33 protein-coding genes, 1 rRNA gene and 3 pseudogenes (1 of these 37 running past the window's edge) are annotated in these 41,059 nt (G+C 41.3%); 17 read left to right on the forward strand and 20 right to left on the reverse strand.

Annotated features, from left to right (window positions below; all coding sequences use genetic code 11):
- Positions 1-154, reverse strand: partial view of a threonine dehydratase gene (locus AC1F2U_RS22995; RefSeq protein ID WP_480263199.1) — the beginning only. It extends 158 nt beyond the left edge of the window; only the first 154 of its 312 coding nucleotides appear in the window; the start codon lies at positions 152-154; its stop codon lies beyond the left edge, outside the window.
- A gap of 106 nt (positions 155-260) precedes the next feature.
- Positions 261-1,139, reverse strand: coding sequence for a phosphodiester glycosidase family protein (locus AC1F2U_RS23000; protein WP_480263200.1), 879 nt, complete (start codon positions 1,137-1,139; stop codon positions 261-263).
- A 198-nt stretch (positions 1,140-1,337) separates the two neighbouring features.
- Here AC1F2U_RS23000 and AC1F2U_RS23005 point away from each other — a divergent pair, with 198 nt between their 5' ends.
- The 4 genes from AC1F2U_RS23005 (at position 1,338) to AC1F2U_RS23020 (ending at position 7,176) form a co-directional block, all read left to right on the forward strand.
- The gene (locus AC1F2U_RS23005; RefSeq protein ID WP_480263232.1) at positions 1,338-1,586 is read left to right on the forward strand and encodes a hypothetical protein; all 249 of its coding nucleotides are present in this window, start codon (positions 1,338-1,340) and stop codon (positions 1,584-1,586) included.
- Positions 1,587-1,757: 171 nt separating this feature from the next.
- On the forward strand, positions 1,758-2,948 hold the full coding sequence (locus AC1F2U_RS23010; RefSeq protein ID WP_480263201.1) for a sigma-70 family RNA polymerase sigma factor: 1,191 nt from the start codon (positions 1,758-1,760) through the stop codon (positions 2,946-2,948).
- 25 nt (positions 2,949-2,973) lie between these two features.
- Complete coding sequence (locus tag AC1F2U_RS23015; protein ID WP_480263202.1) at positions 2,974-4,179, forward strand: DUF1822 family protein; 1,206 nt, start codon at positions 2,974-2,976, stop codon at positions 4,177-4,179.
- A gap of 609 nt (positions 4,180-4,788) precedes the next feature.
- On the forward strand, positions 4,789-7,176 hold the full coding sequence (locus AC1F2U_RS23020; protein WP_480263203.1) for a CHASE2 domain-containing protein: 2,388 nt from the start codon (positions 4,789-4,791) through the stop codon (positions 7,174-7,176).
- Positions 7,177-7,225: 49 nt separating this feature from the next.
- Here AC1F2U_RS23020 and AC1F2U_RS23025 read toward each other — a convergent pair whose 3' ends face one another.
- The 5 genes from AC1F2U_RS23025 to AC1F2U_RS23045 form a co-directional block, all read right to left on the reverse strand.
- Positions 7,226-8,728 (reverse strand): beta-barrel domain-containing protein, encoded by a 1,503-nt coding sequence (locus AC1F2U_RS23025; RefSeq protein WP_480263204.1) that lies wholly within the window; start codon positions 8,726-8,728, stop codon positions 7,226-7,228.
- Between the two features lie 38 nt (positions 8,729-8,766).
- Complete coding sequence (locus tag AC1F2U_RS23030; RefSeq protein WP_480263205.1) at positions 8,767-10,965, reverse strand: peptidase domain-containing ABC transporter; 2,199 nt, start codon at positions 10,963-10,965, stop codon at positions 8,767-8,769.
- Positions 10,966-11,234: 269 nt separating this feature from the next.
- Entirely contained in the window at positions 11,235-11,600 is a 366-nt protein-coding gene (locus AC1F2U_RS23035) for a beta/gamma crystallin-related protein (RefSeq protein ID WP_480263206.1), read from the reverse strand.
- A gap of 227 nt (positions 11,601-11,827) precedes the next feature.
- Positions 11,828-12,184 (reverse strand): hypothetical protein, encoded by a 357-nt coding sequence (locus AC1F2U_RS23040; RefSeq protein ID WP_480263207.1) that lies wholly within the window; start codon positions 12,182-12,184, stop codon positions 11,828-11,830.
- A 149-nt stretch (positions 12,185-12,333) separates the two neighbouring features.
- Positions 12,334-12,690 carry a hypothetical protein gene (locus AC1F2U_RS23045; RefSeq protein ID WP_335123303.1) on the reverse strand — a complete coding sequence of 119 codons (357 nt, stop codon included), beginning with the start codon at positions 12,688-12,690 and terminating at the stop codon, positions 12,334-12,336.
- A gap of 648 nt (positions 12,691-13,338) precedes the next feature.
- On the opposite strand from AC1F2U_RS23045, the gene AC1F2U_RS23050 reads away from it, so the two are divergent.
- Positions 13,339-16,269 carry a two-partner secretion domain-containing protein gene (locus tag AC1F2U_RS23050; protein ID WP_480263208.1) on the forward strand — a complete coding sequence of 977 codons (2,931 nt, stop codon included), beginning with the start codon at positions 13,339-13,341 and terminating at the stop codon, positions 16,267-16,269.
- A complete protein-coding gene (locus AC1F2U_RS23055) occupies positions 16,235-18,859 on the forward strand; it encodes a CHAT domain-containing protein (protein WP_480263209.1) in 2,625 nt (874 codons plus the stop codon). Before AC1F2U_RS23050 ends, AC1F2U_RS23055 begins: the two co-directional genes overlap by 35 nt.
- Positions 18,860-18,897: 38 nt before the next feature.
- Here the strand turns inward: AC1F2U_RS23055 and AC1F2U_RS23060 are convergent, their stop codons facing one another.
- The 3 genes from AC1F2U_RS23060 to AC1F2U_RS23070 form a co-directional block, all read right to left on the reverse strand.
- Positions 18,898-19,737, reverse strand: a complete 840-nt coding sequence (locus tag AC1F2U_RS23060; RefSeq protein WP_480263210.1) for a DUF928 domain-containing protein — start codon at positions 19,735-19,737, stop codon at positions 18,898-18,900.
- A 106-nt stretch (positions 19,738-19,843) separates the two neighbouring features.
- Positions 19,844-22,042: a PAS domain S-box protein gene (locus tag AC1F2U_RS23065; RefSeq protein WP_480263211.1), complete on the reverse strand. Its 2,199-nt coding sequence runs from the start codon at positions 22,040-22,042 to the stop codon at positions 19,844-19,846.
- Between the two features lie 269 nt (positions 22,043-22,311).
- A complete protein-coding gene (locus AC1F2U_RS23070) occupies positions 22,312-22,890 on the reverse strand; it encodes a Uma2 family endonuclease (protein WP_480263212.1) in 579 nt (192 codons plus the stop codon).
- Positions 22,891-23,032: 142 nt separating this feature from the next.
- On the opposite strand from AC1F2U_RS23070, the gene AC1F2U_RS23075 reads away from it, so the two are divergent.
- From AC1F2U_RS23075 to AC1F2U_RS23090, 4 genes are all read left to right on the forward strand, one after another.
- Complete coding sequence (locus tag AC1F2U_RS23075) at positions 23,033-24,376, forward strand: adenylosuccinate synthase (RefSeq protein ID WP_480263213.1); 1,344 nt, start codon at positions 23,033-23,035, stop codon at positions 24,374-24,376.
- 91 nt (positions 24,377-24,467) lie between these two features.
- Positions 24,468-25,085 carry a 50S ribosomal protein L25/general stress protein Ctc gene (locus AC1F2U_RS23080; RefSeq protein ID WP_480263214.1) on the forward strand — a complete coding sequence of 206 codons (618 nt, stop codon included), beginning with the start codon at positions 24,468-24,470 and terminating at the stop codon, positions 25,083-25,085.
- Positions 25,086-25,175: 90 nt separating this feature from the next.
- Complete coding sequence (locus AC1F2U_RS23085; RefSeq protein WP_480263215.1) at positions 25,176-26,705, forward strand: bifunctional aminoglycoside phosphotransferase/ATP-binding protein; 1,530 nt, start codon at positions 25,176-25,178, stop codon at positions 26,703-26,705.
- A 144-nt stretch (positions 26,706-26,849) separates the two neighbouring features.
- Positions 26,850-27,356 carry a hypothetical protein gene (locus AC1F2U_RS23090; protein WP_480263216.1) on the forward strand — a complete coding sequence of 169 codons (507 nt, stop codon included), beginning with the start codon at positions 26,850-26,852 and terminating at the stop codon, positions 27,354-27,356.
- 273 nt (positions 27,357-27,629) lie between these two features.
- On the opposite strand, the gene AC1F2U_RS23095 is transcribed toward AC1F2U_RS23090, so the two are convergent.
- Positions 27,630-27,779 carry a hypothetical protein gene (locus tag AC1F2U_RS23095; RefSeq protein WP_480263233.1) on the reverse strand — a complete coding sequence of 50 codons (150 nt, stop codon included), beginning with the start codon at positions 27,777-27,779 and terminating at the stop codon, positions 27,630-27,632.
- Between AC1F2U_RS23095 and AC1F2U_RS23100 the strand changes: the two genes are divergently transcribed.
- Both AC1F2U_RS23100 and AC1F2U_RS23105 read left to right on the forward strand, forming a co-directional pair.
- Positions 27,760-28,551: a YdcF family protein gene (locus AC1F2U_RS23100; protein WP_480263217.1), complete on the forward strand. Its 792-nt coding sequence runs from the start codon at positions 27,760-27,762 to the stop codon at positions 28,549-28,551. The two genes, AC1F2U_RS23095 and AC1F2U_RS23100, sit on opposite strands and share 20 nt — an antisense overlap.
- 122 nt (positions 28,552-28,673) lie before the next feature.
- On the forward strand, positions 28,674-28,895 hold the full coding sequence (locus AC1F2U_RS23105; RefSeq protein ID WP_480263218.1) for a hypothetical protein: 222 nt from the start codon (positions 28,674-28,676) through the stop codon (positions 28,893-28,895).
- A gap of 5 nt (positions 28,896-28,900) precedes the next feature.
- Here the strand turns inward: AC1F2U_RS23105 and AC1F2U_RS23110 are convergent, their stop codons facing one another.
- The gene (locus AC1F2U_RS23110; protein ID WP_480263231.1) at positions 28,901-29,122 is read right to left on the reverse strand and encodes a ferredoxin-thioredoxin reductase variable chain; all 222 of its coding nucleotides are present in this window, start codon (positions 29,120-29,122) and stop codon (positions 28,901-28,903) included.
- Between the two features lie 576 nt (positions 29,123-29,698).
- Positions 29,699-29,812 (reverse strand): annotated as a pseudogene (locus AC1F2U_RS23115) (ISKra4 family transposase); the annotation flags it as partial.
- Positions 29,813-29,852: 40 nt separating this feature from the next.
- On the opposite strand from AC1F2U_RS23115, the gene AC1F2U_RS23120 reads away from it, so the two are divergent.
- Complete coding sequence (locus AC1F2U_RS23120; protein ID WP_480263219.1) at positions 29,853-29,987, forward strand: hypothetical protein; 135 nt, start codon at positions 29,853-29,855, stop codon at positions 29,985-29,987.
- Positions 29,988-30,022: 35 nt separating this feature from the next.
- Here AC1F2U_RS23120 and AC1F2U_RS23125 read toward each other — a convergent pair whose 3' ends face one another.
- From AC1F2U_RS23125 to AC1F2U_RS23135, 3 genes and pseudogenes are all read right to left on the reverse strand, one after another.
- Positions 30,023-30,319: a hypothetical protein gene (locus AC1F2U_RS23125; RefSeq protein WP_480263220.1), complete on the reverse strand. Its 297-nt coding sequence runs from the start codon at positions 30,317-30,319 to the stop codon at positions 30,023-30,025.
- 18 nt (positions 30,320-30,337) lie between these two features.
- Positions 30,338-31,087, reverse strand: a pseudogene (locus AC1F2U_RS23130) (Uma2 family endonuclease).
- Between the two features lie 63 nt (positions 31,088-31,150).
- Entirely contained in the window at positions 31,151-31,876 is a 726-nt protein-coding gene (locus AC1F2U_RS23135; protein WP_480263221.1) for a Uma2 family endonuclease, read from the reverse strand.
- A 182-nt stretch (positions 31,877-32,058) separates the two neighbouring features.
- On the opposite strand from AC1F2U_RS23135, the gene uvrA reads away from it, so the two are divergent.
- Positions 32,059-34,947 carry an excinuclease ABC subunit UvrA gene (uvrA, locus tag AC1F2U_RS23140; protein WP_480263222.1) on the forward strand — a complete coding sequence of 963 codons (2,889 nt, stop codon included), beginning with the start codon at positions 32,059-32,061 and terminating at the stop codon, positions 34,945-34,947.
- A 76-nt stretch (positions 34,948-35,023) separates the two neighbouring features.
- On the opposite strand, the gene AC1F2U_RS23145 is transcribed toward uvrA, so the two are convergent.
- From AC1F2U_RS23145 to AC1F2U_RS23155, 3 genes are all read right to left on the reverse strand, one after another.
- Positions 35,024-36,589, reverse strand: coding sequence for an HNH endonuclease family protein (locus tag AC1F2U_RS23145; RefSeq protein WP_480263223.1), 1,566 nt, complete (start codon positions 36,587-36,589; stop codon positions 35,024-35,026).
- A 332-nt stretch (positions 36,590-36,921) separates the two neighbouring features.
- Positions 36,922-37,404 carry a hypothetical protein gene (locus AC1F2U_RS23150; RefSeq protein WP_480263224.1) on the reverse strand — a complete coding sequence of 161 codons (483 nt, stop codon included), beginning with the start codon at positions 37,402-37,404 and terminating at the stop codon, positions 36,922-36,924.
- Positions 37,405-37,529: 125 nt separating this feature from the next.
- The gene (locus tag AC1F2U_RS23155) at positions 37,530-38,054 is read right to left on the reverse strand and encodes a hypothetical protein (protein ID WP_480263225.1); all 525 of its coding nucleotides are present in this window, start codon (positions 38,052-38,054) and stop codon (positions 37,530-37,532) included.
- Positions 38,055-38,309: 255 nt separating this feature from the next.
- On the opposite strand from AC1F2U_RS23155, the gene AC1F2U_RS23160 reads away from it, so the two are divergent.
- Together AC1F2U_RS23160 and AC1F2U_RS23165 are read left to right on the forward strand one after the other, a co-directional pair.
- Positions 38,310-39,869, forward strand: coding sequence for a hybrid sensor histidine kinase/response regulator (locus AC1F2U_RS23160; protein ID WP_480263226.1), 1,560 nt, complete (start codon positions 38,310-38,312; stop codon positions 39,867-39,869).
- A 106-nt stretch (positions 39,870-39,975) separates the two neighbouring features.
- On the forward strand, positions 39,976-40,350 hold the full coding sequence (locus tag AC1F2U_RS23165) for a response regulator (protein ID WP_480263227.1): 375 nt from the start codon (positions 39,976-39,978) through the stop codon (positions 40,348-40,350).
- Between the two features lie 183 nt (positions 40,351-40,533).
- Here AC1F2U_RS23165 and AC1F2U_RS23170 read toward each other — a convergent pair.
- Positions 40,534-40,623, reverse strand: a pseudogene (locus AC1F2U_RS23170) (carboxylating nicotinate-nucleotide diphosphorylase); the annotation flags it as partial.
- Positions 40,624-40,935: 312 nt separating this feature from the next.
- On the opposite strand from AC1F2U_RS23170, the gene AC1F2U_RS23175 reads away from it, so the two are divergent.
- A 16S ribosomal RNA gene (locus AC1F2U_RS23175) occupies positions 40,936-41,059 on the forward strand; the annotation flags it as partial.

The raw sequence follows: 41,059 nt of genomic DNA on the forward strand, positions 1-41,059 counted from the left end.
ATTCCAAGAAATAACCAGACTCACTGAATCCGAAAAGCTTACCAAAAAAACCAAATAAATTTCCGAAAAAATTAGAAATACTTTGGAATAAAACACCAAACAAGCCTTCAATACGAAGGAACAAGTTCCGAATAATTTGAGTTAGACGAAGCATAATAGCACCTTCAATGATTGCCTATTACCATTGTGACGCAATTCGGATTCGGGAATTGCTGATATGGCAAAAATCTACCAGTAGGTAGGTATAATTCCCACAACCCCTACTTTTCCTGAACCAGTAAAACCGACTTTACAGGACGCTTGATAGAATTTCCCTCCAAATCAACCTTTCCGTAAAAGGTTTTCCCATTGTAATAAAGCGAAGACGAACTTCCTCCATCCAGATTCATCGCTTGCTCGGCTTCAAGAGTTTTCATCAAATCAGCTAATGCTGGCAAAGATATTCCAGAGTTCGCCGGAGCTGAGGGTTTTTGAGCCACCATAACTAAAATAACGTTGCCATCACGGGTGATACCTACAGCAGTTCTGGCATTGGGTTGATTGCTGCCAAGCGCATCTCGTTTATTAGCATTGTCCACAAAGCCCTCTTTTTCTAAGGTGAGTTCTGGTAATAGGCGCGGGCCAGCACCTATAGCATCAACTAACCGACAACCTGCTGGTGGTGACTGACTGTGTAGGGCAATGGAATAGCGGCTAGTTTGCCCGCATAAGTAGCGACGGAATTCTGTGCGATTGAATATTTGACCCAAATAAGACTTTAAGTTGGGATTGTTCACCAGCCGCTCATTTTCCTTGGGATCGGCTATCAACTTTCCTTGTCGGACAACATAAGATGTCGTTTTTTGGTTGGCTGGGTCAAAAAAGCCTGCATTCAAAATAGCCACGGCTTGATGCTTTTGGGCAAATTCCTCTACAGTAGCTACCTTCTGTGATAGTGCAGGAGTCACCAAAAATTTGCTATTAGCTGGAATCAACACGATGTGAGCGATGCTTTGGGGCAAAGTGCGATCGAAGTAGCGGATAGTTTTTGCTGGTGAAGCCGCAATAGTGGGTATCGAAGGTGTTGAAAAACGCAAATTAAACCACAACACCATTGCCAAACTAATTAATATCAAAGCTAGTAGTTTGATTTTTCTCACTTTTAAACTCACTTGCAGTTAGCTCAAAAAAGTTGAATTTAGTTGATTTAATTAAAATACTTTAAGCTGAAAAATAAGCAATTAGTTTTAATTATTCCCAGTTCGCCCATTTTTTAGGGATTTAGGACAAATAGATAGTCACAAGTATACCGAAGGGCATATTTCCAAAAAGACTCAATTAGATATATGTTCGCAATTATGGCTAATAAACCCGTAATTACAAACGAAGAAGCCGATGATATACCTATACTTCTAACTCAAATAGAGCGTATGGGCATACAATCGCTAATCATCAACACTTTGCGACACGCAGAAATTGGCAAAAGAATTTTCAAAAAGTTAAGAGACAATATCTTGCTAGACCTTCTCAACCAGTGTTTACTCGAACTATGCCGCATTTATGCAACGCTTAAAATCGCTTTTTACGCCAATTTAACTTTAAAATAACTAAATTATCTGGATTCAACAGAATATGAATAGAGTTATCTTCAAAAAACATCAAAAAATAAAATATGTGTGCTATGGAATTGCACATTAGCAAACCAGTATCTTGCAATTGTCCACAGAGATATCTGCTTGATAGTTGCTTCTCGGATCAATTGAAATTGTTAACTGCTTATGCGTCCTCGTCAAAAAATTATCGAGATGTTCTCAACCTTCGTTGAGCTGGAAGGAGACAGATTCAGCAAATGGTTGATTGATATCAAACTACATCGAAATATTCAAAATTGCTTGGGGTCTTCACCATTTGTCCCTAACTCAGAAAATTTTTGGGCATTACATTGGCACAAGTGCTGGCGAGAGGAATCTAATAGCCTTGCTAGAATGCATTTATCTGCTTATTTACAGGAACCAAATTATTGGGCTGCTAAAAAAACAATTGCCAAATTTACAAATAGTCAACATAGCCTAGCAGATTATTTTCAAATGGCGAATGCTGAAATTGAAACAATTCTCAAAAACTTTAATCAAGAAAAATGCTCTAGCTTAAAAGCCTATGCTACTATGGCAGTTCCCAGTCGGCTAAAAGATATTTTACGCCAACGCAAAGAAGCTGATATTTGCACAAATTGGGCATTGTTACGCAAAGTAAGCAAAAAGCAGTTATTAGAAGCTCTTACTCAAGCTGGATTATCACCGATTCTAATTGCCCAATATCGACTCGCCTGGACTTGTTTCAAAGAACTGTATGTTCAAAACCAACCAGGTGGCACAAAGTCACTACCAGAACCAGAACCTCAACTTTGGGAAGCTATTGTCAACCTCTACAACCGCGAACGCCAAAATCAGTTAACTCAACCTACTCCACAATGCACGAGAGAGAAAATTGAACAGTGGCTAACCCAGACATCTGTGTACGTGCGTGGTTATCTGTATCCACCTGTTAGTTCTTTAAATTTAGCAATATCAGAAGATGACTCCACAGCAACTTTTGATTTGCCAGATCCATCCTCTGACTCATTAATTGCAGAGATGATAGCCCAAGAGGATACCCAAAACCAACAAAATCAACAATCTCAGATTGAAGGTGTTTTGTTAAAAGAATTACAAACTCTTGAGGTAAAAACTCAGGAAATACTTAAACTTTACTACCAACAGGGGTTAACTCAGCCACAGATTGTAAAACACCTACAAATTAGTCAGCCTACTGTTTCTCGCCGACTGCTCAAAGCCAGAGAATCAATGCTGAAAGCATTGATCCAATGGAGTCAAGACACGCTTAATATTTCTGTGACTTCCAACCTAGTTAATGATATGAGTAGTGCTTTGGAAGAATGGTTGAAAATTAAGTATGGGGAATCTCGCTGAAATTATGAAGGATGAGGTACTAAAAATGACTTCGGCTTTTACTGAACCGCAGGAACTATTGTTAGAAATATCACCATCATTACAGACAAGTTCTTGGCAAGAAAGCCAAATGTACGCCACACCTAGCAGTCGCTGGCGTGCTTACATAAATCAAATTTGCCTTCATGGATTTTTGAATTGGGTAAAAGCTGAATATGTTCCAGAAGCAAGTATCTGGCACAGTTCCCCTGGTATTCCTGCTTTTTGGGAATTTGTCAATGGCACAGCAATTTTGTTAAACCAAAAGCGAGTCGTTTTAATTCCTAGCGAGGCAATTGATGATAGCGAGTTAGAAGTTCCTCAAGAATGGGTAGACATTCCTAGTTGGGCAGCAGACTATTATTTAGCAGTGCAAGTTACAGCAGATGGGGAGTGGGTAAGAATTTGGAGCTACATAACCCATAGTGAACTTAAATCACTGGCAGACTATGACCAAGTAGATAGGACTTATTGTATAGATGCACGGCACTTAATTAAAGACCTTAATGTTTTTTGGATTACCTACCAATTTTGTGGAACAGAGGAGATGAAAGGTGCGATCGCTCCACTACCAGAATTATCGACTGTTCAAGCAGAAAATCTTGTGCAACGGTTAGGTAATCCCTCTGTAACATTTCCTAGACTTGCAGTGCCATTTACAACTTGGGGAGTGCTATTAGAGAATGAGCAGTGGCGACAGGGTTTGTACCAAGAAAGGTTGCGATATTTACGACAAGTCGCGCCTACGCAATTTTCACAAGTACAAGTGAATCTCAGTCGTTGGCTGGAGGAGATTTACGATGCTTCTTGGCAAGCTATAGAGACTTTTTTTGAGCCAAACTCTAGTAGCCTAGCTTATAATTTCCGCACTTCTTCTGGGTTAAATGCTGCCGCTATCAAACGCGCCAAGTTGATTGACTTGGGAATAGAAATAGAGGCTCAAAAAGTTATTTTATTAATTGCCTTAATACCAGAAGCTAACCAACAAGTTAGTATTCGCGTGCAGCTACATCCAGCTTGTAATCAACCTTACCTACCTGATAATATCAAGCTAGTTTTACTTTCAGATCGAGGGGAAATACTTCAACAAGTACAAGCAAGAGTTCAAGATATTTATGTGCAGTTGAAACTCTTTGATGGGGAAGTGGGAGAATGTTTCAGCATCCAGATCGATCTGAATAATTATCAAATAACAGAAAATTTCATAATTTAGTTATTAGAGGTTGTTTGAAAAGGGTCGTTTGAGATGATAATTAGTACATCTAGGCATCTGAATATAGGGCTAAAACCTTAATTTATCATTGCAGTTGAGGCCAATTATCAGGGCAAAATTGTACCTTACCAGACTTTTCAAACAACCTCTTAGGAACCAGCAGTGTCAAATTGGTGTTGATTGGGAGCATCCTACTTATAGAAAAATATCAAATAGCGATTTGACCATTGAGATAGGCACAACGTAATTTTAGTATGGCAGGAATATTGAATGGATTCTACTGCAAGGCGCATGCATCTTATCAATAAGAGCAACTCATTATCAATAAATTGCTAAATAATCGCATTAAGCGTAGCTTATTGACTGATCGCACTATTTTTTCGATCCCTGCAAAAGTTTTTAATGCCTCTGATGATGTATTTTTATACAAGATTGATGCGATCTCTTTGCGACGGCTTGTAAACGTTGTTTTTCCTCGAAGGTCTAGGTTTAGCCCAAATTTGTCTTATGTAGTTTTAATAGTACATTTTTTTGGTATTTTTGCATAAGTAGAATGCTCTTTGTTGATTAGTCATTAGTTAATCGCGAATGGCAAAGTCCATTTAACTTATGAGTAAGCTAGTTGTCTTCAGCTTCTTGGGAGGAGATTTAAATCAAGGATTTCCTGTTGTCACGGCTCAACTTTGGTGTCATGACGAATTTGTACCCGTGAAATTAACAGGGAGTCTACCGCCAGCACCAGAACTAAGCGAACTCTACCGCAGATGGCAGTTACTCTACGCAGCAATTCATCAACGCCTGGGTAGGAATCACCGGATAAAAGTACATTCGCAAGACATAACCAATATTTCTGTCAATGACTTCAATGAAGTATGTCAACAGCTACAAGCAAATATCAATGCTTGGTTAAAATTTGAATCATTTCAGAATATTGAACGGCAGTTGCGAACTCTACTTAGTCGCAATGATGAAATTAGAGTCATTATTGAAACAAATATAGCTCTACTGCATCGTCTGCCTTGGCATCTATGGCATTTTTTTGAAGATTACCCGAAAGCGGAATTAGCTTTAAGCAATCATGAGTATGAATCTCCTCAGCTATTACAAAAATCTCCTACAGGTAAAGTCAAAATTTTGGCAATTCTAGGCAATAGAGTTGGTATTGATATTGATAAAGATGCCTCTGCTTTACAAAGTTTAACAGATGGTAAAACCACTTTTCTTATAGAACCAACACGGCAAACACTTGACGAGCATCTATGGAATCATGATTGGGATATTCTATTTTTTGCCGGACATAGCACTAGTCTTACTGACGGAGAGATTGGGGAAATTTGCATCAATCAAACAGAAAGTTTAACAATTTCGCAGTTGAGAAATGGACTTAAGGCAGCAATTAGACGCGGTTTGAAACTGGCAATTTTTAATTCTTGTGACGGAATTGGTTTAGGACGAAATTTAGCGGATTTAAACATTCCCCAAATGATTGTAATGCGGGAAGGAGTTCCCGATTTAATAGCGCAGGAATTTTTAAACAACTTTCTTACCGCCTTTGCAGATAGCAAACCATTTTACTTGGCTGTGCGAGAAGCACGAGAAAGACTTCAAGGACTGGAAAATGAATTTCCTTGTGCCAGTTGGTTGCCAGTTATCTATCAAAATCCTACAACTGTTCCTACAACGTGGCAAGAACTGTGCGGTAATTTTGCTGATACTAAATTTGTAGGTGAAGTTTCGACAAAAGGTAAAATTGTAACACCAAAATTCAAACTTTGGACTGTACTACTTAGTACTTTGATTGTGGCTATTTCAACAGTAGGTTTGAGATACTTGGGAATCTTTGAGAAAATTGAACTGCAAAGTTTCGATCAAATGCTACGGTTGCGACCTCAAGAAGAGCCAGATCCAAGGTTAATAATTGTAGAAATTACTGAAAAAAATATTCAATCACGACAAGAGATGACCAAAGGACTGAAATCCATTTCGGATAGTACGTTAGCTAAATTGCTTAACAAAATACAAAAGTCTCAACCGCGAGTTATTGGACTGGATATTTATAGAGACTTGGCTGACCCCCCAAACAAATCAAATCCAATACAACTTCCGACTGAACTTCATAAAGATAATGTTGTTGTTGTCTGCAAAAGCCGCGATCGTAAATATGACCCACAAGGTGTTAAACCTCCGAAAGACGTACCTGTAGAACGTCAGGGTTTTACTGATGCAATTCAAGACCCAGATGGTATCGTCCGTCGCCAAATTTTGATGATGGCACAAGAGCCTTCTTCAACTTGTACAACGCCTTATTCGCTTTCGTTGCAATTAGTTACTCGTTACTTATCTTATGAAAATATTAAGCCTAAATTTAATGAAGATTATGTACAGTTTGGCTCTAAAGTATTTAAACGCTTAAAGTTTAGCCGCAGTGGTGCCTATCAACAAGGAGTTGATTTAGGCGGAAATCAAATACTTGTCAATTATCGTAATACAGATTATCAAAGAGTTTCTATTGATGAGGTATTGAGTGATAAATTCGATCGTAAATCAATGAAAGATAAAGTAGTGATCGTTGGAGTGACAGCTAATACAGTCAGCGATACTTGGTCAACTCTCTACAGTACTGCACAGCAAGATTACCAAGAAATACCAGGGATATTTATACAAGCACAAATGGTTAGCCAAGTTTTGAGTGCAGTTTTAGACCAACGTCCAATTCTTTGGGTTTCGCCTTACTGGGGCGATATTCTTTGGATATGTGGCTGGTCTGTAGTTGGGAGTCTGATTATTTGGCGGGTGCGATCGCTCTCACATAAGGGATGCACAATCCCTGCAATAGTTATCACTTTATATGGAGTTTGTGCGATCGCTCTTTTAAAACAAGGCTTATGGTTGCCATTTATTCCTTCTGCCTTTGCTGTGGTTGCAAGCGGTGTTGTTGTAGTGTTGATTCAACGCCGTCAGGAAGTTTTCCCGATTTCACAACCCTTAGTTGAATAAGATTTTCCTTTACAAGTAAAAAATAACGTCAATTTGGCGATTGACGATCTCAAAAATCCGTCATTAATTTTGCTTTGCGGAGTACAAATTGCAGTACAGTTTCTTGGCGGGTAATAATATCAACTCTGCCATCCATACCCAATTGAATTTGACATTTCTTTGTACTGCGACCTAAAGCAAGTTTCTCTGGTTCAATTGTGACTTCGTAAAAAGCACCTACAGCAGTTGCTTTTGGGGTAGAGTTCGTATCAGCATCAGCATCGTTTTTTTGCGACCTAACAGCATCCGGGGAAATCGCTTTGACAACGCCATTGAGTGTACCGTAATCAGGATAAGGACAAGCACTAACTCGCATTTGCACCTTTTGACCGACTTTTATCTTACCTTTTTCCTCAGAACCGACAGCTGCTTTGATAACTAAAGGTGCATGACTAGGAACGATTTGCACAACTTCCTCCCCAGCCCGGAGAGTTTGACCGGGGTTTCTCAAATTTAGCTTGGAAATAATCCCGTCTGCTGTAGCGGTAATAGTAGTTTGCTTTAGGTCAATTTCAGCTTGCTTGAATTCGCTAGTATCGCGCTCTAATTGTTTTTCCGTTTCAATTTTCTGTTTGAGAAGTACTTGAAGTTCTCTTTCTAAAGATGCTTTATTCACTTCTCCAGAGGCTTTTTCTTGAGCAATCCGTTCAGTCGCCATTGCTACCTCTGCATTGCTGGGATTGAGAGCTGCTTGAGCGCGATCGCGTTTAGCAATAGCCCCTAAAACAGCTTGTTTTAACCGCTCATTTGTTTTTTCTTGGGCTTTATAAGTTGCTTTTTGCGCCTGTACAGCTTGTTCCTGCTGTTTCACAGCCAACTGTACTTCTTCTAGTTGGTCGCGGGATAATGCCCCTTGTTTAGCGGCACTTTCATATCGGTTCTGCTTTGATGTCGCTGCTCCTAAAGCCGCCTCAGTCGCGTGGAGATTAGCTAGTGCTGATTGTAACTGTGCTTGCCCTGCATATAATTCTTCTTGGGCCATTTTGACATTGGCTGATGCTTCTTGAAGTTCAGTGATACTGGTAATTTTTTTGTCTTGATGATCGCGATCGCGTCCTTTCAATTCAGCTTTAGCAGAGGCGATAATCCGATTAGTGCGATCGCTTTCGGCTCGAATTTGACTATCTATTGCATTTATTTGGGGAACGGTTTGAATTAGTTGTAACCTAGCTTGTTGAATATTGGTTTGCAACTGGTTTTTTTTAGTTTGCAGTCGAGAATCATCAATAGTGGCAATTTTATCTCCTTTTTGCAGTGTTTGATTTTCTTTGACGTAAATCTGCATTACCTGTCCTTCTGTCGCCGCCTGTACAATTGGCAATTCACCCGCAGGACGCACAACCGCTTGTCCAATCACCGTAACTTTATATTTAACCACCGCAGCCACAGGAACAGCTAACGACAAGGCAAACACGATAAATAGTCCGCCAAATGTAGTCCAACGACTAATTGGTGGGAGAAACTCATTGTCTTGAACTAAGGGTAAAAAATTTGTTTGAGACTTACTAACCATAATTTATAAATATCTCTAAAATGTCTAATAAACATTAACTAATTCCGAAAAACTAAAGAAGATTTCAATCCATTACCATTATTAGAAGAATACATTTCATCAAGAAAGCTTAAATGCTCTCCAGGGATATGACGTAATTCTTCTGGAGTCCCTTGAATTTTTAAGCGCCCATCTTCAAGCAATACAATCCAATCAGCCCGTTTGATAACTTGAGGACGATGGCTAATCATAATTGTAGTTTTACCTTGACGGTGATTAAGTAATCTATCCAAAACTTGGGTTTCACTTACTGGGTCAAGAGCGCCTGTAGATTCATCTAGAATTAATACAGATGGATCAATCACAATTGCTCTAGCTATAGCTAATCTCTGCCTTTGTCCGCCAGAAATATTTGCACCAAATTCGCCTAAAACAGTTTGATACTTATCGGGTAATTTGCTAATAAATTCATCTGCACCAGCAATTTGGCAAGCAAGGACTATCTCTTCAAAACTAATGTTGGGATAACTGAAGCGAAAATTTTCCACAATCGAACGACTCCAAAAATGAGGTTCTTGAGGAACTAATACGACTTGCTGCCGCAAACATTCTAAAGATAAATCTTGCTGGTTGTATATGCCATAACGAATATTACCAGATTCGACTTGATATAAACCAGTAATTAATTTGCCAAGAGAGCTTTTACCACAGCCCGATTGACCGATTAAGGCTATTACTTTACCACCAGGGATAGTTAAAGAAAAGTTTTCTAACAGGTCAGTTCTACCAGCATGATGAAAGTTAACTTGAGAACAACTAATATCTGCATTGCCAGGAATTTCTGCCCAAGGTTTTTTAAAGTCATTTTCATCTTCTGGGGTAGAATCTATCACTTCTGTCAAGCGTTGAACGACAATTTGAGCAGTGATAAATTCATCAATTAGCCCGACTGCTGACTCTAAAAAGCCAAGAAAGCTACCACTCATACCACTGTACGCCAGCAGTTGACCGATGGATAATGTCTGATTAATCACCAAGCTAGAACCTAACCAGAGTATGCTAATACTCGTCAACTTGGAAAGAATACTAGTGACTGTGCCGCTATAAAGCTCCAACTTCATCGTAGTCCAGTCTAAGTTAGCAAGGCGACCAAAATTTGTCTGATATTCTTGCCAAGCTTGCTCTGTAGCTTGGGTGGTTTTGAGGACTTGAACACCGCGAAAGGTTTCGACTAAAAAGCCTTGATTTTCCGTACCTTTAACGATCAGGCTGCGGGTTTTTTGGCGCAAAGCGGGAAGAAAAAGCAGGTTAACAAAAGTGACGATCGCAAAGGCGGCGAGGGAAGCTAGAGTCAGTTGCCAACTATAGAAGAGCATGAAACCCAAGGAAACCAGAGCCACAAAAAATTCACTGGGTAAACCAAGGACAATTTGGGAAACTAGATTATTGATGGTATGAACATCTGCAATCCGGCTAACGACTTCCCCACTGCGACGTGCTTCAAAATATGATAGGGGTAAGCGCAACAGTTTTCGGCCGTATTCTAGAATTAGTCCGTATTGCAACCGTTGAGCAAAATGACCAATCAGGTGAGATTGTACCAAACCAATGGCACTTTGAATTAGGTTCATGGCGATGACGCCAATTGCCACCGTTGTTAGCAGTTGGGTATCTCCCCGCACTAGCACGTCATCAGTGAGGAGTTGCATCATTAAAGGGGAAGCCAGGGACAACAGCCCGATCGCGAAGTTAATGGCGATCGCCTGAACCAAAAGATTGCGATATGGTAAGACGCGGGCAATAAAGCGCCCAAAGCCGCCAATTTTATCTTCCCCTTGCTCATAGAAGCGGCTATCATCTGGCATCAGCAGCAGCATCACACCATCACTCCAACCCGCGATTAGCTCCTGGGAGGTGAGGTACAAGATGCCGAAGGCAGGGTCAGAGACGACATATTTTTTCCCCTTTTTCCCGTACAATACTACCCAGTGGTAGCCTTTCCAGTGAATGATGGCTGGCATTGGAACTTCATTTAATTTCTCAAGCAGTTCTGGAGTAGCTTGAACTTGACGGGCATTGAATCCCAGGGTTTCTGCTCCCCGCCTTAAACCTAATAGTGTAGTTCCTCGCGTTCCCGTGCCCACTGCTTCTCGCACGCGATTGAGGGCAAAGGTGCGTCCGTAGTATTTAGCGATCGTGGCTAGGCTTGCTGCACCACAATCTTCTTCACTGTGTTGCAATATGCTGTGATATTTCATTGTTTAAAAAATCAGTACCAGCGGCAATTAACAGTACCAGCCGCAGTTAACAAGGGGTGGACAAGTCCGTTTCCTACCTGATAACTGTTAACACCGTTTACGTTTATTTGTGCTATTTTGATATGAATGAAAAAGTAGGAGCGAAAACGACCTTTTTGAGGAACGAAACCCAACATCCCTGCATTTGTTGGGTTAAGCAAAACAAAACCCAACAAAGAGTTAGTATTTTTAACCCCTATTAATGGTGAGGTGTACTAAGCGCTAGGTTATTATGCAAGAGTAGCTTTTACAAAGGAAATGGTATTATTTATAGCTTTTGTAAACCTTGGATACTTACCCGGCCTAAGTGTTATACCTAAACCGCCTTTACCGTTACCGTTTGTCCTTAAATCCCATATACCAGATAAAACCTTAGCTGATGATATTGAATTATTGAACTGACCGGTAAGTTTCTCGCTCAGACCGGCCTTATTAATAGTAAGCAACAAAGATTTTCCCGTAAAGTTAGCACCCAGAAATAATTGAATTTTAGCACCACCCTGAATGGCAGCAGCTTGTTCACAAGTAAGTTCTTGAAGATGTGGACTAAGCTCAATATTGTTCATACTTACTCCGTGGTTGTTGATGTTAGACATTGTTTTTCTCCTAAATTTTAGATTGTGTTTGAACTGAAGGTAATCGCTTGTTTTCTCCCTTATGATTTTTAATTGCTAGCAGTAAAAAAAGTAGGAGCGAAAACGACCTCGCTCCTACAAACTGCAAGAGAAGAATGTTACTCAGCTAAAAGTTTATGTGAGAGCATTCTTTTCTGTTTGAGGTTTTGAAGGATTCGAGTACACGGTATGAAATAGACCAGAACTGATTATGCAGGTTTGACAGACGCGATGTCGTTATTAAAAGGACCAGTGAAGTTACCTTTTGTACCTGCTTTCAGACGCCTTGATTTACCTGTGAAATTCTCACCAGTGTAGGCAATCCAATCTTTTTTACCCGTCACCTCGTACCAAGATGCTCTATTGTTAAAGCTGCCTAAACTGCGTCGTGCGTTTGCGATATTATTTAGCCGCACTCCTTCACCATCCTTCTTATCGGAAAAGTCTAAGGCACCACCACTAATAGTGGCAGCGGCTTCATGGGAAAGGTCTTGCACATCGATGCTGTAGAGGTCTCTGATTTGCTTGTTGTTCATATCTACTCCGTAGTTATTGATGTTAGACATCGTTTTTCCCCTGAGTTTTAGATTGGGGTTTGAACTGAAGGTAAGCTTGTTTTTTTCCTTCTGATTGTTAATTGGTAGCAGTGAGATAAGTTTATTCACGGCTGGAAATCAGAAGTTTTTAGCTTTGCCTTCTGATAACTGATAGCTGATTATGCAGGTCTGGCAGACGCGATGTCGTTGTTAAAAGTACCGTTGAAGTTACCTTTTGTACCTGCTTGCAGACGCCTTGATTTACCTGTGAAATTCACACCAGTGTAGACAATCCAATCTCTTCTACCCGTCACCTCGTACCAAGATGCTTTATTGTTAAAGCTGCGGAAACTGGCTACTGCACGTCCGATATTATTTCGCCGCGCTCCATCACCATTGCTGCCGTCGGAAAGGTCTAAGGCACCACCACTAATAGTGGCAGCGGCTTCATGGGAAAGGTCTTGCACATCGATGCTGTAGAGGTCTTTGATTTGCTTGTTGTTCATATCTACTCCGTGGTTATTGATGTTAGACATTGTTTTTCCTGAGTTTTAGATTGGGGTTTGAACTGAAGGTAAGCTTGTTTTCTTCCTTCTGATTGTTAATTGGTAGCAGTGAGATGAGTTTATTCACGGCTGGGAATCAGAAGTTTTTTAGCTTTACCTTCTGATTGTTAATTGGTAGCAGTGAGATAAGTTTATTCACGGCTGGGAATCAGAAGTTTTTTAGCTTTACCTTCTGATTATTAATTGGTAGCAGTGAGATAAGTTTATTCACCAGGGCAAACGCAGGTAATTTGTGAAACCCTTGTTGTATAAGGATATTGATAAAAAAATCGCCTCAATTATCAAACGCTCAAACCCTTGCTCTGGTTTATTCACTTGATTCAACAGTGCCAATTTGCTAATATCCTCTGTTATGCATAAGTTCATTGTCCTGACACTTACAGGACTAGCCCTTTCAAGGTGACTCGTTAAATATCTTGTTTTTCTTTAGCGCTCTCTGTGCTTCTGTAGTTTATAAGTATTTTATTTAACTACATAGACATAGAAAACACCGAGTAAAGAGCTTAAAAAGTAATTTCTTGACTAAAGTTTTTAGCTACCTTGAAAAAGCTAGTCCTAACACTTTCTACTCAAGATTGAGGCTGAAAACCTAAATTTCCTTTTCTATAAGAGAGTGCAATGTCTTTTAAAACTGCGCCAAACTGGTTACAAGGTCTACTAGGAGTTGCCATTGTCAGTGCAGTTACCTTATATGCAAATATTTCAGTTGCCCAAATCACCCCAGACGGCACTCTGCCAAATAATTCCAATGTCAGATTAGAAGGTAATACCAGCATTATTGAGGGTGGAACCATAAGAGGGGGTAATCTGTTCCACAGCTTTGGGGAGTTCTCTGTTCTCAATGGCAGTACTGCTTTGTTCAATAATTCACTGGATATTCAGAACATCCTGACACGAGTAACAGGTAAGTCAATTTCTAATATAGATGGCTTAATTCGTGCTAACGGTAAAGCCAACTTATTCCTGCTCAATCCTAACGGGATTATTTTTGGTAAAAATGCCAGTTTGAATATCGGCGGTTCCTTTGTCGCCACAACAGCCAATGCCATTGGGTTTGGCAATTTGGGATTTTTCAGCGCCTCAAATCCAGAAGCACCTTCACCCTTGTTAACAGTAAATCCAAATGCCTTATTATTTAATCAAATTGCAGCAGCACCAATTCAAAATAGTTCGACTGCACCAGCAGTAGCTACTCCTGGTGGCGAAGATGCACTTGGTCTACGTGTCCCAGATGGTCGGAGTTTGCTGCTAGTAGGCGGCGATATCAAAATGGATGGTGGAGGATTGAATGCTTTCGGTGGACTCGTCGAGTTAGGTGGGTTAGCTGGTGCGGGAACAGTTGGGTTGAATGGGGATGGTAATAATCTAAGTTTGAGTTTTGCCGATAGTGTAGAAAGAAGCGATGTTTTCCTTAGCAATGGCGCTCTTGTAAATGTGATTGCTGGCGATGGTGGTAGTATCGCGGTTAATGCCCGGAATTTAGAGATGACGGCAGAGAGTGCTCTGTTTGCAGGCATAGACAGTGGACTGGGTTCTGATAATAGTCAGGCGGGAAATATTTCGGTTCATGCCACTGGAGCAATAAACCTTAACAATAGTCAAATTTTCAATTACGTGCAACCAGAAGCAAGAGGACAGGGAGGCGATGTCAATATCAGTGCTAGCACCTTGCGGCTTGAAGGTGGAGCACAGATAGGTACTAGCACTTTCGGTACGGCCAAGGGGGGTAGTTTGACTGTTGATGCCCAAGATGTGCAAATCATTGGTACAAGCGCTGATAGTCAATTTCGCAGTGCCTTGCTTGCTGAGGCACTGCCAAACTCAACAGGGGATGCGGGTGATATAACGCTAAGAACCAATACCTTGCTAGTGCGAGATGGGGCAGAGGTAAGTGCTAGCATTGCCGGTGCGGGCAAGGGGGGAAATTTGAGCGTTGATGCCCAAAATGTGCAGCTGATTGGTACAAGCGCTAATGGTCAGTTTCCTAGTGGCTTGTTTGCTGCTACAACGCCAAATTCAACAGGGGATGCGGGTGATCTAACGCTAAGAACTAATACCTTGCTAGTGCGAGATGCGGCAGTGGTAAGTGCTAACACTTTCGGTAAGGGCAAGGGGGGAAATTTGAGCGTTGATGCCCAAGATGTGCAATTGATTGGTAGAAGCGCTGATGGTCAGTTTGGTAGTGCCTTGTTTGCTAACGCACAGCGAAACTTAACAGGGGATGCGGGTAATCTTACTGTCAAAACCAATACCTTGCTAGTGCGAGATGGCTCACAGGTAGGTACTGCTACTTTCGGTGCGGGCAAGGGGGGTAGTTTGACTGTTGATGCCCAAGATGTGCAAATCATTGGTAGAAGTGCTGATGGTCGGTTTCCTAGTACCTTGTTTGCTTCTGCAGACCGAAACTCAACAGGGGATGCGGGTAGTATAACGCTAAGAACCAATACCTTGTTAGTACGAGATGGGGCAGTGGTACTTACTAGCACTTTCGGTCCAGGCAAGGGGGGTAGTTTGACTGTTGATGCCCAAGATGTGCAATTGATTGGTACAAGCGCTGATGGTCAGGTTTCCAGTGGCTTGTTTGCTTCTGGACAACCAAACTCAACAGGGAATGCGGGTGATATAACGGTGAGAACTAATACCTTGCTAGTGCGAGATAGGGCAGCAGTAACCGTGCAAAGTCTCGGAACAGGAACCGCAGGCAACATGACATTAAATGCTCGCTCTATCCGTTTAAACAACAATGCTATACTCACCGCCAATACACAAAGCCCCCTTGTTGACCCGAATAGGGAGCAAGCGACAATTAACATTAACTCACAAGATTTGATTATAAGTCGCAATAGTATCATCAGAACCAACGCCACAGGAGCAAACGTTATTGGCGGCAACATTAAGATTAATGCTGATGTCCTGGCTGGGTTTCAAAATAGCGACATCACTGCCAAATCTACTGATTTCCGTGGTGGAAATGTCAAAATTAATACTAAAGGTATCTTTGGTCTTCAGTTTCAAGATATCGCTTCCCCAAACACAAGCGACATCACAGCCACCGGAGCAACTCCCGAGTTGAGCGGTAATGTGCAAATCACTACACCTGATATAGACCCCACTCGCGGCTTAGTCGAACTCCCAATTAATCTAGTTGATGCTTCCAGGCAAATTTCTAATGCCTGCACACCTGGAACTCGGCAATTCCAAAATACATTTGTGGCAACAGGACGCGGCGGACTACCCATGAGTCCCACTGAACCATTACAAGATTCAAGTACTGTGTCTGGGTGGGTGAGATTAAGACCAAAATCAGAAAACTTGGCAAACACAACGCCTGTGCCAAAATCAACAGCAGTTTCAACTACTCCCATTGCTGCTACAATTCCAATTGTGGAAGCTTCTGGCTGGGTAATCGATCGCAAGGGAAATATAAAACTAGTAGCACAAGTTCCTCAACTCAACCCCCACAGTCCTTGGCAAACACCTGCTTCCTGTCCTGTATCTCAGGGAGGTGTGGAATATGGCAAAATTTCAGCTGCCAAAGCGAGTAATTAGATTTGCGGTAACTCCTGTACTCCTATTTACCCTTGCTGTTTTCCTGACTATTATCCCTAGCACATTCGCTAAACAACAAGAGACAAATTCACCAGACAGATTTCACATCCAAACCAATAAACCCCCAGCCACAACACCACAGCCACTTCTTGAACAAGGAGAAGCACTTTATCAAGCTGGACGCTTTACTGAAGCTGTAATTATTTTACAACAAGCTGTCCGTACCTCTCAACGAGAAAGCAATAACTTCGCACAAGCCGCAGCGCTAACAAACCTCTCTCTTGTATACCAGCAACTCGGCTCATGGAAAGAAGCTTATGCAACTATTGACAGTAGCTTAAATTTACTTGGCTGGGATGAGATAAATCAAAAGTTAAATGTCAACAATCCAAAATCTGAATTATTAGAAATTCTTGCACAAACTCTAAATATTCAAGGCGAATTGCAACTATCACAGGGACAAACTGATGCATCTGTGAAAACATCACAACAAGCAGAGCAAATCTGGAAGAAATTAAGTGACAATGCCGGAATAACGCGCAGCCGGATTAACCAAGCACAAGCTCTACGAGTTGCTGGTTTTTACCGCCGTAGCTTAGATATATTGAATGAAGTATCCCAACAATTAATTTCCCAACCTGACTCACTTGTAAAATTAACAGCTTTGCGATCGCTTGGCAATGTCTTACAACAATTAGGCGAACTTGAGTCATCCCAGAAAAACTTACAACAAAGCTTAGAAATCGCTCAACGTCTGCAACTGCCTCTAGAAAGTAGTTTGACGGAATTTAGCCTCGGTAATACTGCTAGGTCGCTAAGTAATATTAAGTCTGCGATCGCTCATTATGAAAATGCTGCCAAAATTGCACCAAACTCTCTAGCCAAAGTTCAAGCCCTGATTAATCAGCTGAGTTTGCTGGTCGAAAACCAACGCATCACTGAAGCAAAGTTATTAATACCCACAATCCAATCTCAATTACCTAATCTGCCTACCAATCAAGCTGGTATTTATGCACGGATCAATTTTGCTCAGACTTTGGCCACAATTGGTAACAAAAAAGATATTGCAGAGATTCTGGCAACTAGCGTTCAACAAGCCAAAATCATCGGCGATGAACGTGCCCAATCTTATGCACTGGGCAGCTTGGGAGAAGTTTACGAGCAGAACCAACAATTGCAAGAAGCAAAAGATTTGACGCAGCAAGCGTTGTTTCTAGCGCAAAGAATCGATGCCTCAGATATAGCTTATCGCTTTGAGTGGCAGTTAGGACGCTTACTCAAAGCACAGGGAAATATCCCAGCCGCTATATCTGCTTATGATGCTGCTGTAACAACTCTTCAATCTCTTCGCAGCGATTTAGTTGGAGTTAATCGAGAGGTACAGTTCAATTTTCGCGATCGCATAGAACCTCTTTATCGGCAGTCTGTAGAGTTGATTTTACAAGAGAAAGGACAAGGAAAACCAGATTTAGATAAGGCACGACAGCGAATTGAAGCCTTGCAACTTGCAGAACTCGACAATTTTTTCCGAGAAGCTTGCTTGAGCAACCAATTTGTGGCATTGGACAAATTAGTAGACCAAGACAACCCAAATACTGCTATTTTCTACCCGATTATTTTAGATAACCATTTAGAAATTATTATCAAGCTTCCCAATCAAACATTGATGCATAAAACTTCTCAAGTCAACCGTCAGCAAGTAGAGCAAGTTATTACAAAAATACGAAAGACAATAGTCGAACCCGATGCTAATCAGAAATTTAAAGCAGCTTCTCAAGAGCTTTATAATTGGTTAATCAAACCAGTTGAAACAGACCTTAAAAATAGTAAAGTTAATACTCTAGTCTTTATTCCAGATGGGTTGCTGCGAAATATCCCGATGTCTGCATTATATGATGGCAGAGAGTATTTAGTCCAAAAATACTCTGTAGTTATTAGCCCCGGACTGCAACTATTTACTCCCAAACCTCTAGGACAGAAAAAATTAAATGCCCTTGCTGGAGGACTATCGCAACCATCCAAAAATGAAAAGTTTGCACCGCTTCCCAACGTTAAGGTTGAATTGAAATCAATTCAGGAATCAGGCATATCAACAACTACATTATTGGATAAAAATTTTACTAGTACAAATTTAGCAAAAACCATCAACGCTCAAGCTTTTAGAGTTGTTCACTTGGCAACTCACGGGCAATTTAGCTCTAAAGCAAAAGACACTTTTATCTTAGCAGCTGATGGACGCATCAATGTGAGCGAATTAGATAGCTTGCTCAAAAGTAGAGAGCAAAAACGAACAGAGCCAGTTGAATTACTTGTTTTGAGTGCTTGCGAAACAGCAGCAGGAGATAACCGAGCTGCCTTGGGATTAGCAGGAGTTGCTTTGCGTGCTGGTGCGCGGAGTACTTTAGCCTCCCTATGGCAAATTGGCGATGATTCTACAGCTTTATTTATTGAGGAATTTTACCGCCAGTTAGTGAGTGGTAAAACTACGGCAGAAGCTTTACGCTTTGCTCAATTAAAATTACTTGAAGCTCCTGAATATAACCGTCCGATGTACTGGGCACCCTACGTTATAATTGGTAATTGGTTGTAGAAATATAGGTTTATAGATACTTTACCGGATATGAAATTTTAGCGTGTTGGTAATTTTATTATAGGCATCGTAGCAATATTATCCAAATAGATGGATTGCAATAAACTTTGCCAATCTTTTTCAATATATGCATCATTAGAATTAGAAATGCGTATTTGAGCTAGCATATTTAAAGCGTCAAACCAAATTCCTTTTTCAGCATAGATTATAATTTTTTGCCGAGGCTCATTTACGGCTTCTAATTGTTGCATAACACGCTCATCTAAATTGATTCTTTTAATATCCCCTTCTACATATACAGGAATGCTTGCTGTCTCTTGGTTACAACGTATTTTGAAATACCAGCGATATGTCTTATCTACTTCTAATGAAGCAGTACTAGGGAGAGAAATACCAATGATACTTGGCTTTGAAGGTAGGGCGATCGCATTTCTATAAACATCATTTTCGGCGCTATCCTGTAAGCTAAATTCAGCACTTGAATTAGACAAATCCTTAGTGTAGGGGATGTAAAACCAAAACGTAGGCCGTTCTAAAGTGGTTAGTCCCTCTACAGTCCCGATAATTGACTTGTTTGTCTGTTTGCCAACCTTTTGTTCCTCTTGAAATGGTACTAAGGCAGTGAGCGGGATTGAAACCGCAGGACAATTATCTCGACTACCCATTCCTGCTCTACGCCCAGATACAGGACTTAATGGAGCAGGTGCTTTTGGCAAAATAAAAACTGGTCGAGAAGTAGGTTGTTGAGGTGAAGCAGGTGTTTTAACTGGTTGTGCAGGCTGTTTATTAGTAGCTGGTTGTTTAGTTTGATCTATTACTTGTGCGGAATATTGAGTAGTACTGCTCAAAATCAGAGCAGTTGTTAAGATCCATTTCATTGATTTAATAGGTACGATTTTTGCTTGTTGCTATCGTCATCATAAACTTCACCTTAAATTAAACCTCTGCATGAAAACTTGTATACGAGTTTTATTGTAGATATATTTAGCCATCTTTTATAACTGATTCCAATTCTTGAGACAGCGAATGTGTGTCTCTAAATGTTGAGGCAGGCAAGTACACTGTAAATTGAGTACCTCTGCCTACTTGACTGTAAACATTGACAAAACCACCGTGATTCTTAACAATACCCAACGCCGTAGAAAGTCCTAAACCTGTACCTTTGCCTACCTCTTTGGTAGTGAAAAATGGTTCAAAAATTCTTTGCTGGACTTCTGACGACATCCCCATACCAGTATCAGTCACCACGATCGCAATATAAGAACCCACTTTCGCATCTATATTTATTTGGGCAGAATGTTCGCCAATCACTAGATTTTCCGCCGCAATCCGAAGAATACCGCCATTGGGCATAGCGTCGCGGGCGTTGATTACTAAGTTTATCAATACCTGATGTAGTTGAGTTATATCTCCACGAACGTACCAGAGATTTTTAGGGATATCTATTTGGCAATTAATGGAATTAGGGAATGTTTGAGCAATAATTTGCTCAATTTCTGCCATCAAAGGCTGAATTTCCACAATTGTCCGTTTGCTTTCAATACCCCGTGCAAAAGACAATACTTGTTTAAGCAAATTAGCGCCGCGTTTGACATTATTTTCTAAAGTTTGCAATATTTGCTGACTCTGCGAATCGGGCAATTTCTTCTGCAATAGTTGAACTGACATTAAAATTGGCGATAGTATGTTGTTGAGGTCGTGAGCGATACCGCCAGCTAAAGTACCGATACTCTCCAAACGTTGCGATCGCAGAAGTTGAGCTTCTAGTTGTTTCTGCTGCGTAATCTCAGTGTTCACACTCAAAATGGATTTGGGTTGTCCATTATCATCTAGTATCAGTGTCCACCGACTTTCAACGATAATTACTTTGCCTTCTCTTGTCAGTTGATGCAACTCACCCCGCCACTCACCCGTATTCATCACCTTCAAATAAGCATCTTCTAGCTGTGGTGAATCTTTATACAAAAGTTGCAAAACATTCTTACCCAAAGCGTCTTCAGCCTTCCAGCCATACAGACGTTCAGCACCTTGATTCCAAAACAAGATTTGGTTGTGGATATTCCGCACCAGAATCGCATCAGTTGATACATCCAACAGCGCTGCTTGTTCGCGAATTTTCTGTTCTGCCTGTTTTTGCTGAGTTATATCTCGCGTCAGTGCCAAATGGATGAACGTGCCATCAGATTCGTTACGTAGTGGTACAGCATGAGTTTCTATGTAGCGGCGAGTGCCTTTAAATCCCACGATTTCAAACTCTAAAGTCCTCTTATTACCTTGGCAGACACTTTCATGCAAGTCGGCAAAGGCGGCTCTATACTCTGGCAGAATTACAGCATCAACTGGTTTACCAATCAAGATATCAGCACTTTTTACTTCCATCATTGCCAGCCCTTCTGCATTAATTTCTAAAAGGGTGCCATCTCTGGCAATTAGCTGGATGCATTCTGGTTCTGCATCTATCATGGCGCGTAAACGATTTTCGCTTTGACGTAGGGCCAGTTCTGTCTGCTGAAGTTGCCTGATATAACGCCACAACAAATCATACAGCAACGCCACCAGCACCAAATCCACAATCGCAGCGATAAAAAATGTTACTATCGCCTTTTGGGAATTTGCTTGTGACTGCTGCATTTCCTGCTGTAATAAATTTTCCTCTACCTTCAAAGAGTCGTTAATCAGTTGTTGAATGTCTTTGCCAGTTTGGTTGTCATTATCAGATAATATTTGCTGCCGAACTGCTTCTAATCCCTGGTTTTTTCTAAGGTAAATTTCTTGTTGTAAAATGTTGAGTCTGTTGGTAATTTTCGGCTCCAACAAAGCAATCCACTGCTGCTTTTGACGGTTATTAGCTGTTAAATTTTTGAGAGTCTGAATATTGCTATTTGTTTGTTGATCAGCTGCAAGATAAGTTTGTAAATCAGCCGTATCTGCTGTAATTAAATAACTACGTTGTGCAGTTTCAGTATCTTTGAGTGTAGATTGGATACTTTCAATTTGGGTAATAACTTTATAGGAGTATGTTAGCCATTGCTGATTGTGAATCAGCTTCACAGTGTTGCTATACGAAACTACAGCATTAGTAAATACAACTGCCAATGCTAGGACGAATATTGCTTTCAGCTTTTGGACTCGATACCATTTTTTGCTCATGCGATCGCCCTTTCTGCCGCAGATGCCCTCCATCAGTTAAGATTAAAGATTAAAAACAAATACTGAGAATCTTTTAAGGATTTTGATAACACGGGTATCAAAATATAGTTGTTTACAGTTGTAACTACAAGGATTTTTAAGGATGATGATTTATACATAATACTTACAAATAAATCCGCTAAATTTTAATATAAATTCATTTTGATCTGTAGTATCGCCAATAAAGTTCGGCTCGGATAATTTGCCTATCTATAATATTTGCAGAGACGTTGCAATGCAACATCTCTGATTTGGAATTTTAATTAACCCCACACTATCCGTAAATCCAAAACAAAACCAGGTAATATATTTTCTCCAGACAAGCTAGTGGGAGACTCTAATACTTCTTTTGGTTGTCCTTGTCTATAAATTTCGACGCGACGTGTTTTTCGATCGATTAGCCAACCAAGTCGCACTTTTGCATCCATATATTCGCCCATCTTGGCTTGCGTCTGGCTCAAGCTATCAGATGGAGACATTAGCTCTAAAACAAAATCAGGAGCTATGGGAGGAAATTTCTCGCGCTGTTCGGTACTGAGTGCATTCCATCTTTCTAAATGTATCCAGGATACATCGGGGGAACGGTCTGGACCGTTGGGAAGTTTAAAGCAAGTGGAAGAGTCGAATACTTCTCCGAGTTGGGTTTGTTCGTTCCATAAGACAAATCGGGTAGTAAGTTTGGCATTGCATTTTCCAGTTTCTCCCCCTGTTGGTGGCATTACAATTAATTCTCCCTTGGCGTTGCGCTCAAATTTGACATCAGGATTATCCCGACACAGTTGGTAAAATTGGTCATTGGTAAGTTTGATAACGTTATTAAAGTTGATGGTAATCGCTGTCATAGTAGGGTGACATGATAAATCCACAATGGAATTTGCTGTTAGGGCGCACGTCTGTACGCTCTTACTACAATTAGCTTGACATGATTTAAGCAATGTGTTAATAATTATAGTTTGTGGAAACTTTACTTCTTAATATAAGCTCTTGGCTAACGTCATTGTCATAGGTGCCCAATGGGGCGATGAAGGAAAAGGTAAAATAACTGACTTACTCAGCCGTTCCGCAGATGTTGTGGTGCGTTACCAAGGGGGTGTCAATGCTGGACACACGATTGTAGTTAAAGGTCAGACCTTTAAACTGCACTTGATTCCCTCTGGGATTTTGTATCCAAATACCGATTGCATTATCGGCTGTGGAACAGTGATCGATCCAAAGATTTTGATCGCAGAACTCGACCAACTAAAAGATTTAAATATTTCCACTGACCACCTGCTGATATCTGAGACAGCCCACGTAACGATGCCTTATCATCGATTGATTGACCAGGCATCTGAAGAACGACGGGGAAGCTATAAGATCGGCACAACAGGTCGGGGCATTGGGCCGACTTATGCTGATAAATCTGAACGTACAGGCATTCGGGTTTTAGACTTGATGAACCCGGATGGGCTGCGCGAGCAGTTGGAGTGGACGATTAATTATAAAAACGTCATTTTAGAAAAGCTTTACAACTTGCCACCTCTAAATGCACAAGAGGTGATTGAAGAGTATTTGGGATACGCAGAACGCTTGCGGCCTCACGTTGTTGATACATCGTTGAAAATATCCGATGCAATTCAGCGACGACGCAATATTTTGTTTGAAGGCGCACAAGGTACGCTCCTAGACTTAGATCACGGAACTTATCCTTATGTCACCTCCTCTAACCCTGTGGCAGGGGGCGCTTGCGTTGGTACTGGGGTAGGGCCGACAATGATTGACCGGGTAATTGGGGTGTCAAAAGCCTATACAACCCGTGTCGGAGAGGGGCCATTTCCCACCGAATTGGATGGCGAGTTAGGAGAATTATTGTGCGATCGCGGTGCCGAATTTGGCACAACCACCGGACGCAAACGGCGCTGTGGCTGGTTTGATGCGGTCATCGGTCGCTATGCCGTGCGGATTAACGGCATGGATTGTATGGCGCTGACCAAACTGGATGTTCTTGATGAATTAGAGGAAATCAAAGTTTGTGTCGCTTATGACATAGATGGCCAACGCAGCGAACACTTCCCCACCAGTTCTCGTCAATTTGCTAGATGTCGCCCCATCTACAAAACTTTACCGGGGTGGAAAGTGTCAACAACTGACTGCCGCACCCTAGAAGACTTGCCACAAGCAGCATTGGATTATCTGAAATTCTTAGCCGAATTGATGGAAGTGCCGATCGCGATCGTCTCATTAGGAGCCAGCCGCGATCAAACCATAATCGTAGAAGATCCCATCCACGGGCCCAAACGCGCTTTATTGCACCCCGACGGTACACCTGCTACCCTACTTAGTGCGTAAATTTAGTCATTAGTCATTAGTCATTAATCATTGACAAATGACAAATGACAAATGACAAATGACAACTGACAACTGACAAAGGACAACTTTTATGGCTATTACAGTCGAATCTCAAAAACGTCCAGAAGGCAGCAAGCCAAAAGCTTTGCGCCGTGCTGGATTGATACCTGCTAATTTGTATGGTCATAAGGGTACAGAATCCATTTCTTTGACCATTGAAGCCAAAACTGTTGAGCGTTTGCTCAAAAGAGCTTCCGTCAACAACACCTTGATTGAGTTGAATATTGCTGATGCACCTTGGCGCGGTAAAACCTTGCTGCGGGAACTTCAGATTCATCCAGCCAAAGGTACGCCTTACCACCTCAGCTTTTTTGCAGTTGCTGGCCACGGCGACACCACTGTAGAAGTACGGCTGCGTTTTGTGGGAACTGCTGTTGGTGTTAAACAAGAAGGTGGTTTTTTAGACACTGTTATCACTGAGTTGCAAGTGACCTGTGCGCCAGAAAACATCCCGGAAATAATTGAAATTGATGTCTCTAACCTGCAAATCGGAGACAGCTTGCGTATTCACGAGCTAGTCTTGCCTGAAGGTGTCACAGTTCTTGGCGATCCGGAGCGAGTCGTAGTTAGCGTATCGCAGCCACAAATCAGCGCTGCTGCTGAGGATGAAGCTGAGTCAGAGACTGAAACAACCTCTGAAGCTACGTAAATGTGTAATAATTTTTGATGATAGCCAGGGGGAAACTCCTGGTTTTTTTGTATTTGAACCGCAAAGACGCAGAGAGCGCAGAGGAAAGAGATGACAGAAGCGACTCTTCCAGCTTTAATTCAGCAAATGTTACAGCCTGGATTTTATCCCCATACGGTAACAGAACCTATTCAACTGATTCAAACCCACGCTTCTTATCTGCTGTTAACTGGGGATTACGCTTATAAGCTGAAAAAACCTGTGAATTTTGGCTTTTTGAACTTTTCTACCTTAGATAAGCGGCAGCATTTTTGTCAGGAAGAGTTACGCCTAAATCAGCGCGGTGCTGGTGAACTGTATTTAGAAGTTTTGCCCATAACTTTGGTAGGGGAACAATACCAGTTAGCGGGAACAACCGAGGCTATAGAATATGTGCTGAAAATGCGCCAGTTTCCTCAAGAGTCGCTATTAAGTACACTTTTTGAAGAAGATAAGTTAAATGAGACACGCCTAGATGAGTTGGGACGGGTGGTGGCTCAATACCATGCCGAAGCACAGACGAATGATTACATTTGCACTTTTGGTGAAATGCCAAACGTTCGGGCTGCTTTTGATGAGAATTATCAGCAAACTCAGAAGTATATTGGTGGCCCCCAGACTCAAGAGCAATTTACAGAAACAAAGCAATATACAGATAACTTTTTTGCCAAACGTCCAGAATTATTTGCTAGCAGAATTCACAACGATTATATTCGTGAATGTCACGGAGACTTACACCTGAGAAATATTGCCCTGTGGCACGATAAAATCTTGTTGTTCGATTGCATTGAATTTAATGAGTCGTTTCGCTTTGTCGATGTGATGTACGATGTGGCGTTTACGGTGATGGATTTGGAAGCGCGGCAGCGTAAAGACTTGAGTAATGCGTTTTTGAATGCCTATATAGAGCAAACTGGAGACTGGGAAGGTTTACAGGTTCTGCCTTTATATTTAAGTCGTCAGGCTTATGTCCGCGCAAAGGTGACATCATTTTTGCTCGATGATTCGAGTGTACCCACGACAGTAAAGGAAGAAGCGACAAAAACTGCCACTGACTATTACAAACAAGCTTGGGAATACACTAAACCAAACCTGGGACAACTAATTTTGATGTCGGGGTTGTCGGGTTCTGGTAAAAGTACCACAGCAAGGTCTTTAGCTCGTCAACAGGGAGCGATTCACCTGCGTTCTGATGCGGTGCGGAAGCATTTAGGGGGAATTCCATTGTGGGAACGAGGTGGCGATGATTTGTATACACCGGAGATGACCGAGAAAACTTACACACGACTGTTGGAATTGGGAATTATCCTGGCTAAACAAGGTTTTTCGGTAATTTTAGATGCCAAGTATGATAAACAGCAATTACGGCAAGAAGCGATCGCACAAGCTACAAAACATCAACTTCCCCTTCAGATTATCCAATGCACAGCACCACTTGAAGTTCTAAAAGAGCGTTTGAACAATCGCACTGGTGATATTGCTGATGCCACCGCCGATTTATTAACCTCACAAATCAAACAAGCTGAACCTTTTACTGAAGAGGAACAACCTTATGTAAAGATTTGGGATACAACTCAACCACAACAGGCACAATTAAAATAATTTGTAATTCGTAATTTGTAATTCGTAATTGAATCGAAAATTAGGAATTACGTTAGCGTAGCGTTAGCGAGTCAGACGCTCCTACGTCGCTAACGCTTCACTATCGAGCGTCATTAGTAATTCGTTAAATAAGTTCTTTATTTTATGGCAGACAAAAAGAATGACTTATTCAGTATTTCTCCCGGTTTCTTTTCTCAACTATTATTTGGGGGATTTTTAACATTTATATTAATAATGACCGGCTCCGCACCAGCCCTAAGCATCTTTTTAGGAATCATGGGCGGTTTCATCTTAAGCTGGATTACAAATGTAACCGATAATAGTCCCCAAGCTCCAGCTGTTGCCTCGTCTGATGGTGTTGATGCAGGACTGAAATACTGGTTATTTTTCATGCTGGGTTTTGTATATTTAGGCTATCCAGCACCCATGAGTATCTTGCTCGGTGGATTAGGTGCTTTCGCTGGAGGCTGGATTACTGCTTGGTGGGGAAGTAAGGAAGAAACTAGAACTCAGTTGCAAGTTGAAGAATCAGAAGAGGTTGAAGTTGAACCAACGAATGAAAGGATCAACAAACGGCAAATCAGAAGAGCCGGTCGCCGTTACCGTCGCACTCCTGGAAGTAGTTTCAATTACAAGTTTTGGGAAAGGTAATAATTTGGGCATTGGGCACAAGAGGCAGAGGGGCAGAGGGGCAGAGGAAAGGGGCAGAGAGGCAGAGGGGCAGAGAGGCAGAGGGGCAGAGGGGAAAAACTTACTGCAACTTCTCCTGCGTAACAGAGCGTACCCGCATTTCTCACAAGCTTATGAAGCGTTTGATAATGAGTAATAAGTAATGGGTAATGAGTAATAAGTAAAAGAGCAACAGGCGCAATCCCAGTGCAAGAACTTGTACATTCTTACTCACTACTCATTACTCCTTACTCACTACTCATTACTCCTCCATTCGAGGTGTGGTGAGAAATCCGGGCGTAGCCGTTCGCGCAGCATCTCGTAGAGAAGTGTTGCTCCCCTGCTCCCCTGCTCCCCTGCTCCCCATGCCCCATGCCCTAATAATATGTTTTTATATCTATCCAAATTACTGCCACTATTTTTTTATCCACTAGGATTAGCCTGTGTAAGCTTGGTAGTAGCATTAGTGACTTTGTGGAAACGACCGCGGACTGCGGCGATCGCAATTGCTTTTTCCCTAATTTTATTGCTATTTTGCAGTAATGCTTGGATCGCTAAATCATTAGTGCGATCGCTAGAATGGCAAAATCTGCCACCCGCCCAAATACCTAATGCAGAAGCGATTGTGGTTTTGGGTGGCGCAACCAAATCAGCTTTTCCCCCCAGACCTACCGTCGATTTAAGTGAAGCAGGCGATCGCGTCATCTATGCCGCACAACTCTATCGCCAGAAAAAAGCGCCTATAATCATTCTCAGCGGGGGACGCATTGATTGGCGTGGAAGTGGTTCTCCAGAATCGGCAGATATGGCAACCATACTCACATCTATTGGTATTCCATCTGAGGCGATTGTTCAAGAACCTGACTCTCTCAATACTTATCAAAATGCTGTAAATGTCCGAAAAATTTTGTCATCTCGTGGAATAAATCAAGTATTATTAGTTACTTCGGCAATGCATATACCGCGATCGCTTCAGATTTTCCAGCGTCAAGGAATCAATGCTATTCCTGCACCTACTGACTTTCTAGTTAGTGAGGGTGAGTTGCAAGAACTCGGTAGTACTCCCAAAGCCGCGATACTAAATTTATTACCTGATACTGATAACTTACACCAATTTACCATCGCTTTCAAAGAGTATATTGGCTCTTTAGTTTATCGCTTACGCGGTTGGCTTTAATTAAAGTTAGAAGTTGTTAGAAAGTTATGAGTTATGAATTATGAGTTATTAATTAAGAAGTGCGGTAATTACCTGAATTCAAAACAGACGCGATTGATCGCGTCTCTACGACTCTTAATTTTATGTCAAAAAATTTACCTTATATTATTCCAGTTGCTCAACCCCAAGTTGAGGAAGCTTTTGCCTCTTACCAAACAACCCATGAGTTTTACCACGAAGTTCGGTCGCGATCGGAGTTTCAGCGTTATTGTGATTGGTATTATACTACAGCAGAACAAAACCGCCAAGACCTTAAAAGAATGCGCGGCGAACTGAATATTTTTCAGTGGTTTCGCCGCCGATAAGTGCTTTAGATGACTTCTAACTCATTTTCACGTAAGTGGGCTTTAAACTTTTTACTAAACTGGACTACAATCGGTAGATTAGCACTTACTGGTCTGTCTCGCCATTGGGTGGCAATAGCTACTACATCGCCTTCTGTACCATTGATATCAAAAGGCTGATTCCGATGTTCAGGATGATGATACACCACTACCGAATCTTTAACGCGGACGCGATCGCCAACTTTCATAACAACATTTACACCTAGCATTTTCTTTTCCACAAGTATCTGCTACAAAATATATGATTAAATCGCTTAGAATTTGATTTAATCAGCTATTTCTTGACGCTTCATCGGGGTGTAACGGCTTAACCCTCTGCGCCCAGGCACGTCTTAGCAATCCGTGCGTACTTTTTTAAGTTTTTTGCCGCGTTAATAAGTATCGCCCATAGCCTTCCTCTTTAACCCAAAAGCAGGGAAATGAAAGAAAATCAGGCGATATCGGATGTGCTTAGTACTTTGACAAGATATCCAACCCTTTTATCTTGACTCCAGGATGTTCCCCAGGTCAACTCTCTCACGAATGTTTCGTCTATGGCAGATGCTTGGTAATTGCGATCGCTTGTTTGTAATACAATTTGATCTCTCCTTATTAGGCTATGCATTACCCACATCTTTCTTAAGATTGCTGTAATTTACACGCTGGTGCGATAAGAGTTGTTAAATTGTATATTGGCATTAGCTGATTAATTTTGGATTTCTTATTCCCAGCGATCGCTTCATCTATTAAATGCGTATTGGGAGCATCCCATTTTTGCAAAAACATTAGACAGCAAGTTGACCATTAAGATAGGCACAACGAAGTTGTAGTATCGACTGCACATTGGCAAGATTCCACTAGACACCAGAAAGTTTTAACCTTAAACCGAAATGCGACAACATCCTAACCCTAAAGATTGGGCCGGATTCATATTAATAGGTGAAGCCGACTAAGTGCAACCTTTTAGAAAGGCGATCGCTCACTATAAAGAGATGCGATCGCAGTTTAGAACCTAATTTTTACAGTGATTCTAAGCTTAAATCTAGAGCTAAAGGCGATCGCTTAGTAAATTAGAGATGCGATGTCTACGACGGGCTTCGCCTACGCAGTTATAAACTCGGCGTTCCGAGTTCCGAACACCAATGACCGAGCAAAAACGTCGAACTTCCGAGTTCCGAACACCAATGACCGAGCAAAAACGTCGAACTTCCGAGTTCCGAACACCAATGACCGAGCAAAAACGTCGAACTTCCGAGTTCCGAACACCAATGACCGAGCAAAAGGGTCAAACTTCCGAGTTCCGAACACCAATGACCGAGCAAAAACGTCGAACTTCCGAGTTCCGAACACCAATGACCGAGCAAAAACGTCGAACTTCCGAGTTCCGAACACCAATGACCGAGCAAAAAGGTGAAAGTTCCGAGTTAAACCTCCGGTTCGACTCCCAGCGCTTTTAACTGAGCTGCTAATCTCTCTGCACGCTGATTTTCTTGTTCTGCAAGCTGTTGAGCCACATTTTTCTCTTGCCGTTCTTTTGCTGCTAACTCCAAACCCTACAGTAATAGTTCGCCATTGTCATCCCACCAACGTAACCAATAACCTGTGCAGTTTTCTCGGCTTCCTTGCCATACGCCTAAAAACAAATTCATTTCCGCAATCCAGTGACGATTATTTGCATCTGGTGTTTGCAGTTGATAATATCCTAAATCATCTCGCCGATAAACTTCTAAAACTCCACCGTCTGGTTCAAAAATGGCATAGTTTGGCACTTGTAAAATCTGCTCATAATAAAACCATTTACCAGGGGGATAGGTCGGTTTACTCGAATACTCTCCACCTTCTGTATCTGAAAGAAATTCCATCACAATTACGGGAATATCACCTTGGAGTCGTGGCGTATAACTGCGCTTCACTTCTTCTCGCGAGACTCGAATTGATGATACATAACCCCAATCTGGTGCTTTGACGACAAATCGATTATTCAAGGTAGCGCAGATAGCATAATTAGTGATGGTTAAAGCATCGGCGGATAATCTGACAGCAAGTTCTAAGCTTTCTGTTAAAGCAGCAGCCAAGAGTGGCTGATTAATGTTATCCACTGGTTCGTTGTCTAAAACAAAATCATCAGGTAACTTTTCCCAGGTGACATTATGAGTGGCTGCATTGGCTAGCACGATCGGAATATCTCAAGTACAAATTCAATTTCTAATGACCCGATTAAAAAATTGCACGCGGCGTTACTCCTGAGCAAGAGTTCGCACTTCTTCCACTGACAATCCCAAAGCTTGGGCAATCTGTTCAATGCTCAAATTCATTTGCAATAATCGGGGTATGGCATCTTTCCTGGCTTGTTCTGCAAGTTCCGCCCGTTGTCGTTCTTGTTCGGCGTTGCGAGAAATTTCTGTATAAGTTAAAAACCGTTCTCCATCAGGGCGATATAACTGTAAACCTTCTGGTAATAGAGCAAACTGAATTTTTAACCGAGGACTCACCCAATCTTCCATTTGGGGGATGACATCTAAACCGTCTTCGCCACGCAACCAACCACACAAATTATTGCGATCGGGATCGTAAATGTAATACTCTTCTACCCCATAGCGATCGTAGAAAAGTAATTTCTTGTCCATTTCAGTTTGGGTGTTGCTCGGAGAAAGAATTTCAAACACCACTTGCGGTGCAATTCCTTCCTCTTTCCATTGTTGGTAGCATAAGCGATCGCCTTTTGGTCTACCCAATACCACCATCACATCTGGGGCGTTAACAATTTTATTGCGTCCCTCTACTGGATACCAAAACAAATCCCCCGCCACAAATACATTTGGATCGTCAGCAAATAGCCACTCTATATTCTGCTTAATTTCTACAATCCAGCTAAATTGTATGGTATTATTAGCTACTAGTTGTCCATCACTATCTGGGTAGATGACCTCTGGCTGGGTAGGCGGTTGGATTTGCGATACCATAGCTTCGCCCTCAGAAGGATATTTAATCAGGATGCTTCCAAATTAGCAGACTCTTAAGGATGTCTGCGCCATGAATCTGGAACAATAACTAACTAAAACAGTACTATTGTTCTACTATAAACTAATTAAAGATAGTATTATTAAGGACTGTTTCATCAGAAACTCCTTCTTCGCCGCCCAATATGTCAGACAAACAGCTAGCAGCATCCTTGAATGGACATCTTCCGTACCCCAGCCACAACAGCCAGAATACCATTCGGATTCGGGGTGCTAGGCAGCATAATCTGAAAAATATTGACTTGGAATTGCCACGCGATCGCCTAATCGTATTCACTGGCGTTTCTGGTTCTGGTAAGTCTTCTCTAGCCTTTGACACCATTTTCGCTGAAGGGCAACGTCGCTATGTGGAATCCCTCAGCGCCTACGCACGGCAATTTCTCGGACAACTGGATAAGCCGGATGTAGAAACCATTGAAGGCTTAAGTCCAGCAATTTCTATTGACCAAAAGTCAACGTCTCATAACCCCCGTTCCACTGTCGGTACGGTGACAGAGATTTACGACTATTTGCGGCTGTTGTTTGGTCGGGCTGGCGAACCCCATTGTCCGATATGCGATCGCTGTATTGCACCCCAGACAATCGATGAAATGTGCGATCGCATTATGGAATTACCAGATCGCACCCGCTTCCAAATTCTTGCACCCGTTGTCAGGGGGAAAAAAGGCACACACCGGAAGCTTTTGTCAAGTCTGGCATCCCAAGGTTTTGTGCGCGTGCGGATCAATGGCGAGATCCGCGAACTGTCAGATTCCATTGAATTGGATAAAAACTTTACCCACACCATCGAAGTGGTAATTGACCGCTTGGTGAAAAAAGCTGATATTCAGGAGCGTTTGGTTGATTCTCTGTCTACGTGTCTCAAGCAATCGGGGGGGATTGCAGCCATTCTGGTGAGTCTGCTTGGTGACGACGGACAAGAAAAAGAAGAAGAATTAGTATTTTCAGAAAATTTTGCTTGTCCAGAACATGGCGCGGTAATGGAGGAATTATCACCGCGATTGTTCTCCTTTAACTCGCCTTATGGTGCTTGTCCGCACTGTCATGGCATCGGGACTTTAAGAAGATTTGCGCCAGACTTGATCGTACCCGACTGGGAAGCACCAGTTTATGCTGCGATCGCGCCTTGGTCAGAAAAAGATAATTCTTATTATTTGGAATTACTCTATAGTGTCGGACAAATTTATGGGTTTGAGTTACAGACAAATTGGGGCAAGCTGACAGAAGAACAGCAGCAAATTCTTCTGTATGGAGAGAAAGATGAACGAGCCGCAGAAGCACAGAGAAAGCAGAGTTTTAAAGGTGCTATTCCAATATTGCAACGGCAGTATGAGGGTGGTTCTGAATTAGTTAAACAAAAATTAGAGCAGTATTTAATCGATCAACCGTGCGAAGTTTGTCTGGGAAAACGGTTAAAACCAGAAGCCTTGGCGGTGAAGTTGGGACAATATGGAATTTTAGAATTGACTACCGTATCAATTCGAGATTGTCGGGAGAGAATTGAGCAATTTAAGTTGAGCGATCGCCAGTTACAAATTGCTGATTTAGTCCTGAGAGAAATCAAAGCAAGATTACAATTTTTGTTGGATGTAGGTTTAGATTACCTCACCCTTGACCGTCCCGCCATGACTCTTTCCGGTGGCGAAGCCCAACGGATTCGTCTAGCAACGCAAATTGGTTCTGGATTAACAGGAGTTCTCTACGTTTTAGATGAACCGAGTATTGGTTTGCATCAACGAGATAATGGCAGATTGCTCAAAACCTTAACTAAATTGCGCGATTTGGGTAATACATTAATTGTCGTTGAACACGATGAAGAAACAATTCGCGCAGCCAACCACATTGTTGATATTGGCCCTGGTGCAGGAATTCATGGCGGAAATATTATCGCCCAAGGTGATTTTCAGGCGTTATTAGCAGCAGAAGATTCTTTGACGGGTGCATATTTATCAGGAAGACGAGTAATTACCACACCAGCAGAACGCCGAGAAGGAAATGGGCGCAGTTTGGGAATTAAAAATGCCCATCGCAACAATTTACAAAATATAGATGTAGACATTCCACTAGGTAAACTCGTTTCCATCACAGGTGTGTCTGGTTCGGGCAAATCTACGCTGATTAACGAATTACTATATCCATCTCTGCAACATCATTTAACTAAGAAAGTTCCTTTACCGAGACATTTGGATAAAATCCAGGGATTAAACGCGATTGATAAAGCGATCGTTATCGATCAATCTCCCATTGGACGCACGCCACGTTCCAACCCTGCAACTTACACAGGAATTTTCGATGCCATTCGGGATGTCTTTTCCCAAACAGTAGAAGCCAAAGCAAGAGGTTACAAACCTGGGCAATTTTCCTTCAACGTTAAAGGTGGACGTTGCGAAGCTTGTAGCGGACAGGGTGTGAATGTTATTGAAATGAACTTTCTCCCGGATGTTTACGTGCAATGCGAAATTTGTAAAGGTGCAAGATACAACCGCGAAACTTTGCAAGTGAAGTACAAAGATAAGTCAATCTCTGATGTACTGAGAATGACAGTTGAGGAAAGTTTAGACTTTTTCCAGAATATTCCTAAAGCGATCGCACGTTTACAAACTTTATTTGATGTCGGGTTGGGCTATGTCCAACTAGGACAACCTGCGACTACTTTATCTGGTGGGGAAGCGCAACGGGTGAAATTGGCAACAGAGCTATCTCGACGCGCCACAGGTAAGACCCTTTATTTAATAGATGAACCGACAACAGGCTTATCTTTTTATGATGTCCATAAATTGTTAGATGTGTTGCAACGATTGGTAGATAAAGGTAATTCAATTTTAGTAATTGAACACAACTTAGATGTAATTCGTTGTTCTGACTGGGTAATAGATTTGGGGCCAGAAGGTGGTGATAAAGGGGGAGAATTGATTGCTGTAGGGACACCGGAGGAAGTTGCAAAAAATCCCAGGTCTTATACTGGACAATATTTAAAGCAGGTGTTGAAGCAGTATCCGGCGGTAAAGAAGTAATAGGATAGTTTTGTGAAAGCTAGCGCATTCTACTACCCCACCACCATATTTAATTTTATACTTGATTTTAAAATATTTAATTTTTGTATGTTGTATTACAGTATGGATGAGTTAACTGTGCATTATCTAAAGTCCCTAGACCACCATCGGCTTTTCTCTTGATGTGATCTATAGAGTTAAGACGAGTGGGGAGATAGCCACCACAGATTTTACATCGTGGAGAACCAGGTAAAGCATCTCTGATAAAAGCTGCTGCTTTTGTCTCTCGTGAGAATTCTTTAGTTTGGGTATCGCTTGTATTACTTTTAGTTTTAGTTTTTAAAGTTCCAAAACCTTTTTCAGCAATGATCTCTTTAATGACATTTTTTTTATCTATTCCTTGCAATAATTTATCAATAACTTTTATATAAAAATCTTTAACTTTGTCTCTAGCCTTAAGTGCATTTCCATTTTTGCTAACAATCTGTGGAACCATATCATCTTGCCAAATCACCCATTCAAAATCTTTTCGCATTTCTATAAATTTAGAAAAATATTTATTTTTTTCTAAATGTAACATTAAAGTAACGATGCCATAAAATGAGCCGATTTTGGGTTTGCCAGTACTATTATAAAAATATATGATGGGATGCAAACCCAGAGAGGAAGGATGATTGCTATTTATCCTCTGAACAACTTTTTTGCAATTTTTTAGCAGTTCTACAGTTTTATCTCCTGTGGGATCGTCTCCCAATTGATCATCGAATTCTATACTATTAACCATATTTACAAACTCTAATATAACTTCAAGTTTTTCAGGAACTGATAGACTACCTACTATTGGTAAGTCTAGAGTTTTAATAGGGTTCTTTAGTTTAGGTTCAAAAATAAGTTGATGTATTTCTTGAGCTAATTGTTCGATTTCATCTTGTTTCTCTTGCGAGAAATCTGACCAATACTTGTGACCATTACCACTTCTCATAATTGCACGAGCAGCAACACCATTAGGTGTCTTTCGTGCTTGTAATAAGCGCATCTCAGTCTCACCAATAGGTGCTGCTTTTTGGTTAATTTTGAAAAAAGATGCTTCTGCTTTTTCTGAATTCCCTTCAACCCACTGAAGCTGGATACCTAAAGCTCCTAAGTTTCTTGCTCTATCAAGAAATTTTTGATCTACTTGTCCTCGATTCTGTGTTAAGGATTGATAATCTTTGTAAGAACCTATACTTGCTTTAATAAGTTTCCTTACCTCTTGAGCAGCGCTTTTTTGCTCTTCTGTAATGTCACCATCATAAAATTCTTTAGAAATTTTACCATCACCATAGTCATCATTAATCCATGCTATTAGAGAACTAAGTCGATGGGAGCCATCAATGACAAAATAATAACTGCTAGTACTTCTCCAAAGAATAACAGATGGTATTAAATCACCATCTAAAAAACTTTCTATAAACTCACATATTTTCTCAGACTCCCATTCATTAGTTTCTCTTTGAAAATCCGGTTTGCGTAAAAATGGATAGAAAAAAGAATTCTTTTCTAAATCCCGAATAGATATCATAGGAATATTTCTTCCTATGTTTTGACCTTGTTGCCCTTGTACTTCAAAAGCTTCTCTACATATCAGGGCATCTAAACAAACCTTCAGACTGTCTTTTGGCATCTTAAGTGGCTCTTTAGTTTATTATACTTATTATAAGTATATACAACATTTGAGTTAATGATATACCAGGATAATTCTAATTTATCAATATAATAGCTAGAAGCTTTCATAGCAATTAAGTCGGGCTAAATGATAATCGCTTAGTGTATTTGAACTAGGTTTAACTCAAAAAAGCGATCGCTTATTATAAAATCAACAAACTCTTGGTAAATTAATTATTAGGAACTTTTGCAAGACATCTTGCAATCGACAAAATCCCCAACTTGTTTGATAAGTTGGGGATCTACGATTTACAATTATTACAAATAAAATAGGATTGCAATAAATGTTTATCAAGTAGTAGCTAAAGCTGGTTCTGCCAAAAAATATTTCAGATTTTCTTGCTGGGTAGCAAATTTCAAATATTGAGATGCCATTTCTGGTGTTAGCAATTCAATCATTAACCTGTTTTCCACCCAGAACTCAATCACATCAAAGAAAGAATCGCGGTTACAGCGCACTACACGCCAACCTTCACGCACACCAATTTTTTCAATTTCTTGCTGACTAATTGGTACAGAGATAGCTGCATGAATATCTGTATACCTGGAAGTAATAGCAGTATGTACAAAGACGCATTGTTCATCACCTTCACCAGGTTCTATTTGAGAACCTAAAGGATAAAGTTCAATGGCTGTACCGTATTCATCAAAAGGTATAACCATATAACTTCCTGGGTTAGGAGGAAAGGGAACAGCTTGCGCTTTTAAAATTTCCGCCAAAACTTGAGCAACATGGCTAGGGTTTCTAACAGCAATTGAAATATGGTGAATCATAGAATTACCTCAGTTCGATATCTTGTAGATTAGAAAACAATCGGGTAGAAGTAGGGGAGACAGGGGAGAGAAAAAATTCTTAATCTCAGCGTATTGGGTTCTATGCAAATTGAATGCTCATTAGCTTATTGAGGTCGTCCATAATGAGCGCGACCCTTACCATCGGCAGTCTCAAGTACTAAAACTTGCTGCCCATAATCATTCGTCTCAATCGACCACTGGTAAGTCTCAGGCTTTGCTGTATTGCGGCTGGAGTAGGTGCGCCCGCTATTGCAGATTTGCCCTTTGGATGTGCTGTCACTGGGTTGAAAAGTAAGGCGTTGAGCCTCAATCTTAACTTTGCCTTTTTCCTCTATGAAGAGGTTAGACGCACAGTTGTAGGTGTTGATTTGAATCAGTCTATTTCGCTTGTAGTTTCCATTAGATGCAAGTTGGAATTGGTCGCTAGAGCCGTTTGGGGCTGCGGACTGCCCTGTGTAACTGTCTTGGTATTGGATGGACGAAATCCGGCCATACCGCCACTCGCCCTGGAGTTCAGTAGGCACTCCAGTGTCATTACCCGCCGGACTCGCGCTTGGATAAAAAACAAGGCTAACAGTGAAACCCAAATTTAGGGCACTGGCAGCGAAAAAGCGGACAGTTTTTGGCATGGAATAGAATAGCCTGTTGGTTATTGAGTGCATAGGATTTTTGTAGAAATAGATTTATTTATCAACGAAAGCGATTTCTAACGCGAATGTAATTTAGTAAGTGATTTACTTACATACTTGATTTGATGTTTTTAACATTAGAAATTAATCGGGGAGAACTAGGGTAGATAAATGGGTAATTGCTATTTTTTTTGTAACTGATTATTAAGACATTGAACTAAGGTTAAAATCTCTAGAAACAATTAGTAGCCTATTGTGGCTAAAGTCGATATCTCCATGCCTAAAGAGTCACTCAACTTCCCCAAAGCAGACATACTAGTGATTGATGACACGCCAGAAAACCTGAATCTCCTATCTGCCATGTTGACGGAACAGGGATATAAAGTTAGGAGTGTAACTAAAGGTTCTACGGGTTTACGGGGAGCAAATGCAGTTCCTCCCGACCTAATTTTGCTGGATGTGAATATGCCTGAGATGAATGGCTATGAAGTCTGCCAACATCTGAAGGCAAACGATCGCACCCGCGAAATTCCAGTAATTTTTATCAGTGCTTTGGGTGATGTGCTAGATAAGGTAAAAGCCTTTACAGTTGGTGGGGTGGACTATATCACTAAGCCTTTTCAACTAGAAGAGGTTTTAGCACGAATTGAAAATCACTTGACTATTTGGAAACTGCAACAACAACTCCAAGCCCAAAATGAGCAGTTGCAGCAGGAAATTTCTGAACGCGCCAAAGCAGAAGAGAAGTTCGCTAAAGTTTTTCGCTCTAGTCCCAATCCGATTGCGATCGCCACAGTTTCCGAAGCTCGTTTTATTGATGTCAATCCCAGCTTCTTGAAGATGAGCGGCTATTGTCTAGAAGAAGTAATTGGAGATACTGCTACCGAACTTAATTTAGGTAATAACACAGTTGCTATTGCCCAAACAATTCAACTTCTGCCGGAAACTGGCTCACTGTACAATCTGGAATTTGAATTTTCTACTAAGTCTGGAGAACTCAAAACCATACTGATATCTCTCGAATTGATTGATCTAGCTGGAGTTCCATGCGCTTTATTAATTGCCAATGACATAACCGAACGCAAACGTCTAGAAAACGAATTTATCTCTTTAGTCAGTCATGAGTTGCGTACACCTTTAACTTCCACAATGGGAGCATTAGACTTATTGAGTTCAGGACAACTGGGAACTCTGACTGAACAGGGACAAAAAGTCCTGAGCATTGCCACCACTAATACTGAACGCCTGATTCGTTTAGTGAACGATATTCTCGATTTAGAGCGGATGAAATCGGGCAAAATCTTAACGCGGAAGGCGAAGTGCAACGCCGCAGACTTGCTAATTACGGCAACGGAAGCAATGCAAGCAATGGCAGATAAATTACAAGTTCGACTAATTATAAATCCCGTAGCAGTACAACTTTGGGCAGATCCCGATCGCCTCCTGCAAACCCTCACCAATTTACTGAGCAACGCGATTAAGTTTTCTGAACCAGGTGACACTATATGGATAAGTGCCACTCTCTCAGAATCTAGAGGCGTTGAGTCTGAAGAAAATCAGCCTTCATCACCCAACTTTCTTTTAATTACGATCCAAGATGAAGGGCGAGGAATTCCTGAAGATAAATTGCAAATCATCTTCGAGCGTTTTCAGCAGGTAGATGCATCTGACTCCCGCAACAAAGGAGGAACAGGTTTAGGACTTGCTATTTGCCGAGATATCATACAGCAACATGATGGTAAAATCTGGGTTCAGAGTATTTTAGGCAAAGGTAGCACCTTTTATGTACTGTTACCTTTAGCAGACTCTCAATAGCAGCCTTTAATTACCCAAATCTCCCCTACTTCTACCCGATTGCATTCTAAAATAGCTGAAGACTAATCAAGCTAATCAGCATCACATATCATGCGAGAGTGACAATATGAGCAGAAATATCTTGATTGTTGATGATGAAGAAGATGTGCAGGCGATCGCAAAATTGGGATTAGAAATGGGTGCTGGTTGGAACGTATTGACTGCTTATTCTGGTCGAGAAGCGTTGAATATAGCTGCCAACTCTAAACTTGATGTAATTTTACTAGATATGATGATGCCTGATTTGGATGGGCGTGCCACTCTGCAACAACTGAAGGCTAACCCCACCACTAGGTTAATTCCAGTAATTTTACTAACTGCCAAAGTCCAGGAGTCCGCTCAAGAGAGCTTTACTGGTTTAGATGTAGCTGCTATCTTTGCCAAGCCTTTCCGCCCCTTGAAACTAGCAGCGCAAATCAGTGAAGCATTAGGCTGGGACTGAATTTTTTCTGGGTGGTTACAGCAAAGAGGTTACGACATATATATATTATGTATGACCGCTTTTCTGATTCGCATTGACAGAGAACCGGGCAGATGTGGGTACAAAACGATTTGGCGTTGGATACCATCTGTCAGATTGAGGCACAAAGGAATTTGGTCTATAAATAATTTAAGCTCTGTGAAAGCGATCGCCCCTGCCAATATCCTCCAACAGCCAGGTACGCAACAGAGGATCTAAAACTAGCCTTGGCGGCAAAACAGCAGAATAGCTCACAGATTTGTTGCTTCCTTAGAGACTTCCAGCAATACTATAGCCTAAAACCCTTGTGCTCCAAGGCTTTGATAGTGATGCGGAAACCATCCAAAATAAATTTGGGAAAAATAGTTGACACAATGAAATAGGTTCGCTATATTGAATAAGTGCTTGAAGCGGAGCGCGAAAGAGCGACGCTTAAAGGACACCGAACCTTGAAAATATTATAGTTTGAAAGCGATTATACAGCAAGTGGATTGCGTCAAGCAAATAAAAATAACTAAGCTGAAGTTAAAAAAGAGCAGCTAAATGAGCTATAGAGCTTTCCAAAACAAAACGGAGAGTTTGATCCTGGCTCAGGATGAACGCTGGCGGTATGCTTAACACATGCAAGTCGAACGGTGTCTTCGGACACAGTGGCGGACGGGTGAGTAACGCGTGAGAATCTGGCTTTAGG

The organism is Nostoc sp. LEGE 12454 (assembly GCF_056620565.1).

What these genes read in the sequence shown, in the direction of transcription:
- AC1F2U_RS23005 (WP_480263232.1), top strand. Translation starts at nt 1,338, where the DNA reads ATGGCTAATAAACCCGTAATTACAAACGAAGAAGCCGATGATATACCT.
- AC1F2U_RS23010 (WP_480263201.1), top strand. Translation starts at nt 1,758, where the DNA reads ATGCGTCCTCGTCAAAAAATTATCGAGATGTTCTCAACCTTCGTTGAG.
- AC1F2U_RS23015 (WP_480263202.1), top strand. Translation starts at nt 2,974, where the DNA reads ATGACTTCGGCTTTTACTGAACCGCAGGAACTATTGTTAGAAATATCA.
- AC1F2U_RS23020 (WP_480263203.1), top strand. Translation starts at nt 4,789, where the DNA reads ATGAGTAAGCTAGTTGTCTTCAGCTTCTTGGGAGGAGATTTAAATCAA.
- AC1F2U_RS23025 (WP_480263204.1), bottom strand. Translation starts at nt 8,728, where the DNA reads ATGGTTAGTAAGTCTCAAACAAATTTTTTACCCTTAGTTCAAGACAAT.
- AC1F2U_RS23030 (WP_480263205.1), bottom strand. Translation starts at nt 10,965, where the DNA reads ATGAAATATCACAGCATATTGCAACACAGTGAAGAAGATTGTGGTGCA.
- AC1F2U_RS23035 (WP_480263206.1), bottom strand. Translation starts at nt 11,600, where the DNA reads ATGTCTAACATCAACAACCACGGAGTAAGTATGAACAATATTGAGCTT.
- AC1F2U_RS23040 (WP_480263207.1), bottom strand. Translation starts at nt 12,184, where the DNA reads ATGTCTAACATCAATAACTACGGAGTAGATATGAACAACAAGCAAATC.
- AC1F2U_RS23045 (WP_335123303.1), bottom strand. Translation starts at nt 12,690, where the DNA reads ATGTCTAACATCAATAACCACGGAGTAGATATGAACAACAAGCAAATC.
- AC1F2U_RS23050 (WP_480263208.1), top strand. Translation starts at nt 13,339, where the DNA reads ATGTCTTTTAAAACTGCGCCAAACTGGTTACAAGGTCTACTAGGAGTT.
- AC1F2U_RS23055 (WP_480263209.1), top strand. Translation starts at nt 16,235, where the DNA reads ATGGCAAAATTTCAGCTGCCAAAGCGAGTAATTAGATTTGCGGTAACT.
- AC1F2U_RS23060 (WP_480263210.1), bottom strand. Translation starts at nt 19,737, where the DNA reads ATGAAATGGATCTTAACAACTGCTCTGATTTTGAGCAGTACTACTCAA.
- AC1F2U_RS23065 (WP_480263211.1), bottom strand. Translation starts at nt 22,042, where the DNA reads ATGGAGGGCATCTGCGGCAGAAAGGGCGATCGCATGAGCAAAAAATGG.
- AC1F2U_RS23070 (WP_480263212.1), bottom strand. Translation starts at nt 22,890, where the DNA reads ATGACAGCGATTACCATCAACTTTAATAACGTTATCAAACTTACCAAT.
- AC1F2U_RS23080 (WP_480263214.1), top strand. Translation starts at nt 24,468, where the DNA reads ATGGCTATTACAGTCGAATCTCAAAAACGTCCAGAAGGCAGCAAGCCA.
- AC1F2U_RS23085 (WP_480263215.1), top strand. Translation starts at nt 25,176, where the DNA reads ATGACAGAAGCGACTCTTCCAGCTTTAATTCAGCAAATGTTACAGCCT.
- AC1F2U_RS23090 (WP_480263216.1), top strand. Translation starts at nt 26,850, where the DNA reads ATGGCAGACAAAAAGAATGACTTATTCAGTATTTCTCCCGGTTTCTTT.
- AC1F2U_RS23100 (WP_480263217.1), top strand. Translation starts at nt 27,760, where the DNA reads ATGTTTTTATATCTATCCAAATTACTGCCACTATTTTTTTATCCACTA.
- AC1F2U_RS23105 (WP_480263218.1), top strand. Translation starts at nt 28,674, where the DNA reads ATGTCAAAAAATTTACCTTATATTATTCCAGTTGCTCAACCCCAAGTT.
- AC1F2U_RS23110 (WP_480263231.1), bottom strand. Translation starts at nt 29,122, where the DNA reads ATGAAAGTTGGCGATCGCGTCCGCGTTAAAGATTCGGTAGTGGTGTAT.
- AC1F2U_RS23135 (WP_480263221.1), bottom strand. Translation starts at nt 31,876, where the DNA reads ATGGTATCGCAAATCCAACCGCCTACCCAGCCAGAGGTCATCTACCCA.
- uvrA (WP_480263222.1), top strand. Translation starts at nt 32,059, where the DNA reads ATGTCAGACAAACAGCTAGCAGCATCCTTGAATGGACATCTTCCGTAC.
- AC1F2U_RS23145 (WP_480263223.1), bottom strand. Translation starts at nt 36,589, where the DNA reads ATGCCAAAAGACAGTCTGAAGGTTTGTTTAGATGCCCTGATATGTAGA.
- AC1F2U_RS23150 (WP_480263224.1), bottom strand. Translation starts at nt 37,404, where the DNA reads ATGATTCACCATATTTCAATTGCTGTTAGAAACCCTAGCCATGTTGCT.
- AC1F2U_RS23155 (WP_480263225.1), bottom strand. Translation starts at nt 38,054, where the DNA reads ATGCCAAAAACTGTCCGCTTTTTCGCTGCCAGTGCCCTAAATTTGGGT.
- AC1F2U_RS23165 (WP_480263227.1), top strand. Translation starts at nt 39,976, where the DNA reads ATGAGCAGAAATATCTTGATTGTTGATGATGAAGAAGATGTGCAGGCG.